Annotated in this window: 46 protein-coding genes and 1 tRNA gene (1 of these 47 running past the window's edge); 19 read left to right on the forward strand and 28 right to left on the reverse strand. The window is 72.6% G+C overall.

The genetic code is table 11. From position 1 onward, the window contains the following. Positions 1 to 308 precede the first annotated feature (308 nt). The gene (locus ACIBW6_RS19865) at positions 309 to 1676 is read right to left on the reverse strand and encodes a sensor histidine kinase (RefSeq protein WP_399061256.1); all 1368 of its coding nucleotides are present in this window, start codon (positions 1674 to 1676) and stop codon (positions 309 to 311) included. A gap of 319 nt (positions 1677 to 1995) precedes the next feature. Between ACIBW6_RS19865 and ACIBW6_RS19870 the strand changes: the two genes are divergently transcribed. The 6 genes from ACIBW6_RS19870 (at position 1996) to ACIBW6_RS19895 (ending at position 6689) form a co-directional block, all read left to right on the forward strand. Beyond that, a tRNA-Gln gene (locus ACIBW6_RS19870) sits at positions 1996 to 2067 on the forward strand. Between the two features lie 118 nt (positions 2068 to 2185). After that, positions 2186 to 3640: a bifunctional UDP-N-acetylglucosamine diphosphorylase/glucosamine-1-phosphate N-acetyltransferase GlmU gene (gene glmU, locus ACIBW6_RS19875; RefSeq protein WP_399061258.1), complete on the forward strand. Its 1455-nt coding sequence runs from the start codon at positions 2186 to 2188 to the stop codon at positions 3638 to 3640. 120 nt (positions 3641 to 3760) lie between these two features. Then, a complete protein-coding gene (locus tag ACIBW6_RS19880; RefSeq protein ID WP_361071905.1) occupies positions 3761 to 4738 on the forward strand; it encodes a ribose-phosphate diphosphokinase in 978 nt (325 codons plus the stop codon). Positions 4739 to 4926: 188 nt separating this feature from the next. Further along, entirely contained in the window at positions 4927 to 5514 is a 588-nt protein-coding gene (locus ACIBW6_RS19885; protein ID WP_399061260.1) for a 50S ribosomal protein L25/general stress protein Ctc, read from the forward strand. A 79-nt stretch (positions 5515 to 5593) separates the two neighbouring features. Further along, positions 5594 to 6187 carry an aminoacyl-tRNA hydrolase gene (gene pth / locus ACIBW6_RS19890; protein ID WP_399061262.1) on the forward strand — a complete coding sequence of 198 codons (594 nt, stop codon included), beginning with the start codon at positions 5594 to 5596 and terminating at the stop codon, positions 6185 to 6187. A 49-nt stretch (positions 6188 to 6236) separates the two neighbouring features. Beyond that, complete coding sequence (locus tag ACIBW6_RS19895) at positions 6237 to 6689, forward strand: hypothetical protein (protein ID WP_399061264.1); 453 nt, start codon at positions 6237 to 6239, stop codon at positions 6687 to 6689. Positions 6690 to 6702: 13 nt separating this feature from the next. Here the strand turns inward: ACIBW6_RS19895 and ppc are convergent, their stop codons facing one another. After that, complete coding sequence (gene ppc / locus ACIBW6_RS19900; RefSeq protein ID WP_399061266.1) at positions 6703 to 9441, reverse strand: phosphoenolpyruvate carboxylase; 2739 nt, start codon at positions 9439 to 9441, stop codon at positions 6703 to 6705. 364 nt (positions 9442 to 9805) lie between these two features. On the opposite strand from ppc, the gene ACIBW6_RS19905 reads away from it, so the two are divergent. Together ACIBW6_RS19905 and ACIBW6_RS19910 are read left to right on the forward strand one after the other, a co-directional pair. Continuing rightward, positions 9806 to 10816: an acyl-CoA desaturase gene (locus ACIBW6_RS19905; protein WP_399061268.1), complete on the forward strand. Its 1011-nt coding sequence runs from the start codon at positions 9806 to 9808 to the stop codon at positions 10814 to 10816. A 95-nt stretch (positions 10817 to 10911) separates the two neighbouring features. Continuing rightward, on the forward strand, positions 10912 to 11604 hold the full coding sequence (locus ACIBW6_RS19910) for a TetR family transcriptional regulator (RefSeq protein WP_399061530.1): 693 nt from the start codon (positions 10912 to 10914) through the stop codon (positions 11602 to 11604). A 39-nt stretch (positions 11605 to 11643) separates the two neighbouring features. On the opposite strand, the gene ACIBW6_RS19915 is transcribed toward ACIBW6_RS19910, so the two are convergent. Beyond that, on the reverse strand, positions 11644 to 12459 hold the full coding sequence (locus tag ACIBW6_RS19915) for a trans-aconitate 2-methyltransferase (protein ID WP_399061270.1): 816 nt from the start codon (positions 12457 to 12459) through the stop codon (positions 11644 to 11646). Between the two features lie 89 nt (positions 12460 to 12548). Here ACIBW6_RS19915 and ACIBW6_RS19920 point away from each other — a divergent pair, with 89 nt between their 5' ends. Continuing rightward, on the forward strand, positions 12549 to 13046 hold the full coding sequence (locus ACIBW6_RS19920; RefSeq protein ID WP_399061272.1) for a MarR family winged helix-turn-helix transcriptional regulator: 498 nt from the start codon (positions 12549 to 12551) through the stop codon (positions 13044 to 13046). 303 nt (positions 13047 to 13349) lie between these two features. Here ACIBW6_RS19920 and ACIBW6_RS19925 read toward each other — a convergent pair whose 3' ends face one another. Further along, positions 13350 to 14099: a LuxR C-terminal-related transcriptional regulator gene (locus ACIBW6_RS19925; protein ID WP_399061274.1), complete on the reverse strand. Its 750-nt coding sequence runs from the start codon at positions 14097 to 14099 to the stop codon at positions 13350 to 13352. Between the two features lie 284 nt (positions 14100 to 14383). On the opposite strand from ACIBW6_RS19925, the gene ACIBW6_RS19930 reads away from it, so the two are divergent. Continuing rightward, complete coding sequence (locus ACIBW6_RS19930) at positions 14384 to 14839, forward strand: GNAT family N-acetyltransferase (protein WP_399061276.1); 456 nt, start codon at positions 14384 to 14386, stop codon at positions 14837 to 14839. Positions 14840 to 14850: 11 nt separating this feature from the next. Here the strand turns inward: ACIBW6_RS19930 and galK are convergent, their stop codons facing one another. From galK to galT, 3 genes are read right to left on the reverse strand one after another with little or no spacing between them, the layout of a single operon-like run. After that, a complete protein-coding gene (galK, locus tag ACIBW6_RS19935) occupies positions 14851 to 16023 on the reverse strand; it encodes a galactokinase (RefSeq protein ID WP_399061278.1) in 1173 nt (390 codons plus the stop codon). A gap of 52 nt (positions 16024 to 16075) precedes the next feature. Continuing rightward, positions 16076 to 17047 (reverse strand): UDP-glucose 4-epimerase GalE, encoded by a 972-nt coding sequence (gene galE, locus ACIBW6_RS19940; protein WP_399061279.1) that lies wholly within the window; start codon positions 17045 to 17047, stop codon positions 16076 to 16078. Next, complete coding sequence (gene galT, locus ACIBW6_RS19945) at positions 17047 to 18111, reverse strand: galactose-1-phosphate uridylyltransferase (RefSeq protein ID WP_399061281.1); 1065 nt, start codon at positions 18109 to 18111, stop codon at positions 17047 to 17049. The genes galE and galT overlap by 1 nt, the downstream gene beginning before the upstream one ends. A gap of 259 nt (positions 18112 to 18370) precedes the next feature. Here galT and ACIBW6_RS19950 point away from each other — a divergent pair, with 259 nt between their 5' ends. Continuing rightward, positions 18371 to 20065 (forward strand): sodium:solute symporter family protein, encoded by a 1695-nt coding sequence (locus tag ACIBW6_RS19950; protein WP_399061283.1) that lies wholly within the window; start codon positions 18371 to 18373, stop codon positions 20063 to 20065. Between the two features lie 15 nt (positions 20066 to 20080). Further along, positions 20081 to 20359, forward strand: coding sequence for a hypothetical protein (locus ACIBW6_RS19955; protein WP_399061285.1), 279 nt, complete (start codon positions 20081 to 20083; stop codon positions 20357 to 20359). A gap of 95 nt (positions 20360 to 20454) precedes the next feature. On the opposite strand, the gene ACIBW6_RS19960 is transcribed toward ACIBW6_RS19955, so the two are convergent. Beyond that, positions 20455 to 21333 carry an alpha/beta fold hydrolase gene (locus tag ACIBW6_RS19960; RefSeq protein ID WP_399061286.1) on the reverse strand — a complete coding sequence of 293 codons (879 nt, stop codon included), beginning with the start codon at positions 21331 to 21333 and terminating at the stop codon, positions 20455 to 20457. 321 nt (positions 21334 to 21654) lie between these two features. On the opposite strand from ACIBW6_RS19960, the gene ACIBW6_RS19965 reads away from it, so the two are divergent. Then, positions 21655 to 23607, forward strand: a complete 1953-nt coding sequence (locus ACIBW6_RS19965; RefSeq protein ID WP_399061288.1) for a BTAD domain-containing putative transcriptional regulator — start codon at positions 21655 to 21657, stop codon at positions 23605 to 23607. A gap of 192 nt (positions 23608 to 23799) precedes the next feature. Here ACIBW6_RS19965 and ACIBW6_RS19970 read toward each other — a convergent pair whose 3' ends face one another. From ACIBW6_RS19970 to rsmI, 10 genes are all read right to left on the reverse strand, one after another. Beyond that, positions 23800 to 24528 (reverse strand): LuxR C-terminal-related transcriptional regulator, encoded by a 729-nt coding sequence (locus ACIBW6_RS19970; RefSeq protein ID WP_399061291.1) that lies wholly within the window; start codon positions 24526 to 24528, stop codon positions 23800 to 23802. A gap of 286 nt (positions 24529 to 24814) precedes the next feature. Next, complete coding sequence (locus ACIBW6_RS19975) at positions 24815 to 26662, reverse strand: PQQ-binding-like beta-propeller repeat protein (protein ID WP_399061293.1); 1848 nt, start codon at positions 26660 to 26662, stop codon at positions 24815 to 24817. An 88-nt stretch (positions 26663 to 26750) separates the two neighbouring features. Next, complete coding sequence (locus ACIBW6_RS19980) at positions 26751 to 28583, reverse strand: PQQ-binding-like beta-propeller repeat protein (protein WP_399061295.1); 1833 nt, start codon at positions 28581 to 28583, stop codon at positions 26751 to 26753. A gap of 203 nt (positions 28584 to 28786) precedes the next feature. Then, positions 28787 to 30592, reverse strand: coding sequence for an ABC-F family ATP-binding cassette domain-containing protein (locus ACIBW6_RS19985; protein ID WP_399061297.1), 1806 nt, complete (start codon positions 30590 to 30592; stop codon positions 28787 to 28789). A 421-nt stretch (positions 30593 to 31013) separates the two neighbouring features. Then, positions 31014 to 31910, reverse strand: coding sequence for a 4-(cytidine 5'-diphospho)-2-C-methyl-D-erythritol kinase (locus ACIBW6_RS19990; protein ID WP_399061300.1), 897 nt, complete (start codon positions 31908 to 31910; stop codon positions 31014 to 31016). Next, on the reverse strand, positions 31907 to 32779 hold the full coding sequence (rsmA, locus tag ACIBW6_RS19995) for a 16S rRNA (adenine(1518)-N(6)/adenine(1519)-N(6))-dimethyltransferase RsmA (RefSeq protein ID WP_399061302.1): 873 nt from the start codon (positions 32777 to 32779) through the stop codon (positions 31907 to 31909). Before rsmA ends, ACIBW6_RS19990 begins: the two co-directional genes overlap by 4 nt. 33 nt (positions 32780 to 32812) lie before the next feature. After that, a complete protein-coding gene (locus ACIBW6_RS20000; protein WP_399061532.1) occupies positions 32813 to 34165 on the reverse strand; it encodes a ubiquitin-like domain-containing protein in 1353 nt (450 codons plus the stop codon). A 102-nt stretch (positions 34166 to 34267) separates the two neighbouring features. Next, a complete protein-coding gene (locus ACIBW6_RS20005) occupies positions 34268 to 35149 on the reverse strand; it encodes a TatD family hydrolase (protein ID WP_399061304.1) in 882 nt (293 codons plus the stop codon). Positions 35150 to 35181: 32 nt separating this feature from the next. After that, entirely contained in the window at positions 35182 to 35637 is a 456-nt protein-coding gene (locus ACIBW6_RS20010) for a hypothetical protein (protein WP_399061306.1), read from the reverse strand. Positions 35638 to 35834: 197 nt separating this feature from the next. After that, entirely contained in the window at positions 35835 to 36722 is an 888-nt protein-coding gene (rsmI, locus tag ACIBW6_RS20015; RefSeq protein WP_399061308.1) for a 16S rRNA (cytidine(1402)-2'-O)-methyltransferase, read from the reverse strand. 105 nt (positions 36723 to 36827) lie between these two features. Here rsmI and ACIBW6_RS20020 point away from each other — a divergent pair, with 105 nt between their 5' ends. The 4 genes from ACIBW6_RS20020 (at position 36828) to ACIBW6_RS20035 (ending at position 42787) form a co-directional block, all read left to right on the forward strand. Further along, positions 36828 to 38591: a dolichyl-phosphate-mannose--protein mannosyltransferase gene (locus tag ACIBW6_RS20020; RefSeq protein WP_399061310.1), complete on the forward strand. Its 1764-nt coding sequence runs from the start codon at positions 36828 to 36830 to the stop codon at positions 38589 to 38591. Between the two features lie 200 nt (positions 38592 to 38791). Then, the gene (locus ACIBW6_RS20025) at positions 38792 to 39163 is read left to right on the forward strand and encodes a hypothetical protein (RefSeq protein ID WP_399061311.1); all 372 of its coding nucleotides are present in this window, start codon (positions 38792 to 38794) and stop codon (positions 39161 to 39163) included. A gap of 188 nt (positions 39164 to 39351) precedes the next feature. Further along, the gene (locus ACIBW6_RS20030; protein WP_399061313.1) at positions 39352 to 40992 is read left to right on the forward strand and encodes a penicillin-binding transpeptidase domain-containing protein; all 1641 of its coding nucleotides are present in this window, start codon (positions 39352 to 39354) and stop codon (positions 40990 to 40992) included. A 100-nt stretch (positions 40993 to 41092) separates the two neighbouring features. Then, positions 41093 to 42787 carry a penicillin-binding transpeptidase domain-containing protein gene (locus ACIBW6_RS20035; RefSeq protein WP_399061315.1) on the forward strand — a complete coding sequence of 565 codons (1695 nt, stop codon included), beginning with the start codon at positions 41093 to 41095 and terminating at the stop codon, positions 42785 to 42787. 421 nt (positions 42788 to 43208) lie between these two features. On the opposite strand, the gene ACIBW6_RS20040 is transcribed toward ACIBW6_RS20035, so the two are convergent. The 5 genes from ACIBW6_RS20040 to ACIBW6_RS20060 are packed head-to-tail and all read right to left on the reverse strand — an operon-like array spanning position 43209 to position 47903. Beyond that, entirely contained in the window at positions 43209 to 43982 is a 774-nt protein-coding gene (locus tag ACIBW6_RS20040; RefSeq protein WP_399061317.1) for an SDR family NAD(P)-dependent oxidoreductase, read from the reverse strand. 56 nt (positions 43983 to 44038) lie between these two features. Continuing rightward, on the reverse strand, positions 44039 to 45292 hold the full coding sequence (locus ACIBW6_RS20045; protein WP_399061319.1) for a serine hydrolase domain-containing protein: 1254 nt from the start codon (positions 45290 to 45292) through the stop codon (positions 44039 to 44041). Positions 45293 to 45329: 37 nt separating this feature from the next. Beyond that, positions 45330 to 46097, reverse strand: coding sequence for an energy-coupling factor ABC transporter ATP-binding protein (locus ACIBW6_RS20050; RefSeq protein WP_399061321.1), 768 nt, complete (start codon positions 46095 to 46097; stop codon positions 45330 to 45332). After that, positions 46085 to 46846, reverse strand: coding sequence for a cobalt ECF transporter T component CbiQ (gene cbiQ, locus ACIBW6_RS20055; RefSeq protein WP_399061323.1), 762 nt, complete (start codon positions 46844 to 46846; stop codon positions 46085 to 46087). Before cbiQ ends, ACIBW6_RS20050 begins: the two co-directional genes overlap by 13 nt. A 1-nt stretch (position 46847) precedes the next feature. Further along, entirely contained in the window at positions 46848 to 47903 is a 1056-nt protein-coding gene (locus ACIBW6_RS20060; RefSeq protein ID WP_399061325.1) for an energy-coupling factor ABC transporter permease, read from the reverse strand. A 158-nt stretch (positions 47904 to 48061) separates the two neighbouring features. On the opposite strand from ACIBW6_RS20060, the gene ACIBW6_RS20065 reads away from it, so the two are divergent. After that, on the forward strand, positions 48062 to 48424 hold the full coding sequence (locus tag ACIBW6_RS20065) for an SsgA family sporulation/cell division regulator (RefSeq protein WP_399061327.1): 363 nt from the start codon (positions 48062 to 48064) through the stop codon (positions 48422 to 48424). An 86-nt stretch (positions 48425 to 48510) separates the two neighbouring features. Here the strand turns inward: ACIBW6_RS20065 and ACIBW6_RS20070 are convergent, their stop codons facing one another. Next, a complete protein-coding gene (locus ACIBW6_RS20070; protein WP_399061330.1) occupies positions 48511 to 50727 on the reverse strand; it encodes an MMPL family transporter in 2217 nt (738 codons plus the stop codon). A 95-nt stretch (positions 50728 to 50822) separates the two neighbouring features. Further along, positions 50823 to 51410 (reverse strand): TetR/AcrR family transcriptional regulator, encoded by a 588-nt coding sequence (locus ACIBW6_RS20075; RefSeq protein WP_399061332.1) that lies wholly within the window; start codon positions 51408 to 51410, stop codon positions 50823 to 50825. Positions 51411 to 51569: 159 nt separating this feature from the next. On the opposite strand from ACIBW6_RS20075, the gene ACIBW6_RS20080 reads away from it, so the two are divergent. Further along, positions 51570 to 54890, forward strand: a complete 3321-nt coding sequence (locus tag ACIBW6_RS20080) for a S41 family peptidase (protein ID WP_399061334.1) — start codon at positions 51570 to 51572, stop codon at positions 54888 to 54890. Between the two features lie 116 nt (positions 54891 to 55006). On the opposite strand, the gene ACIBW6_RS20085 is transcribed toward ACIBW6_RS20080, so the two are convergent. From ACIBW6_RS20085 to ACIBW6_RS20095, 3 genes are all read right to left on the reverse strand, one after another. Further along, entirely contained in the window at positions 55007 to 55213 is a 207-nt protein-coding gene (locus ACIBW6_RS20085; protein ID WP_399061336.1) for a hypothetical protein, read from the reverse strand. 115 nt (positions 55214 to 55328) lie between these two features. Beyond that, positions 55329 to 56204 carry an SDR family oxidoreductase gene (locus ACIBW6_RS20090; RefSeq protein ID WP_399061338.1) on the reverse strand — a complete coding sequence of 292 codons (876 nt, stop codon included), beginning with the start codon at positions 56202 to 56204 and terminating at the stop codon, positions 55329 to 55331. After that, on the reverse strand, positions 56201 to 56995 hold the 3' portion of the coding sequence (locus ACIBW6_RS20095; RefSeq protein ID WP_399061340.1) for an alpha/beta fold hydrolase. It continues 153 nt past the right edge of the window; the window shows 795 of its 948 coding nt (coding positions 154-948); the start codon falls outside the window, past its right edge; its stop codon occupies positions 56201 to 56203. The genes ACIBW6_RS20090 and ACIBW6_RS20095 overlap by 4 nt, the downstream gene beginning before the upstream one ends.

The raw sequence follows: 56995 nt of genomic DNA on the forward strand, positions 1-56995 counted from the left end.
AGGGGCGCGGGGAACTGCGCGACCAGCCCCCACGGCGGGACAGCCACGCGACAACCCTCCAGACCCGACCGAACCACCCCGCCCAGTCCCAACCCCCCAGGGGCGCGGGGAACTGCGCGACCAGCCCCCACGGCGGGACAGCCACGCGACAACCCTCCAGACCCGACCGAACCACCCCGCCCAGTCCCAACCCCTAGGGGCGCGGGGAACTGCGCGACCAGCCCCCGCGGCGGGGCAGCCGAAGGCCGGGCGCGCGGGCGGCAACCCGACGCCCCCTGGGGGACCCGGGGTCCAGAGACCCCGGCCCCCTAGACCGCCGGCAGCACCGCCGACACCCGAAAACCCCCCGCATCCGTGACCCCGGAAACAAACACCCCACCCAACCCCGCAACCCGCTCCCGCATCCCCACAAGCCCGTTCCCCCCGGACGGCAACCCCGCAGACGCGGCCGCGGGCACCGGCGGCGGCTCGTTCTCCACCTGCATCGCCACCTCCGCCTCCCGGTGCGCGAGCCGCACATACGTCTTCGCCCCGGCCGCGTGCTTGTGCACGTTCGTCAGCGCCTCCTGCACGACCCGGTACGCGGTCTGCTCCACCGCGGCGGCGTACTCCCGGGCCTCCCCCTCCACGGACATCTCCACCACCATCCCCGCCTCCCGCGACTGCCCGACCAGCGCGTCGAGCTCGGCCAGCGAAGGACCCCCGTCCACCACCCCGGCCTCCGCCTCCGCCCGGGACGCCGCCGCCGCGGCCGCCGCCCCCACCGCCGCCAGCGGCAGCGCCTCGGCCCGCGGCTCACGCCCCGCCCCCGCTCCCGGCCCCGGCCCCACCACCGGCCCCGCTCCGGACCCCGGCTCCCCCGCCCGCAGCACCCCCAGCATCTCCCGCAGCTCCGTCAGCGCCTGCCGCCCCATGTCCCCGACCAGCGCCGCGTTGCGGACCGCCTTCTCCGGATCCTTGCGGGCCACCGCCTGCAAGGCCGCCGCGTGCACCACCATCAACGACACCCGGTGCGCCACCACGTCGTGCATCTCGCGCGCGATCCGCGTCCGCTCCTCGCCCCGGGCCCACTCGGCCCGCTCCTCGGCCCGCTCGGCGAGCAGCGACAGCTCCCGCTCCAGCGATTCGTTGCGCTCGCGCAGACTCTCCATCAGGCGACGCCGCGCACCCACGTACAGACCGAGGAGCAACGGCGGCGCCGTCACCCCCAGCGACGTGGTGATGGCGACGAACGGCACGAACCAGCCGCCCACCTGGAACCGGTCGCTGTGCACCATGTCCTGCTGCGCCCGCACCACCGACACGATCAGCGTCCCGACGAACGACATGCCGGCCAGCGCCCCGATGATCCGCCGCGGCATCTCCGAGGCGGCCAGCGAGTACAGGCCGACGACCGTCAGCATGATGCCCATCTGCGCCGGGGTCACCGCCACCGAGACCAGCACCACCGCGATCGGCCAGCGCCGCCGCAGCAGCAGCGTCGACCCGGTCAGCACCCCGAAGACGATCCCCGTCCAGACCGGCAGCCCGGCCTTGTGCGCGAACGGCACTCCTTCGAACGCGCACTCCACCGCGGACGCCGCGGCGAGCCCCGCGTCCAGCCCGGCACCGCGCCACCGCTCCCACCACCACGGCCCCCCGGCCGCGGCTCGGTGAACTTCCCCCGTCGTGGTCATCCCCCCAGCCTACGGGCGGTCGCCGCCCGATTTCCGGTGAGTTTTACTAACTGGCCTACACCACCTCCCGGATTCGAACGCGCCCGAAACCAGCCGGAATCCCTCGAACTGCTGACCAGGCCCCCCGCCGACCCGCCCCGGCCGCTCTCCTCACCGGCCCGTGCCCATGACACAGACCACAGACACATACCGGGAGCCGGCCGGCCGTCCGCGTGCCCGGCGGCGGCAAGTTGTACCGTCGCGTCGAAGGCGCCTGGTACGGCATAGTGTTGGGTGCCCGGTCGGCAGACTGACGTGATGTCCGTTTAGTCGGCCATATTCCCCCGTGGTGTAATTGGCAGCACTGTGGCTTTTGGTGCCATCTGTCCGGGTTCGAGTCCTGGCGGGGGAGCGGCAGACGCGGGGCCCGGTCCGACGACCGGGCCCGCTCTCATTTCACGGGCCGAACCCCCCGGTATCCTGCGGATGTCCATCCCCCCATGAAGCATCCGAAGCCGAAGGACACACCCGTGAGCGCCAACCGCCCGGCCGCCGTCGTCGTTCTCGCAGCGGGCGAGGGCACCCGTATGAAGTCGGCCACCCCCAAAGTCCTGCACGAACTCTGCGGCCGCTCGCTGGTCGGCCATGTGCTGGCCGCCTCCCGGGAGTTGGAGCCCGAGCAGCTGGTCGTGGTCGTCGGGCACGAGCGCGAGAAGGTCACCGCGCACCTGAGCGAGGCCGACGCCGGGGCCCGTACCGCCGTGCAGGCCGAGCAGAACGGCACGGGGCACGCGGTCCGCATCGGCCTGGAGGCCCTCGCCCCGGACGGCGCCCTGGACGGGACCGTCGTGGTGGTCTGCGGCGACACGCCGCTGCTGACCGGCCGGACGCTGACCGCGTTGGCGGCCACGCACACCGCCGACGGGAACGCGGTGACGGTGCTGACCGCCGACGTCCCCGACGCCACCGGCTACGGCCGCATCGTCCGCGACGGCGACTCCGGCGCGGTGACGGCGATCGTCGAGCACAAGGACGCCACCGAGGCGCAGCGCGCGCTCACCGAGATCAACTCGGGCGTCTTCGCGTTCGACGGACGGCTGCTGGCCGAGGCGCTGAAGCAGGTGCGTACGGACAACAGCCAGGGCGAGGAGTACCTGACGGACGTGCTCGGCATCCTGCGGGCCGCCGGGCACCGGGTCGGCGCCAGCGTCGCGGACGACCACCGCGAGATCGCCGGGATCAACAACCGCGTCCAGCTGGCGCAGGCCCGCCGCATCCTGAACGACCGGCTCCTGGAGCGCGCGATGCTCGACGGCGTCACGGTCGTCGACCCGGCCGGCACCTTCCTCGACGTCACCGTCACCTTCGACCGGGACGCGACGATCCTGCCGGGCACGCAGCTGCACGGCGCGACGCATCTCGGCGAGGGCTGCGTCGTGGGCCCCAACACCCGCCTGACCGACACGGTGGTGGGGGCGGGGGCCCGGGTCGACAACACGGTCGCCTACGAGGCCGAGATCGGCGCGCAGGCCTCCGTCGGGCCCTTCGCCTACCTTCGGCCGGGCACGCGCCTGGGCCTGAAGTCCAAGATCGGCACGTACGTCGAGACGAAGAACGCGTCGATCGGCGAGGGCACGAAGGTGCCGCACCTGACCTACGTGGGCGACGCGACCATCGGTGACTTCAGCAACATCGGTGCCGCGAGCGTCTTCGTGAACTACGACGGCGAGACGAAGCACCACACGACCGTCGGCTCACACTGCAAGACGGGTTCGGACAACATGTTTGTGGCGCCTGTCACTGTCGGGGACGGCGCCTACACCGCCGCCGGGTCGGTGATCACGAAGGACGTGCCGGCCGGTTCGCTGGCCGTGGCCCGGGGCCAGCAACGGAATATCGAGGGTTGGGTGGCGCGCAAGCGGCCCGGCAGCGCCGCCGCGAAGGCGGCGGAGGCGGCGGCCCGGGAGCCCGGCAGCGAGGGCTGACCGGAAACAGGTGCGTCCGACACGGCGTACCGTGATAGATGCTCACGATTCGCCTGGCTCGCTGCTATAGGGACGCGCGGGCAGCTGCGGCGGACGAACTCGTCTGAGGAGACTAGTGCTGTGACCGGGATCAAGACGCAGGGCGAGAAGAAAATGATGTTCTTCTCTGGCCGCGCCCACCCCGAGCTTGCCGAGGAGATCGCGCACCAGCTCGGTGTCGGGATCGTCCCGACCAAGGCTTTCGATTTCGCCAACGGCGAGATCTACGTCCGCTACCAGGAGTCCGCTCGCGGTGCCGACTGCTTCCTGATCCAGAGCCACACGGCTCCGATCAACAAGTGGATCATGGAGCAGCTCATCATGATCGACGCGCTGAAGCGCGCGTCGGCCCGCTCCATCACCGTCATCGTGCCGTTCTACGGTTACGCGCGGCAGGACAAGAAGCACCGTGGACGTGAACCGATCTCGGCGCGTCTGATCGCGGACCTGATGAAGACCGCGGGTGCCGACCGCATCCTTACGGTCGACCTGCACACCGACCAGATCCAGGGCTTCTTCGACGGCCCGGTGGACCACCTGTTCGCGCTGCCGATCCTGGCGGACTACGTGGGCGCCAAGGTGGACCGCTCCAAGCTGACCGTCGTCTCCCCCGACGCCGGCCGCGTGCGCGTCGCCGACCGCTGGTGCGACCGGCTCGGCGCGCCGCTGGCGATCGTGCACAAGCGTCGCGACAAGGACGTCGCCAACCAGGTGACCGTCCACGAGGTCGTCGGTGACGTGGAGGGCCGGGTCTGCGTCCTGGTCGACGACATGATCGACACCGGTGGCACGATCTGCGCCGCCGCCGACGCCCTGTTCGCGCACGGCGCCGAGGACGTCATCGTGACGGCGACGCACGGCGTGCTGTCCGGCCCGGCCGCGGACCGGCTGAAGAACTCGAAGGTGAGCGAGTTCGTCTTCACGAACACGCTGCCGACGCCGAACGAGCTGGAGCTCGACAAGATCACGGTCCTGTCGATCGCCCCGACCATCGCCTCCGCGGTGCGCGAGGTCTTCGAGGACGGCTCGGTCACCAGCCTCTTCGAGGGCGAGGCGTGACGGTCGCCTGAAGATCGATTTTGGTACGGCCTTCCTCGCCGAGTAAGCTGCTGAAGTTGCTCGGCGAGGGAGGCCGTACTTTTCTGTACGGCGGTCCGTTATCGACGCGCTCTTCGTAGCAGGCCGTTCGTGGCCGGGTGACCCCCTTTTCACGAGGTCCCCCTGAGTTCTACGAGGAGTTGAAGAGCATGTCCGAGGTCAAGCTCGCCGCTGAGACCCGCACCGAGTTCGGCAAGGGCGCCGCCCGCCGCATCCGCCGCGAGAACAAGGTTCCCGGCGTCGTCTACGGCCACGGTGGCGACACCGTCCACATCGCGCTTCCGGGCCACGAGCTGCTGCTCGCCCTGCGTACGCCGAACGTCCTGCTCTCCCTGGACATCGACGGCAAGAACGAGCTGGCCATCCCGAAGGCCGTGCAGCGCGACCCGCTGAAGGGCTTCCTCGAGCACGTCGACCTGCTCCTGGTCAAGCGCGGCGAGAAGGTCACCGTCGAGCTCCCGATCGTCGTCGAGGGCGAGCTGGCCCCGGGCGCGAACATCCTGGAGCACGTCCTCAACACGCTCTCCGTCGAGACCGAGGCCACGCACATCCCGGAGTCGGTCACCGTCTCCGTCGCGGGCCTGGACGCCGGTGACTCCGTCGCCGCCAAGGACATCACCCTGCCGTCCGGCACCACCCTCGCCGTCGACGAGGACGCCGTCGTCCTCCAGGTCCTGGCCGCGCAGGCCGAGGAGGCCCCGGCGGACGAGGCCGACGAGGCCGCCGCGGAGGCCTGAGCCTTCTTCGTCTGACCCGGTACGGGGTGGTGGGCTCGGCCCGCCACCCCGTACCGCTCTCTCCAGCGGAGGAAAGTGCATGACCGACGAGAACGCCCCGTGGCTGATCGCCGGGCTCGGCAACCCCGGGCCCGAGTACGCGATGAACCGGCACAACGTCGGTTTCATGGTGGCCGACCTGCTGGCGCGGCGGATGGGCGCCAAGTTCAAGCGTGCGACGAAGGGGCAGGCCCAGGTCGTGGAGGGGCGGATCGGCCCGCCCGGCCCGGCCAACCGCCGGGTGATCCTGGCGAAGCCGATGTCGTACATGAACGTCTCCGGTGGCCCGGTGACGGCGCTGCGCGACTTCTACAAGGTGCCCACCGAGCGCATCGTCGCCGTCCACGACGAGCTGGACATCGACTACGGGGTGCTGCGCCTGAAGCTGGGCGGCGGTGACAACGGCCACAACGGCCTGAAGTCGATGACCAAGGCGATGGGCCCCGACTACCACCGGGTGCGGTTCGGCATCGGCCGCCCGCCGGGGCGGATGCAGGTCGCGGACTTCGTTTTGAAGGACTTCTCCTCGACGGAGCGCAAGGAGCTCGACTACTTCGTGGACCGCGCCGCCGACGCGGTGGAGGCGCTCGTCACGGAGGGCCTGGAGCGCGCGCAGTCCTCGTACAACTCCTGAACCGCCCTGGGAGTTGACCGTACGCGTACCATGGCCAAAGATCACGGCCATGGCTTCAGCGGTGTCGGTGACCCGGCGGATCGCGGCGGTGGCGGTCGCCCTGCTCCTGGTGGTGGCGGGGTTCTGGGCGTCCTGGGGCGCCGCGCAGCACGTGGTGTTCCCCAAGGGGCGCCACCACGGTGAGCTGCTGATCGAGCGGTGCGAGGGCAGCACATGCAGCGGGCCGCTGGCCTCGGCGCCGGACGGCGCGGACGTGTGGATGCGGCGCTCCGTCGGCGTGAAGAAGGGCGCCCGCATCGCGGTCGTGCTCAAGCCGAGCAGCCGGCAGGCCGTGCGCTCGGGGACGGCCGGGTTCTTCACCGCGTTCATGCCGCTGGGCGGCGCGCTGCTGCTCGCGTCGGTGGTGCTCGCGGGCGGACTGCTGAACCGGCGCCTGGCGTGGATCACGGCAGGCGCCGGTGTCGCCCTGCTGACGGCGGCGTTCGCCGCCGTCAGCGCCTAGCTGTCCGGCCGGGTCAGCCGGTGTTGCGCAGGCCCGCCGCCACGCCGTTCACCGTGAGCAGCAGGGCGCGCGCGAGGGTCGGGTCCGGCTCCTCGCCCGCGGCGGCCGCGTCGCGCTGCCGCTTGAGCAGGGCGACCTGGAGGTAGGAGATCGGGTCCAGGTAGGCGTCGCGGATGTCGAAGGTCTGCTTCAGCACCGGGTGGGCGTCGAGCAGTTCGCTCTCGCCGGTGACCCGCAGGACCTCGCGGACGGTCAGCTCGTGCTCGGCCTCGATCGCGGTGAAGACGTGCTTGAGGTTCTCCGGGACGAGGGTGTCGACGTAGTGCCGGGCGATGCGCAGGTCCGTCTTGGCGAGCGTCATCTCCACGTTCGAGATGAAGTTCTGGAAGAAGTGCCAGCGCTCGTGCATCTCGTCGAGCATCGAGTCCAGGCCGGCCTCGCGCAGCGCCTTGAGGCCGGAGCCCACACCGAACCAGCCGGGCACGATCTGCCGGGACTGGGTCCAGCCGAAGACCCACGGGATGGCGCGCAGGCCGTCCAGGGAGACGCCGGAGCCGGGGCGGCGCGAGGGCCGCGAACCCAGGTGCAGGTCGGCGAGCTGGTCCACGGGGGTCGACGCGACGAAGTACGTCGGCAGGTCCGGGTCCTCGACGAGCTTGCGGTACGCGGCGTGCGCGGCGTCGGAGACGACGTCCATCGCGGCGTCCCAGCGGGCCAGTGCCTCGTCGGACTGGCGCGGCGCCGTGTGCAGGGCGGAGGCCTGGAGGGTGGCCGCGACGGTCAGCTCCAGGTTCTCCCGGGCCAGCGACGGCACCAGGTACTTGTCGCTGATCACCTCGCCCTGCTCGGTCACCTTGATCTCGCCCTCCAGGGTTCCCCAGGGCTGGGCGAGGATCGCGTCGTGCGAGGGGCCGCCGCCGCGGCCGACCGTCCCGCCGCGGCCGTGGAACAGCCTCAGCCGAACCCCGTAACGGTGCGCGACATCTCGCAACCTCCGCTGGGCGCGGTGGATCTCCCACTGCGAGGTGGTGATGCCGCCGAACTTCGAGGAGTCGGAGTAGCCGAGCATGACCTCCTGGACGTCCCCGTTGAGCGCGACCAGGCGCCGGTACGAGGGGTCGGAGAGCATGTCCTCCAGGATCGTGTCGGCGGCCTTGAGCTCGTCCGTCGTCTCCAGGAGCGGCACGATGCCGATCTTCGCCCAGCCGGCGTGCAGGTCGATGAGGCCGGCCTCGCGGGCGAGGACGGTCGCGGCGAACACGTCGTCGGCGCCCTGGCACATCGAGATGATGTACGACTCGATGACCTCGGGCCCGAACACGTCGAGGGCCTTGGCCATGGTGTGGAAGACGCCGAGGGTCTTCTCGCCGGCCGCGTCCAGCGGCGCGGGCGTCGGGGCGAGCGGGCGCCGCGACCTGAGCTCCTTGGCGAGCAGCTTGCCGCGGTAGTCGCGGGGCATGTCGGCGTAGCGCCAGGACTCCTCGCCGAGCCGGTCGAAGAGCTGGCCGAGCGCGTGGTGGTGGGCGTCCGCGTGCTCGCGTACGTCCATCGTGGCGAGCTGGAGGCCGAACGCGGCGAGGGTGCGGATCGTCCGGTTCATCCGGCCGTCGGCGAAGAGGCCGCCGCGGTGCTCGCGCAGCGAGGTCTGGATGAGGGTGAGGTCGCGCAGCAGCTCGGCGGTGCCGAGGTAGTCGCGGCCCTCGACGTGCGGGGTGTTCCGGGCGAGGCGCTCCTTGGTGTTCTCCAGCTTCTGCCGGATCGCGGTGGCCTTGAGCCGGTAGGGCTCCTCGGCGTTGAGCCGCTTGTAGCGGGGGCTGATCTCGGGCAGCCGCTCCAGGTCGCACTGGAGCGAGGTGAGCAGCTCCTCGGTGGCGCCGGTGTAGCGGATCGAGTTCGACAGGAAGCCGCGAAGCTCGTCGATGAGGTCGAGGGCGTCGTTGATCCCGTGCTCGTGCTGGAGGATCAGGACGTCCCAGGTCACCTCGGGGGTGACGTTCGGGTTGCCGTCGCGGTCGCCGCCGATCCAGGTGCCGAAGGTCAGCGGACGGGTGTCGTCCGGGAGGGTGACGCCGACGCGCTCAAGCTCGGCGGTGAGGTCCTCCAGGACGTCGCCGACGGCGCCCGCGTGCAGCTCGTCGAGGTAGTAGATCGCGTTGCGCGACTCGTCGGTGACCTCGGGGCGCACGACGCGCAGCTCGTCGGTCTGCCACACCAGGTCGATGTTCTCGGCGAGCCGGGTGTCGTAGCGGCGGCGGTCCGTCTCCAGGACCGGCGTCTCCAGCAGCGTGGCGATGCGGCGCAGCTTGTTCAGGACGGAGCGGCGGGCGGCCTCGGTGGGGTGGGCCGTGAAGACCGGGCGCACGTTCAGGTGCTGCACGGTCTCGCGCAGGTGGTCCGGGTCGGCGTCCTTGAGGCGGTCCGCGGTGCGGGCCAGCAGGCCGCCCTCGGCCTCGCGCTTGGCACGCAGCTCCCGGCCGCGGTGGACCTGCTCGGTCACGTTGGCCAGGTGGAAGTAGGTGGAGAAGGCGCGGACCAGCTTGGCGGCGGTCTCCAGCTCGGTGCCGCGCAGCAGCTCGGCGGCGGCCTCGCCGTCCTCGCGGGTCAGTCGGCGGACCTTCTCGACGAGTTCGAGGAGCTCGGGCCCCTCCTGCCGGACGAGGGTCTCGCCCAGCAGATCGCCGAGGCGGCGGATGTCGGCGCGCAGCTCGGCACTGGTTCTCGTCGCAACGGTCTGATCGTCGGCACTGCTCACAGGTGCGGCTCCTTGCAGTGGTGAAGCTCGTCTGGAGGGAGGAGTCCCCGGAACCGGGTACATGTCCCGGGTGGAGATTCAGAGCGGACCGCGCTGTCCGACCGTTTCCAAGGATATGTGCCTGCGTCGTCGGCACCGCCCGGGGCCTTCTCGGGTCCGGTTACGCGCTGCCATGCGTACGACCCCGTAAGTTACGGAACCGTAGGAAGAACGGAGGCACTCTGTCCGTGGATCTCAGGGGGTCTCCTCACCCGTCGCGACCTCCCTCAACCCTCACGACCGCCCGGACCTTTCCGACCTTCCGGACGTTCTCCGTGTCTTCGTGTTCTTCGATCCCCCGGCCCTCGACGTACAAGGGACTGCCATGACCACACCCTCCGATGTGATCGCAGACGCTCCGCAGGGGGCGCCCGGATCCTCCCCCGCCTCCACGCCGCCGGCCACGCTCGGCGGCGAGCGCAAGGGCTCCGTCGAACAGTTCGCGCTGCTGCTGTTCATCGCCGTGCCGTTCCTCGCCCTGATCGCGGCGGTGCCGCTGGCCTGGGGTTGGGGGGTCAGCTGGCTCGACATCGGGCTGCTCGTCTTCTTCTACTACCTCGGCTGCCACGGCATCACCATCGGCTTCCACCGGTACTTCACGCACGGCTCGTTCAAGGCCAGGCGCCCGCTGCGGATCGCGCTGGCGGTCGCCGGTTCGATGGCCGTCGAGGGGCCCCTCGTCCGCTGGGTCGCCGACCACCGCAAGCACCACAAGTTCTCCGACGCCGAGGGCGACCCGCACTCGCCGTGGCGGTACGGGGAGACGCTGCCGGCCCTGATGAAGGGGCTGTGGTGGGCGCACATGGGGTGGATGTTCGACGAGGAGCAGACCTCGCAGGAGAAGTACGCGCCCGACCTGATCAAGGACCCGGCGCTGCGCGCGGTCTCGCGCCAGTTCGTCCTGTGGACGACGGTGTCGCTGGGGCTGCCCGCGCTGATCGGCGGCCTGGCGACCATGTCGTGGTGGGGGGCGTTCACCGGCTTCTTCTGGGGTTCGCTCGTCCGGGTGGCGCTGCTGCACCACGTGACGTGGTCGATCAACTCGATCTGCCACGCCGTCGGCAAGCGCCCCTTCAAGTCCCGCGACCGCTCGGGCAACGTGTGGTGGCTGGCCGTCCTGTCCTGCGGCGAGTCCTGGCACAACCTGCACCACTCCGATCCGACGTCGGCGCGGCACGGGGTGCTGCGCGGCCAGCTCGACTCCTCGGCCCGCATCATCCGCTGGTTCGAACAGCTCGGCTGGGCGCACGACGTGCGCTGGCCGTCGAAGGAGCGGGTCGCCGCGCGGCGCCGGGGCGAGACGCCGGCGGCCGCGGGCGCCGTCGACGAGGGGTGAGCCGGACCGGGCCGGGCCGGGTGGTGCCGGCACGGTCCGGGTCCACCGCGGGGGCGGCGGGTGAGGCCGCCGACGCCGTCCGGTCCCGGCACGGCATGATGGGGAGCGTGGCGACCGACTCAAGCACCCCGAGCAACGCGGGCAGTGACAGGCCCGACAAGACGCGACGTACACGCCGTACGCGGATGACGGGGGCCGAGCGACGCCAGCAGCTGCTGGAGATCGGTCGTACCGTCTTCGCCGCCAAGGGTTTCGAGGGCACGTCGGTGGAGGAGATCGCGGCGAAGGCCGGGGTCTCCAAGCCGGTGGTGTACGAGCACTTCGGCGGCAAGGAAGGGCTGTACGCGGTCGTCGTGGACCGGGAGATGCGCCAGCTCCTGGACATGGTGACCGGCTCCCTGACGGCGGGGCACCCGCGTGAGCTGTGCGAACAGGCGGCGTTCGCGCTCCTGGACTACATCGAGGAGTACACGGACGGCTTCCGCATCCTCGTGCGGGACTCCCCCATCCCGCAGTCCACGGGTTCCTTCGCGTCGCTGATCTCCGACATCGCGACGCAGGTCGAGGACATCCTGGGCCGCGAGTTCAAGGCCCGCGGCTTCGACTCCAAGCTGGCCCCGCTGTACGCGCAGGCGCTGGTCGGGATGGTCGCGCTGACCGGGCAGTGGTGGCTGGACGCGCGCAAGCCGAAGAAGGCGGAGGTCGCCGCGCACCTGGTGAACCTGGCCTGGCACGGCCTGGACGGCCTGGAGCCGAGGCCCCGCCTGATAGGCCACCGCAAGGCCTAGTCCGCGGGGGCCCGGCTGTGCGCCGCCGGGGCTCGCGGATCACGCGGGCTTCCCCGCCACCACGAAGATCCGGCGGAACGGCAGGACCGTGCCGTGCGGGGTCGCCGGGTACGCCTCGCGCAGGAGGTCGCGGTAGGTGGTGGTGAAGGCGTCGCGGGCCCGCGGGTCGTCCGCGAGGGCGGTGAGGACGGGGCGCAGGCCGGTGCCCTTGACCCAGTCGAGGACGGGGTCGTCGCCGGTCAGCAGGTGGGCGTAGGTCGTCTCCCAGGCGTCCACGGTGCAGCCGAGGGCGGTGAGCCGTTCCAGGTAGGCGGTGGGGGTCAGGACGGCGTCGGCGTGCCGCAGCACTCCGGCGAGCCGGTCGCGCCAGGGTGCGGAGTCCGCGAGTTCGCGCATCAGGACGTGGCTGGGCGCCTCGAAGTTGCCCGGGACCTGGAAGGCGAAGGTGCCGCCGGGCACGAGCGCGTCGACCAGGCCGGGGAAGGCGTCAGCGTGGCCCGGGACCCACTGGAGGGTGGCGTTCGAGGCGATCAGGTCGTACGTCTCCGGGGGCGTCCAGCGCGTGAGGTCGGCGCGGGCGAAGTCGAGCCGGCCGCCGCCCGCCGTGGGGCCCGCGTGGGCCGCGGCGCGCTCCAGCATCTCGGGCGAGTTGTCGTAGCCCGTGATGTGCGCGGCGGGCCAGCGCTCGGCGAGCACGGCGGTGAGGTTCCCGGGGCCGCAGCCCAGGTCGGCGACGCGGGCCGGGTCGCGGGGCGGGTCGGAGACGCGGGCGAGCAGGTCCGCGAAGGGGCGGGCGCGGTGACCGGCGTGGCGCAGGTACTGCTGGGGGTCCCAGGTGGGCGAGCTGTTTGTCATGGATCCCACGCTCCACGACCAGCTATCTCGATGTCAAGAATATTGACATCAAGAGACTTCACATCGACACACCCTCTACACTGATCGTCATGGAGGACGAGGTCGACCGATTGGTCGCAGCGTGGCGCCGGGAGCGCCCCGACCTCGACGTGGAGCCCCTCGAGGTGCTCAGTCGGGTCAGCAGACTCGCGCGCCATCTCGACCGCGCCCGCCGCCTCGCGTTCGCCGAGCACCAGCTGGAGCCGTGGGAGTTCGACGTCCTCACGTCGCTGCGCCGGGCCGGTGAGCCCTACCAGCTCTCCCCCGGGCAGCTCCTGACGCAGACCCTGGTGACGTCCGGCACGATGACCAACCGCATCGACCGCCTCGCCAAGAAGGGGCTCGTCGAGCGCCTGCCGGACCCCAGCGACCGCCGGGGCGTCCTCGTGCGCCTCACCGCGGAGGGCCGGGACCGGGCGGACCAGGCACTGGCGGGGCTGCTTGCGCAGGAGCGGGCGATCCTGGCGGAACTCTCCCGCACGGAACGAGGCGAACTGGCGTCCCTGCTCCGCCAGCTGACGGCCCCGTTCGACAACATCCCGGGGTAGCGGGTCGGCCCACGCGCCGCGAGTCTTCAGCAGCGTGCGCGACCGCGGCCCGGTGGGGCTTCTCGCGCAGTTCCCCGCGCCCCTGAGATGCGCACTGCGTGCGCCATCTCATAGGGCTGCGGCGAAGCGCACGCTCCAGGGGCGCGGGGAACTGCGCGAGCAACCACGACGAGCGCGCACCCGCAGACGGACTGTTACCCCTACGGCGCGAGGATTCCAGGAGCACGGGGAACTGCGCGAGAAGCCCCCCAGCGGGCCGCACCCGCAATCCGAACCGCGCCCGGAAAGGGCAGGGGCAAGGGCCTAACTCGCCGCCTCCAGATCCACCGGCCCCACCCCGGCCCGCCGTGCCAGGGCCACCGCGGCCAGGGTCGAGTGGACGCCCAGTTTTCCGAGGACGTTCTGCATGTGGGTGCGGACCGTGTGCGGGGAGAGGAAGAGGCGCTCGGCGACCGCCTTGCGGCCCAGGCCCGCGACCATGCACCGCAGTACTTCCCGCTCGCGCGGGGTCAGCGACTCGACGAGGCGCTCCGACTCGGTGCGGTGCTTGCGGGCCGCGGTCAGCTCCCGCAGGACGCCCGTGAGCAGCGCGGGCGGCAGATGCGTCTCGTCGCGCAGCACGCCGCGTATGACGTTCAGCAGGCGGGACAGGGAGCAGTCCTTGGCGACCCAGCCGGAGGCGCCGGCCTGGAGCGCGAGAGCGGCGCGGCGCGGATCGTCCCGCTCGGCGAGTACGACCGTACGGACGGCCGGCTGGCCCGACCGCACGCCCGCGACCAGCGAGATCCCGTCGACCAGGCCCTCCTGGGCGGGGCCTTCGGGGACGACGGCCGGGGGCCGCATGCCCTGCATGGACGCCGCGCCCAGGTCGGCGTCGACGAGCAGCACATCGAATCTGCGCCCCTCGGCGGCCCCCCGGTCCAGGCAGCGCAGGGCGGCCGGGCCGCTGCCCGCGGCCGCCACCTCGACGTCCGGCTCCGCGGCGAGCGCCGCGGCCAGGGACTCGGCGAAGATGCGATGGTCGTCGACGACCAGAACCCGGATACGAACCACGCGATAACCCCCTTCCCCGCACTCGCGCCGAGTACGGGGTACCCCATCGTCGGGAGTGGGACCAACGCGGGTACGGCGCCCGGCGTGCGGGTCACCGCGGTCGCCCGGCCGCCGCCGGGCAGCTCCGCCACCCCCACCCCGGGCGTCGTACCCGGCTGTCTCGCCCCCTGATCAACACCGGCCCCCACCGGTGTTGTCCTCAGAGTAGGGCTGCGGGCCTGGAGGGGAAGGCAATTCACAGAACTGGTTACCCGATGGCCGGTCGGCGACCGTCCGGCGCGTTTATGGTGAGACACATGTTTCGCATCGAGACAGAAGTCGACAAAGAGCGCCGCCTTCTGCTCCGGTCGCTGCTCCAGGACGCCAACCGGGCGGCCTCCCCCGCCCTGCGTGAGCTGCACGGCACCGCGGCCGAGCGCGAAACCCCGCTGCAGGTCTGGGCGTTGACGCCGGAGGGCACGCTGGCCGGCGGCCTCGACGCCCATACGTGGGCGGGCTGGCTGCACGTGAACCTGCTCTGGGTCGCCGACCAGCACCGCGGCGCGGGCCTCGGCTCCCGCCTGCTCACCGAGGCGGAGCTGCGTGCGCGCGAGGAGCACGGCTGCGTCAGCGCGCGGGTGGAGACGTGGGACTTCCAGGCCCCCGGTTTCTACCGGCAGCACGGCTACGACGTGGTCGCCGTCGTGCCGGACTACCCGCCGGGGGCAAAGGAGTTCACCCTGACGAAGCGGCTGGGCTGAACCCGGCGGGTTCAGGCCACCCGGTGCGCGCCGGGCGAGGGCACCGCGGGGAAGACGCGCGGGGCCGTGTGCCCCGCCTCCTCGAAGGCGGTGCGGACGGCCTTGGTGACGGCGTCCGCGTCGGCGCTCTCCACCAGGACGACGGCCGAGCCGCCGAAGCCGCCGCCCGTCATCCGGGCGCCGAGGGCGCCCGCCGCGGTGGCCGTCGCGACGACGAGATCGAGCTCCGGGCAGGAGATGCGCAGGTCGTCGCGGAGCGAGCGGTGCCCGTCGGTGAGGACGGGGCCGATGGCGCGGACGTCGGCGGCGCGGCCGGTGGCGAGGAGCCCGATGACCTGCTCGACGCGGTGGTCGTCGGAGACGACGTGCCGGACGTAGCGGACCACCTTCTCGTCCACGCCCGCCCGCTCCAACGCGGCGAGCGAGCCGGCCAGTTCGTCGTGGCCGACGTCGCGCAGGTGGGAGACGCCGAGGACGCGGGCGCCCTCCTCGCAGCCCGCGCGGCGCTCCGCGTACGCGCCGTCGCCCAGCTCGTGCTTGACGCGGGTGTCGACGACGAGCAGTTGCAGGCCCTGCGCCGCCAGGTCGAAGGGGACCTGACGGGTCGACAGGTCGCGGCAGTCCAGGTGGAGCGCGTGGCCCTCGCTCGCGCAGGCGGAGGCCATCTGGTCCATGACACCGCAGGGCACGCCCACGAAGACGTTCTCGGCGCGCTGCGCGAGGACCGCCAACTCAGGTCCGCTGAGCCCCAGTTCGAAGAGTTCGTTCAGCGCGTACGCCGTGACGACCTCCAGGGCCGCCGAGGAGGACAGGCCCGCCCCGGTCGGCACCGTCGACGCGAGGTGCAGGTCGGCGCCGGTGACCGGATGCCCCGCGTCGCGCAGCGCCCAGACGACGCCCGCCGGGTAGGCGGCCCAGCCGCCCTGCCCGTACTTCGACAGGGGCGTCAGGTCGTCGACGCGCAGTTCGGTGACGGGGGCGTCGATGTCGGCGGAGTGCAGGCGCAGCACGCCGTCCGTGCGCCGGGCCACCGCGGCGACCGCGGTGTGCGGCAGCGCGAGGGGCAGCACGAAGCCCTCGTTGAAGTCGGTGTACTCGCCGATGAGGTTGACGCGGCCGGGGGCCGCCCACACACCGGCGGGTTCGTACCCGTACAGATCACTGAACTGCTCGGCGACAGACATGACGTGGCTACCTATCCCTGCTGCGGATGACGACGGCCCCACGGGTGGGGGACTACGGGCGCGCCTGGGCGAACCGCCAGGCGTCGGCGACGATTCCCGCGAGGTCGGCGCGGGAGGGCTGCCAGCCGAGGCGCTCGCGCGCGGTGGCGGCGGAGGCGACGAGGACCGCCGGGTCGCCGCCCCGGCGCGGGGCCGTGACCTCGGGGATCGGGTGTCCGGTGACCTGGCGGACGGTCTCGATGACCTCGCGGACGGAGAAGCCGTTGCCGTTGCCGAGGTTGCAGATGAGGTGCTCGGCGGGGCGGGCGGCGGCGACCGCGAGGAGGTGGGCCTCGGCGAGGTCCGCGACGTGGATGTAGTCGCGCACGCAGGTCCCGTCGGGGGTCGGGTAGTCGTCGCCGTAGACGGAGATGGCGTCGCGGCGGCCCTGGGCGACCTGGAGGACGAGCGGGATGAGGTGCGACTCGGGGTCGTGCCGCTCGCCGCAACTGCCGTAGGCGCCCGCGACGTTGAAGTAGCGCAGCGAGACGGCGGCGAGCCCGTGCGCGGCGGCCTCCCCGCTGATCATGTGGTCGACGGCGAGCTTCGAGGCACCGTAGGGGGAGGTGGGCGCGGTGGGGTCGGTCTCGGTGATCGGGGTGCTGACCGGCTCGCCGTACGTGGCCGCGGTGGAGGAGAAGACGAGCTTGCGCACGCCGGCCTCGCGCATGGCGGCGAGCAGCGCCATGGTGCCGCCGACGTTGTTGTCCCAGTACTTCTCGGGCCGCACGACGGACTCGCCGACCTGGGAGAACGCGGCGAAATGCAGCACCGCGTCGTAGGAGGGGTCCAGCCATTTGGCGGCGTCGCGGATGTCGCCCTCGACGAAGACCGCGCCGGAAGGCACGCCCTCGCGGAAGCCGGTGGAGAGGTTGTCGAGGACCGTGACGTCGTGGCCCGCCTCGACCAGATGCTGGGCGACGACACTGCCGACATATCCGGCACCGCCGGTGACCATGTACTTCTGAGGAACGGTGTTGCCCATTACTTGCTCGCTACCTCTCGCAGTCGCTCGGCCGCGGTCTCCGGCGGCACGTCGTTGATGAACACGCTCATGCCGGATTCGGAACCCGCGAGGAACTTCAGCTTGCCGGAAGTGCGGCGGATGGTGAAAAGCTCGAGGTGCAGCGCGAAGTCGTCGCGGTGGACGCCGTCGAACTCACCCAGCGTGCCGAACGGGGCCTGGTGCCAGGCCGCGATGTACGGCGTCGGCGGCTCATCCTCACCGAAGATCCGGTCGAAGCGCTTCAAGAGTTCCAGATAGACCTGGGGGAACTCTGTGCGAGCGGCGTCGTCGAGCCCGAGCAGGTCGGGGACCTGGCGCTTGGGGTACAGGTGCACCTCGTAGGGCCAGTGCGCCGCGTACGGCACGAAGGCCACCCAGTGCTCGCCCTCCAGGACGATCCGCTCGCCGTCCGCGAGTTCCCTGGCGACCGTGTCGGCGAAGAGGTTGCGGCCGCCGGTCTGCTCCTTGTACTGCGCCAGCGAGCGGAGCATGAGGGCGGTGCGCGGGGTGGTGAAGGGGTAGCCGTAGATCTGGCCGTGGGGGTGGCCGAGGGTCACGCCGATCTCGGCGCCCCGGTTCTCGAAGCAGAAGACCTGCTCGACGGAGTCGAGGTGGGAGAGCTCGGCGGTCCGGTCGGTCCACGCCTCCAGGACCAGGCCCGCCTGGTCCTCGCTGAGGTCGGCGAAGGACTTGTCGTGGTCGGAGGTGAAGCAGACGACCTCGCAGCGGCCCGAGTCCCCGGCGAGCGAGGGGAAGCGGTTCTCGAAGACGGCGACGTCGTACGAGGAGTCCGGGACCTCGCTGAGCCGGTCGCCCTCGGTCGGGCAGAGCGGGCACTGGTCGGCCGGCGGGTGGTAGGTGCGGCCCTGGCGGTGCGAGGCGATCGCGACCGCGTCGCCGAGCAGCGGGTCGCGGCGGATCTCGGAGGTGGTGACGGTGGGGTCGAGGGGGCGGCGGTCGACCGCGTCCCGCACCACGTCGTCGCGCGAGTCGTAGTAGATGAGCTCGCGCCCATCAGCCAGCCGGGTCGACGTCTTCTTCACGTCCGACGCTCCTCATCGCGACCAAACAAACAGAACCGAACACAACAAAGCATAAGCCAACAGGCGCGTCAAGGGAACTCGCGCGATCGGGCGGGACACGGCGAGCCGCGGCGGGATCGGCCGAGACCGGCCAGGATCCCGGCGGTTTCACGAGTTCTCGATCACAATCAAACAAAGAACGCCATGGGAACTGTTCACTTATTGAAGGCTGAGGCGTAGGTTCCGGTCTGATTCAGTTCGCGCAACGAAGCGAGTTCCCATGCAGTCCCCCACACTGTCTGCCTCCACCACGCTGGCCGAAGGGCTACGGCTGCCCACCAACGGCCTCGACTACGCGATCCTCGCGATCTACTTCGTGGTCGTCCTCGGCATCGGCTTCATGGCCCGCCGGTCGGTGAGGACGAGCCTCGACTTCTTCCTCTCCGGGCGCTCCCTGCCCGCCTGGGTGACGGGGCTCGCGTTCGTCGCCGCCAACCTGGGCGCCACCGAGATCCTCGGCATGGCCGCGACCGGCGCGCAGTACGGCGTCGCCGTCGTCCACTGGTACTGGATCGGCGCGATCCCGGCCATGGTCTTCCTCGGCCTGGTCATGATGCCGTTCTACTACCGCTCGAAGGTGCGCTCGGTCCCGGAGTTCCTGCTCCAGCGATTCGACAAGTCCGCACATCTGCTCAGCTCGGTCCTGTTCGCCTTCGCGGCGATATTGATCGCGGGCGTCAACCTCTACGCGCTGTCGATCGTCGTCGAGGCGCTGCTCGGCTGGCCGCAGTGGGTGGCCATCGTGGTCGCGGGCGCGTTCGTCCTCGCGTACATCACCATCGGCGGTCTCTCCTCGGCGATCTACAACGAGGTCCTCCAGTTCTTCGTGATCCTGGCGGCCCTCATCCCCATCTGCATCATCGGCCTCAAGCGGGTCGGCGGCTGGGGCGGCATGAGCGACTCGCTGAAGGCGCAGCACGGCGACAACTTCATGTCGGCCTGGGGCGGCACCGGCATCGGCGACGCCAACCCGCTCGGCGCGAACTGGCTCACCATCGTCCTCGGCCTCGGCTTCGTCCTCTCCTTCGGCTACTGGACGACGAACTTCGCCGAGGTGCAGCGCGCCCTGTCCGCCAAGAACCTCTCGGCGGCCCAGCGCACCCCGCTGATCGCCGCGTTCCCCAAGATCTTCATCGTCTTCCTGGTGATGATCCCGGGCATGGTGGCCGCGGTCCTCGTCCCGAAGATCGGCGGCGCGGGCTCGGACCTCACCTACAACGACGCGATCCCGTACCTCATGCAGGAACTGCTGCCCAACGGTGTCCTCGGCATCGCGGTGACCGGTCTGCTGGCCGCCTTCATGGCGGGCATGGCGGCGAACGTGTCGTCCTTCAACACCGTGTTCACGTACGACATCTGGGCCAAGTACGTGAAGACCGACAAGCCGGACGGGTACTACCTGAAGTTCGGCCGCGCCATCACGGCGATCGGTGTGGTGCTCTCGATCGGCACGGCGTTCATCGCGTCGTCGTTCTCGAACATCATGGGCTACCTCCAGACCCTCTTCTCCTTCTTCAACGTCCCGATGTTCGTCGTCTTCATCATCGGCATGTTCTGGAAGCGCGCGTCCATGAAGTCCGGCGTCTGGGGCCTGCTCGCGGGCACCTCGGCCGCGATGATCAACTACTTCTACATCTACAAGCAGGGCGTCATCGACATCCCGACCGACCAGGGCGCCAACTTCGTCTCGGCGATCGTCGGTTTCGTCGCGGGCGCGGTCGTCATGGTCGTGGTCACGCTCTTCACCGCCCCCAAGCCGGAGGCGGAGCTGGCAGGCTTGGTGTACGGCACGACGGCGCCGGGCCTGGAGGAGCCGCCCGCCCAGGGCGACGACGCCTGGTACCGCAGGCCGGCGCTGCTCGGCTGGGGCGCCGTCGTCGTGGCCGCGCTCTGCTACCTCCCCTACTCCCTCTGATCGGAGGCACGACCCATGTCCGAACTGCAGAACGAAGTCTCCGAGCTGGAGAGCAAGTCGGCGACGGCGGCCCGTCTCTTCGACATCCGGCGCATCATCGGTGGCCTGTTCGTCGTCTACGGCGTCATCGTCACCATCGCCGGGATCACCGCCTCCGACGCCGACCTCAAGAAGGCCGAGGACATCAACATCAACCTGTGGACGGGCCTCGGCATGCTCGCCCTCGGCCTCTTCTTCCTCATCTGGCTGAAGCTGCGCCCGATCGCGCCGCCGACGCCGGACGAGTCCGTGTAGCGGTCGTACGACACGCCGGAGGGGCCGGAGCCTCCCTGCCTACGGGCGAGGAGGCTCCGGCCCCTCCGGCGTGTGCGGCCCGCCTCCCGCCCGGCTCAGCGGGCCAGCAGTGAGCGGAGCGCGGCGGCGATCTCGTCCGGCGCCTCCTCGGCCATGAAGTGGCCCGCCCGGGTCAGCCGGTGGTCCAGGTCCGGGGCCCAGGCCCGCCACACCCCCGCCGCGTCGTAGCCCAGGCGGGAGCCCCAGTCCTGCTGGACGACGGTGACGGGCATGGCCAGGTGCGAACCGGCGTCCAGGTCCGCCCGGTCGTGCGTGACGTCGATGCCCGCCGAGGCCCGGTAGTCCGCGACGATCGACGGCACGGCCGCGGCGCTCGCCCGCAGGTACGCGGCCCGTACCCGCTCCGGCAGGGCGGCCGGGTCGGCGGCCCACGCGTCGAGGAACGAGCCGAAGAACGCGTCGGCGCTGTTGGCGATCATGGTCTCCGGCAGGCCGGGCGGCTGCGCCATCAGGAACAGGTGGTAGCCGACCGCGGCCGGTACGCCCTGGAGGACCTGCCACATGTCGAGCGTCGGCACGACGTCCAGGATGCCCAGGTGGGTGACGGTCTCCGGGTGGTCGAGACCCGCCCGGAAGGCGACGAGGGCGCCGCGGTCGTGGCCGGCCAGCGCGAACCGCTCATGGCCCAGCGCCGCCGCCAGGGCCACCACGTCGGCGGCCATGGCGCGCTTGGCATAGACCTCCGGGCCGGTCGCGGCGGGCTTGTCCGAGGCGCCGTAGCCCCGCAGGTCGGGACAGATGACCGTGTGCCCGTCCGCGAGCCGCTCGGCGACGTGCCGCCACATCAGGTGGGTCTGCGGGAACCCGTGCAGCAACACGAGAGGGCTGCCGCTGCCGCCGACGGCGGCGAAGAGCTCCACGCCGTCCGCACCGGGCAGGCGAACCGGGGTGAAGCCGGGGATCGAGAGGGGCATGAGGGACCGTCCTTTGTGCGAAGAGTTACGGGGACGCCGGCCCGGCCAGCGTGAACGAGGACGATCAGCAACCGATCAGTACGACGCGCTGCACCGGTGACCGGGAGGACACGAGGGGCCACCCCTCAACAGGAGAGCTGCGGGGACACCAGCCCGGCCGGCCCGCGACCCAGGCGATCAGCAAGGACCAGGAGGGCATGAGGGGACGCCCCTCAACAGGACAGCTACGGGGACACCAGCCCGGCCGGCCCGCGACGCAGGCGATCAGCAACCGATCAGCGCGACGGAGCGGAGCGCCGCCGCACCGCCGAGGATGGGGGCATGCGAATCGACGTGCTCGGTGCCGTGCGGGCCCTCCGTGACGACGGCACCGCGGTGGAGCTGGGCGGGCCCCGCCACCGCGAGGTCCTGGCCCGGCTGGTCGCCGCCGAGGGGCGCCTGGTCACCACCGACACCCTCGTCGACGACCTGTGGACCGACCCCCCGGCCCGCGCGGTGGGCGCCCTGCGCACGTTCGTCGCCGCACTGCGCCGCGCCCTCGAACCCGCCCGGCCGCCCCGCGACCCGCCGCGCCTGATCGTCACCGAGGGCCCCGGCTACGTCCTGCGCCTGGCCCGCGAGGACGTGGACGTCCACCGGTTCCAGGACGCCCTGGCCCGCGCCCGGCACACCCCGGGCGCGGTCACCGCCCTCGGCGCGGCGCTCGCCGCGTGGCGCGGGCCCGCCTACGCCGACGTGCCCGACTCCGCGTGGGCGCGGCGCGAGCGGACCCGCCTGGAGGAGCTGCGGCTCGACGGGGTGGAGCTGCGCGCCCGCCTCCTCCTCGACGCCGGGCAGGGGGCGGCGCTCGTCGCCGAGCTGGGCGCCCACGTCGCCGAACACCCCTGGCGCGAACCGGCCTGGGGCCTGCTCGCCCGGGCCCTGTACGCCGCGGGCCGCCAGGCCGACGCGCTCGCCACGCTGCGCCGGGCCCGCACGATGCTCGCCGGGCAGCTCGGGCTCGACCCCGGCGCCGAGCTGCGGCGCCTGGAGACCGACATCCTCACCGGCGCCCCACCGCAGCCCGGCGCACCGGCCCCCTGGAGCGGCCCCGGCGTCCGGCTCGGCCCGCGCACCACCGTGGAACTGGCCCGCACGCTCGCCCTGGCGGGCGGCGACGCGCTCGTCCACGCGCGACGCGACCGGCTCACCGCGATCCAGGCGGCGGAGCGCACCGGGGACCGCTTCCTGACCGCCCGCATCATCGGCGCCTACGACGTGCCCGCACTGTGGAGCCGCGCCGACGACCCCGGGCAGTCCCGCGCCGTCGTCGAGGCCGCCGAGCGCACGCTCGCCGCGCTCGGCCCCGGCGCCCCCGCCGACCTGGCCGCCCGGCTGCTGGCCACGGTCGCCGTGGAGAGCCGCAGCGCCGGTCTGTCCGCGGCCGGGCGACGGCGCGCACGGCAGGCCGCGCTGCGGGCCGAGGAGCTGGCCCGGGGCCTGGCCGACCCCGCGCTGCTGGCCTTCGCCCTGAACGGGGTCTTCCTGCACTCCTTCACCGGCTGCGGGCGCGCACCGGCACGGGACGTGATCGGCGCCGAGATCCTGGAGCTTACGACGCGGCACGGGCCGGCCCACTTCGCCGTCCTGGGCCACCTCGTGCGGTTGCAGAGCGCCTCGGCACTCGGCGACCTGCCCGCCGCGGCCGCGCACGCCGAGGCCGCCGAACGGCTCGCCGCCACCACCGAGGCGCCGCTGGTGCCCGTCCTCACCACGTGGTTCCGGGCCCGGGTCACGGCGGCGCGCAGCACCGAGCCCGGCGGCCCGTCCGCCGCGGCGGCCGCGGCCGGGTACCGCGCCGCCGAGGACGCCCTGCGCGACGCCGGTATGCCGGGGCTGCACCGGGGGCTGTTCCCGCTCGCGCTGCTCGGGCTGCGGCTGCTGCACGACCGGCCCGCGCCCACCGACCCGCACCTCGACTGGGGCCCGTACCTGCCCTGGGCCCGGCCGCTCGTCCTGCTCGCCCAGGACCGGACCGGGGAGGCCCGCACGGCGCTGGCCGCGGTGCCCGAGCCCCCGGCCGACCACATGCAGGAGGCGCTGTGGTGCCTGACCGCCCGCGCCGCCGTGTCCCTGGACGCGCGCCCGGTCGCCGCGCGCGCCGCCGCCGCCCTGCGGGAGGCCGCGGCGGAGGAGGCGGGGGCGGGCTGCGGGATGCTGACGCTGGGGCCGGTGGCCCGGTATCTGGAGCAGGCGCGGGTCTGTGCCGGGCAGGAGGCGGGAGCCGGGGAGTGAGGGGGCCCGGGAGCGGCACGGGCACCACGCAATACGTCCCGCCCCGCTCGGGAGCGGGACGGGACGTATTCGATGGAGCGCCGGGCAGGCCTTGCACCTGCATCTCCCCGCAGGAAGCGGGACGTCTTTCCTTGGACCACCAACGCACTGTCCGTCAGCCGCAGTTGCGGTGACGACAAGATCGACTGTAGCTCAGGATTCCGGATCTGGCGAATCGGGGGACGCCGGGGTCGCGGCGGCGGCCGACGCCGTGGCGATCGGGCCCGCACGGTCGAGGAGTCCGGTCCGTGCGGCCAGGGCGGCGGCCTCCAGGCGGGAGCCGACGCCCAGCTTCATCAGCACCCGCTGGACGTGCGTGCGCGCCGTCGACGGGGCGATGCCCATGCCCGCCGCGATCAGCCGCGTGTCCTCGCCGTCCGCGACCCGCACCAGGACCTCGACCTCACGCGGCGTCAGCAGCTGCAGCAGCCGCTGCCCCTCGTCGTCGGGCTGGGCCGCGGGGTTGAGCAGTTCGGCGAACGCGCCCTGGAGCAGGGCCGGGGCCACCGCCGCCTCACCGGCCCTTGCCTTCATCAGGGCCCGCTCGACGCCCTCTATGCGCTCGTCGTGGCGGACGTACCCGGAGGCGCCGGCCGCGAACGCCGCCGCGATGCCGCGCGGCGACGGCACCGGGCCGAGCACCACGACCGCCACCTGGGGGCGCTCCCGCTTGATGCGGACGACCGGGTCGAACGTGCCCGGTTCGGCCGGGGTCGCCGTGCCGATGAGGCAGACCTCGGGCGCCCGGGAGATGACCAGGTCGGCCGCGCCCGCGGCGGGCGCCGCGGCGGCGAGCACCCGGTGCCCGCGCAGCTTCAGGGCCGAGGCGAGCGCCTCGGCGAGCAGGCGGTGGTCGTCGACCACCATGAGCCGCACACCCATTGAGCCAACCCCCCAGTTCGCCCCAGAAGCAGCCTTGGACTCCCGGGCCCCCCATGGGCGGGCGGAGCCCCCCGACTCCCCCGCCCTCTTTCATCCCCCGGAAGCTACACGCTTGTTCGACGTTGCGCGCCCCCTACCGGAGAGAAGCGGCCCGCAATGCTGAAAACCCGGTCAGGCAGGGGTGATTGCCGGTAGTGGGGCCCAGGGCCGGGCGTCTTCCGGCGCCGACGCGGCGGCCCCGCGCCCGGGTTCGGGTGCGGGGCCGCCGACGGGCCTTCGGGCCGGGCTACTTGGCGGTGAACCCGAGAGCGGCGTACTGCTTGTCGTCCGCCGAGTAGGGCTCGCTGATCAGGTCCTTGCCGAGGAACAGCCGGCCGTTGGAGTACAGCATCTCGGAGGACTTCGGCACCATGCGGCTCAGGGCGTCCCGCACGGTCCGCGTCGCGGGCGTCTCCAGCAGCTTGGTCTCCTTGCCGCCCTTGGGAGCGATGGTGACGACCTGGGCGCCCTTGTCGTAGGGGCCATCCTTGTACGCCAGCACGTTGCTGCCGTCCATGCGCAGCGGGAAGATCTCGTAGCCCGGGCCGCTGTCGAAGCGGTCGCCGGTGATCTTCCCGTCGGCGAGCGAGAACGACACGATCTCGTTGACCCGGTCGGTGCCGCTGCCGTCGTGCTGCTGCGAGGGCAGGTACAGCCGGTCGTTGCCGACCACTACGCCCTTGCAGCCGTGCACCTCGCCGACCTCGCAGTCGATGTCGTACTTCTCCGGATCGACGGTGATCTTGGCGCGCAGCTTGTTGCCGGTGTCGTCGAGGGAGAAGGCGTCGGTGTACTTGACCTCGTCGCCGAGGGCGACGCCGAAGGTGACCGGCTTGGTGGAGAAGACCGAGAGCAGGTTGACGCTGCCGGGCGTGCCGGGGACCTTGTACGTCGACTTCGGCTTGCCCGAGGCCGGGTCGAGGACCTGGACCTCGTAGGTCTCGGCGTCGAAGTCACCGCACTTGCGGACGGCGACGAGCTGCTCGCCGCCGCGGTAGCCGACGTCCTCGCAGCTGCCCTGCTGCGGCTTCCACAGCGACTTGCCGGACGTGATGTCGAAGGCCGCGCCGCCGTCGAAGCCGCCGCCGACCGCCAGGGTGGTGCCGCTGATGGACAGTTCCTTGAACGCGATCTTCTGGCCGCCGGCCTCGACGCTGTCCGACCACACCTTCTTCCCGGTGTTCACGTCGAACACCGTGATCTCGGTGCACTTGAAGTAGTCCTTGTCCTTCTTGCGCTTGCCGTCCTCGGAGAGCACGGCGGCCAGTCCCTCGCCGGTCACCTCGGGAGAGGCGCCGCAGGTCTGCCCGGACAGCGGCAGGGTCCACTTCTTGGTGCCCGAGTCCGGCTCGTAGCCGACGAGCTGGTCGAGGTCCGCCTTGGCGTAGGTGGAGTCGGTCAGCCAGGAGCCCGCCACGCTCCACACGGCGTCCTTGGCGACCTTGGGCGCGGGCAGCTGGAAGGCGATGCTCGCCGAGGTGGTGCCGGGGACCTTCTCCACGCCGCCCGCGGGGCCGCCCTTGCCCTTGCCGCCGTCCTTGCCGTCGGCGGAGTTCTTCGTGTCGTCCTTGCCGTCGTCGGAGGAGTTCGCGTAGAAGATGCCGCCGCCGACGATCAGGGCGATCACCACGACGGCCGCCGTGATGATCCACACGACCGGCGAGGGCTTCTTGCCGCCGCCACCGCCGGGCGCCGCCATCGGCGTCGTGGGCGGCTGCGGATAGCCGTACTGCTGCTGACCGTAGCCGGGCTGCTGGCCGTAGGGCGGCGGCTGCTGCCCGTACTGCGGCTGGCCGTAGGGCTGCTGGCCGTACGCGGGCGGGGGCGGCTGCTGCGGCTGCTGGCCCGGGTAGCCGTACCCCGGCGCGCCCTGCGGCGGCGGGGGCGGGGTCTGCGGGTAGCCGTAGCCGGGGCCGTCCTGCGGCGGAGTCGGGGCGCCGAAGCCGCCGGGCGGGGGCGGGGTGGGCGCGCCGAACCCGCCGGCGGGCGGGGCGGCGGGCGGCTGCGGGGCCGCGGGGGTCTCGGGCTGCTTGCGCAGCGGGTCCTGCGGCGGCTCGTTCGGCGGCTGCTGCGGGGGCGGGGGCGGCTGCGTCATGACGTGGGTACCTCGGGATGCCTGGGGAGGGGGACGGAAGGAGAGCGGGGGCCTGGGGCGCTGAGCGGTGGCACGGGTGCGGGCGCGCTCACTCGCCGTACGCCAGCATCAGCTTCTGCTGACCCTTGGCGCTGCCGGAGAGGTTGGTGGCGGAGAGGTAGAAGCGCCCGTCGGCCCAGGCGACGTCCTTCGAGTAGAAGCCGCTCTCGATCCCGGCCGTGCCCGCCGGGTTCTGCAGCAGGGTCTTCGGCGTGTGCGCGCCGGAGACCGGGACGGAGACGACCCGCCCAGCGGTGCCGCCGTAGGACGCCTCCATGTAGGCGACGACGGAACCGTTCTCGGTCTTCATCGGCAGCAGCGACTGGTCCTCGGGCGAGGAGACCCGCCAGCGCTCCTTGCCACTGGTGAGGCTGATCGCCACGATCGCGTTCGCGCCGCCCGTCTTGCCCTTGGTCGGCATGTACAGGGTGGAGCCGTCCACCGTCACGCCCTGGCAGCCGTTCAGGTCCCGGGTCAGGAACGAGAAGCCGGCGCCGCACCCGGTGTCGAGGCCGTCCACGCCGACCTCGGCCCGCACCGAGGCACTGCCTTCCTTGAAGGAGGCGATGTTGTACTTCTTGTCGTCCTGGTTCGTGCTGTACACCACCAGCGGGCTGACGGAGTACACGTTCCCGACGGTCCAGTCCTTGGGGAACTTCTTGGTCCACCGGACCTTGCCGGTCTCCGGGTCCAGCTGGCGCAGCTCCTCGTGCGCGTTGTCCCCGCCGGCGCCGCAGGACGCCACCGACAGCAGCTTGTCCTTATTGCCGGTGAAGGCCTTGGGGAAGCAGTCGCTGCCGTACTGCTCGACGACGAACTTCTTCTTCTTGCCGGTCTTCGCGTCCAGCGCGAGCCCGGACATCGAGCGGCCGACCATCAGGGTGTCGCCGCCGACGTAGGTCAGCGAGATGCTGGAGCCGGTCCCGTCGAAGAAGTCGTCCTTGTCCTCGCGCTCGGGGATCTTCGCCGACCAGCCCTTGGCGCCGGTGGCCAGGTCGATCTCCTGGACCTGGTTGCAGTTGGCGCGCGAACTGGTGCCGCTCATGTACGCGACGACGATCTTGCCCGCGCCGGACGGGTTCTTGGTGACGGAGCAGATCTTCTGCGGCAGCGTGATCGCGGGCCAGCTGACCTTGCCGTCCTGGACGCCGTACCCGAGGACTTCCTTGTACGCCGCCTTGACCGCGACCTTGTCGGTGATCCACATGCCGGGGGCGCCGGCGCCGTCGCTGCCGACCTTGGGGGCCGTCTTGTACCAGAGGACCTTCGCCTCGCCGTCCTGCCGGCCCGCGTTCAGGTCCTCCTCGCCGCCGCGGCCGTCGCCCTGGCCGTCACCGGGGTTGACCGGCGCGGAGGCGGAGGCGGAGGCCTCGGGGGCCTTGTCCTTGCCCGCGGTGTCCTTCTTGTCCTTCGCGTCGTCGCCACCGGTCACGGCGAGGACGACACCGCCCGCGACGAGGACCAGCGCGACGGCGCCCGCCGCGATCGCCCACACCTTGCCCTTGCCGCCCTTGCCGCCGGGCGGGGGCGGCGGCTGCTGGGGCGGGTAGCCGTACTGCGGCTGCTGCCCGTAGGGGCCGGGCTGCTGGGCGTACGGGCCCTGCTGCTGCGGGTAGCCGTACGGTCCCGGCTGCTGCGGCGGCTGGCCGTACGGGCCCGGCTGCTGCTGGTACGGGCCGGGCTGCTGCGGCGCCTGGCCGTAGGGGCCCGGCTGCTGCTGGTACGGGCCGGGCTGCTGCTCCTGGGGGTATCCGTAACCGGGCTGCGGCGTCTGCGGCGGAGCGGCCGGTGGCGGCGGCGTCGGCCCCTGGCCGGGCGCCGCCTGCGGATCCTGTGGTGCTCCGAAGCCGCCGGACGGCGGCTGGCTGGGCGGCTGAGTCATCAGCGCTCCCCCCTCTTCCCTGCTGATGTACCGGCACGCCTGGGTGTTTTCCGGACGTTCTCAGGTCGGTCACGGGGTGCGCTCAGGCCGCCCCCAGCGGCCCTTTCTATCACCTGGGACACCCGTGCGAAGGGCCGGTCGAGCCCCTGTTCCCAAGGGTGGACCGGCCCGTGATGCGTCCGTTACGCGCCTACACGAGGCCTTCACGCATCGTCGGCCAGTTCCAGCCAGCGCAGCTCCAAGTCCTCGCGCTCGGCGACGAGTTCCCGCAGCTGTGCGTCGAGTTCGGCCACCTTCGCGAAGTCCGTGGCGTTCTCGGCGATCTGTGCGTGCAGCTTTGTCTCCTTCGCGGAGACCTTGTCCATCTGCCGCTCGATCTTCTGGAGCTCCTTCTTGGCGGCGCGGGCGTCGGCGGCGGACGGGCCGGACTTCGCGGCGGACTGAGCCGCCACCGGCGCGGGCGACGCGGCCTCGATCATGCGCTGGCGGCGCTCCAGGTACTCCTCGATGCCGCGCGGCAGCATCCGCAGAGTGGCGTCGCCGAGCAGCGCGTAGGTGTTGTCGGTGGTGCGCTCGATGAAGAACCGGTCGTGGGAGATGACGACCATGGAGCCGGGCCAGCCGTCGAGGAGGTCCTCCAGCTGCGTCAGGGTCTCGATGTCGAGGTCGTTGGTCGGCTCGTCGAGGAAGAGCACGTTCGGCTCGTCCATGAGCAGCCGCAGCAGCTGGAGGCGGCGCCGCTCACCGCCGGAGAGGTCCCCGACGGGCGTCCACTGCTTCTCCTTGGAGAACCCGAACTGCTCGCAGAGCTGGCCCGCGGTCATCTCGCGGCCCTTGCCCAGGTCCACGCGGTCGCGGATCTGCTGGACGGCCTCCAGGACCCGCAGCGAGGCGGGCAGTTCGGTCACGTCCTGCGAGAGGTAGGCGAGCCGCACGGTCTTGCCGACGACGATCCGCCCGGCGGCGGGCTGCTCCTCGCCCTGGGTGCGGGCCGCGTCGGCGAGAGCGCGCAGCAGGGAGGTCTTGCCCGCGCCGTTCACGCCGACCAGGCCGACGCGGTCGCCGGGGCCGAGGTGCCAGGTGAGGTGCTTGAGCAGCACCTTGGGGCCGGCCTGGACGGTCACGTCCTCCAGGTCGAAGACGGTCTTGCCGAGCCGGGCGTTGGCGAACCGCATCAGCTCGCTGGTGTCGCGCGGCGGCGGCACGTCGGCGATCAGTTCGTTGGCGGCCTCGATGCGGTAGCGGGGCTTGGAGGTGCGGGCCGGGGCGCCGCGGCGCAGCCAGGCCAGCTCCTTGCGCATCAGGTTCTGCCGCTTGGTCTCCTCGGTCGCGGCGATCCGCTCGCGCTCGGCGCGGGCGAACACGTAGTCCGAGTAGCCGCCCTCGTACTCGTAGACGGCGCCCTTCTGCACGTCCCACATGCGGGTGCAGACCTGGTCGAGGAACCAGCGGTCGTGCGTGACGCAGACCAGCGCGGAGCGGCGGGCCTGGAGGTGGCGGGCGAGCCAGGCGATGCCCTCGACGTCGAGGTGGTTGGTGGGCTCGTCGAGGATGAGCAGGTCGGGGTCGTCGATGAGCAGCTTGGCCAGCGCGATGCGGCGCCGCTCGCCGCCGGAGAGCGGGCCGATGACGGTGTCCAGGCCCTGCGGGAAGCCCGGCATGTCCAGGCCGCCGAAGAGGCCGGTCAGCACGTCCCTGATCTTGGCGTTGCCCGCCCACTGGTGGTCGGCGAGGTCCCCGATCACCTCGTGCCGCACGGTCGCCGCCGGGTCGAGGGAGTCGTGCTGCGTCAGCATGCCGAGCCGCAGCCCGCCGCTGTGCGTGACCCGGCCGGTGTCGGCCTCCTCCAGCTTGCCGAGCATCCGGATCAGGGTCGTCTTCCCGTCCCCGTTCCGGCCGACCACACCGATCCGGTCACCTTCGGACACGCCGAGCGAGACGCCGTCGAGCAGGGCCCGCGTGCCATAGACCTTGGTGACGTTCTCGACGTTGACCAGATTGACTGCCATTTCGCTCCTGCCGCGGGGGTACCTGGCTTCCAGCGTAGTCGGGGTACTGGGGTGGGCTTCGCGCCGCGGGGGCCGGGGGTACGTCGCCGGGTGCGGGCCCGGTGGGGGCTGGTCGCGCAGTTCCCCGCGCCCCTGGAGCATGCGGCTCCGCCGCAGCCCCATGGGCGCCCGATGAGAGGCCGCACGAAGTGCGCCTCTCAGGGGCGCGGGGAACGGCGCGAGAAGCCCCACCGACCGGCAGGCGACGACGGGGGCGCACGGAGTGCGCCTTTCAGGGGCGCGGGGAACTGCGCGACCAGCCCCCACCGGCCCGCAGCCGAAAAACAGGGGCGTACGCAGTGGGCCCTTCAGGGGCGCGGGGAACTGCGCGAGAAGCCCCGCCGGGCCGCCGGCGAAGACGCGTCCCGCCCCCGGCGCACCCTCAACCCGTGACGAGTGAGGCCCCCGGCGCCGGGGACACCGCCACGCGCGCCGCCCGGCAGGTGCCGGACGCGGTGAGCGCGGCGGCGACCCGGTCCGCGGCCGCCTCGTCCGCCGCGAGGAACGCCGTCGTCGGCCCCGAGCCGGAGACCAGCGCCGCCAGGGCGCCGGCCGCGGTACCCGCGTCGAGGGTCGCCTTGAGGGACGGGAAGAGGGAGAGCGCGGCGGGCTGGAGATCGTTGGCGACCGTCGCGGCCAGGGCCGGTACGGAGCCGGTGCGCACCGCGTCCAGCAGCGCGGGCGCCGCCACGGGCGCGGGCGCGTCCGGGCTGAGCCGGTCGAACTCCCGGTACACGGCGGGCGTGGACAGCCCCCCGTCCGCGACGGCGAACACCCACCAGAACCGCCCGCCGACGTCGAGGGGTTCGAGCCGCTCGCCGCGTCCGGTGCCGAGCGCCGCCCCGCCGACCAGGCTGAACGGCACGTCGCTGCCCAACTCGGCGCAGATGTCGAGGAGTTCCTCGCGCGAGGCCCCGGTCCCCCACAGCGCGTCGCAGGCCACGAGCGCGCCCGCCGCGTCCGCGGAACCGCCCGCCATGCCGCCGGCCACGGGGATGTCCTTGGCGATGTGGATCCGGACCTTCGGCTCGCCGAGTCCGTGCCGCTCGGCGAGGGCGATGGCCGCGCGCGCCGCCAGGTTCGTCCGGTCCAGGGGGACCTGGTCGGACCCGGGGCCCGTACAGGTGAGGGTCAGGGAGTCGGCGGGCTCCACCGTCACCTCGTCGTAGAGGCCGACGGCGAGGAAGACGTTGGCCAGGTCGTGGAAGCCGTCGGGGCGGGCGCCGCCCACCGCGAGCTGGACGTTGACCTTGGCGGGGACGCGGACCGTCACGCTCACGCGGCCGCCTCCTTGTGCTCGGCGATCCGGGCGAACTCCTCCACCGTCAGGGACTCGCCGCGCGCCTGCGGCGACACCCCGGCCGCGACGAGCGCGGCCTCGGCCGCGGCGGCGGACCCGGCCCAGCCGGCGAGCGCGGCGCGCAGCGTCTTGCGGCGCTGGGCGAACGCGGCGTCGACGACGGCGAAGACCTCGTCCTTGGACGCGGTGGTGGCGACCGGCTCCGCGCGGCGGACCAGGGCGACGAGCCCGCTGTCGACGTTGGGCGCGGGCCAGAACACGTTCCGCCCGATGCTGCCCGCGCGCTTGACCTCGGCGTACCAGTTGGCCTTGACGGACGGCACGCCGTAGACGCGCGAGCCGGGACCCGCGGCGAGCCGGTCGGCGACCTCGGCCTGGACCATGACGAGGGTGCGCTCGACGGTCGGGAAGGTGTCGAGCATGTGGAGGAGGACGGGGACCGCGACGTTGTAGGGCAGGTTCGCGACCAGGGCGGTGGGGGCCGGACCCGGCAGCGCGGTCACCTGCATGGCGTCCATGTTGACCAGGTCGAAGGCGTCCTTCTTCGCCGGGAGGCGGGCCGCGATCGTGGCGGGCAGCGCGGCGGCGAGCGTGTCGTCGATCTCGACGGCCGTCACGTGCCGGGCCACGTAGAGCAGCGCGAGGGTGAGCGAGCCGAGGCCCGGGCCGACCTCGACGACCACGTCGTCCGCGGTGACCTCGGCGGTGCGCACGATCCGGCGGACCGTGTTGGCGTCGATGACGAAGTTCTGGCCGCGCTGCTTGGTGGGGCGGACGCCGAGCGCGGCGGCCAGCTCGCGGATGTCGGCCGCGCCGAACAGGGGGCCTTGGGGGTCAGGGGTGCTCACCGTTCAAGGGTACGGGGCGCGCCGGACGCCGGGTCACCCGTGCAGCCGGGGACCGCAGTGCGGCCAGGGGCTCGCGCCGCGCCGCACGTACAGCTTCTTCGCCCGGTACGTCTGCTCGGCGGCGGGGGCGTCCTGGGGCCGGCCGGAGCCGCCGAGGCTCTGCCAGGTCTGCGTGTCGAACTGGTAGAGGCCGCCGTAGGTGCCGGTCGCGTCGGTGGCGGCGGGGCGGCCGCCGGACTCGCAGGAGGCCAGCGAGGACCAGTTCAGGCCGTCGGCGCCGGTGACGGAGGCGGGCATCGGCCGGGTGCCGACGCGGATGCGCTGGGTGCGCGGCTCGCGCACCGTCTCGGTCCGCAGGCGCCGCGGTCTCTGCCGGACCCCGTTGACGGTGCGCAGCGCGTACGTGACCCGCCGCATGCCCGGCACCCCGGCCTGGGTGACGACCTCCGTGCCCCGGAACGCGGCGGGGTCCTCGATCCGCTCGGTGGCGTACGCGATGGGCTCCTCGCGCACCTCCTTCGAGCCGGTCACCCGCATCACGGTGATCGTCTGCCCGTCGCGCGGGAAGCTCCCGGCGGGCGCGGAGGTGGTGTCCTGGCCGTGCAGGAAGATCCCGGCCTGCTCGACGGCCTCGCGGACGGTCGCCGCGTTCGTGCGCAGGGTGCGGCGCCGCCCGTCGGCCATGACGGTGACGCTGCGCTCGGTGCGGACGTCGAGGTCGAGGCCGTGCCGGTCGATGCGGTGGGAGCGGGAGGCGGAGACGTAGGCGCCCTCGGCCCGGACACCGAGCTGGTGCAGCGCCCCGGCGACGGTGCGGGCGGTCGTCCACACCTGGCGGCGGTGGCCGTCGAGGGTGAGCCGCACGGGGCGGCCGTAGCGGACGGCGACCTCGTCGCCGCTGGCGAGCGCGGCGGCCCGGCCGGGCGCCACGACGTCGTGGTCGCCGACGTCGACGCCCTCCTCGGTGAGGAGTTCGGTGACGTCGTCGGCGAAGGTGTGCAGGGTGCGTTCGCGGCCGTCGACGCTGAGGTGGATCGCCTTGTCGTCGGCGACGAACGCGGAGGTGCCGCCCGCGAGGAACGCGACGACCAGGGCCTGCGGGAGCAGCCGGCGCAGCGTCTCGGGGCGCTGGTCGGCCTTCTTGCGGCGGGCGGCGCGCCGGGCGGCGGCCCGCCCGGGCACCGGGGCGGTCCCGGACCCGGCCGTCCCGGCCGGGGGCAGGGGCGTCTGGCGCGGCAGCCGGGGCTCGGTCGGGGCGGTGGCCCGCTCGTACTCGTAGGCGGGGCGGTACGTGTCCGCATACGGGTCCGCGTACGTCTCGTACGGCGTATTGCTCACGACGACGCTCCAGGCGCTCCAGGGGTCCGCCCCCGGCCGGGGGCGGATCGGGCGAGCAGAACCTAGCGGAGCGCCGGTCACTCTCCAAAGCAGCACGACTACGCAGTGTCGTGTCTCTGCCCGGAGGTGAGCGGGTCCGATCGTTATCGGTCAGTAACCGAAGGCACGGGCCGTATTGGCGGAGACCGCGGTGGCGAGGGTGTCCTCGTCGACGCCCCTGACGGCCGCCATCGCGCGCAGCGTGACCGGAATGAGATACGGGGCATTAGGCCGACCGCGGTACGGGGCCGGGGTCAGGAAGGGCGCGTCGGTCTCCACCAGGACCAGTTCGAGGGGGGCCACGGCCAGGGCGTCGCGCAGCGGCTGCGCGTTCTTGAAGGTCATGTTCCCGGCGAAGGACATGAAGTAGCCGTGCTCCGCGCAGACTTGGGCCATGGCCGCGTCGCCGGAGTAGCAGTGGAAGACGGTGCGCTCGGGAGCGCCCTCCTCCTTCAGGACGCTTAGCACATCCTCGTGGGCGTCGCGGTCGTGGATGACCAGCGTCTTGCCGTGCCGCTTGGCGATCTCGATGTGGGCGCGGAAGGAGCGCTCCTGGGCGGCCTTGCCCTCGGGTCCCGTGCGGAAGTAGTCGAGGCCCGTCTCGCCGACGCCCTTGACCTGCGGGAGCGCGGCGAGCCGGTCGATCTCGGCGAGCGCCTCGTCGAGCCCGGCGTCCCCGAGCGGCTGCCGGACGCCCTGCCGTGACCAGTTGTCGGGGTCGCCGTGGACGATGCGCGGCGCTTCGTTCGGGTGCAGGGCGACGGTGGCGTGCACGCTCGGGTGGGCGGCCGCGGTCTCGGCGGCCCAGCGCGAGCCGGCCAGGTCGCAGCCGACCTGCACGACGGTCGTCACCCCCACCGACGCCGCCTTGGCGAGGCCCTCCTCCACGGTGCCCGCCTGCATGTCCAGGTGGGTGTGCGAGTCGGCGACCTCCACCGCGAGGGGTGCGGGCAGCGGCGGCGGGGTGACGTCCTTGGAACGCTCGGGGCTCATGCCCCGATCCTATGAAGGACCCGCGGCCGTGCTCACGCCCCCTTCTTGTGGTGCGCGAACGGGTGCAGCAGGTCGGACAGGTGCCAATGGTGGCGCTCCCCGTCTTCCCCGTCGGGAACCGCGGCCAGCGGGGCGGCGGCGCCCACCGGCCCGGCGGCGGGCGGCGGCACCTGCTGCGGGCGCAGCACGTCGAGCACCGAGGAGACCCGCCCGGCCCGCATGATGCGCACGACGTGGCCGCCGCAGTTCACGCAGGTGGGCCGGGTCAGCGGCGACGGCACGCAGGCGCCGTCGGCCAGGTAGGTCACGAACTCCGCACCGTCACCGTCGACGTGGTGCTCTATCTCGTACGACTGCTCCCAGCCGTGTCCGCACCGCATGCAGGCGAACGAATACGACTCGTGAACGACGGATATCGCCGTGCCGCGATCCGGAACAGGGGGCGTCTGCGCACCGGTGGACGTCGTGGGGACTGCGAACTCGCTCATGTCCGGCTCTCCTTGTCCGCTGGACAAGCGCTGCCCGCGGGCAGCGTGGGGACGGATGCGTCCCTTCGACCAGTGGACGCCTCCGCCGGGCCGAGCGCAAAAGACCTGTCGACTGTTGGAGCCGATTTGGCGTTTCCCTGTCGAAACGGCCCGGCACCCGGTCTTCGCTTTGCCTTTCAGGCTAGTCCTTTACACGCCTATGGGGTGGTTCGCTCCGCATTCTTTGCCGCGACCACGGCATCGAAGACCTCCCGCTTGGGCAGCCCCGCGTCGGCGGCCACGGCGGCGATCGCCTCCTTGCGCCGCTCCCCCGCCTCCTCCCGCACCCGCACCCTGCGCACCAGCTCATCGGGGGTGAGCTCGGCCCCCGACTTCTCCGGCGCGCCCTCCACGACGACGGTGATCTCGCCGCGGACGCCCTCGGCGGCCCAGGCGGCCAGCTCCTTCAGCGGGCCCCGCTTCACCTCTTCGTAGGTCTTGGTCAGCTCCCGGCACACGGCGGCCCTGCGCTCCGCGCCGAACGCCTCGGCCATCGCCGCGAGCGTGTCGTCGAGCCGGTGCGGGGCCTCGAAGTAGACGAGGGTGCGGCGCTCGTCCGCGACGTCCTTGAGGCGGCTGAGCCGCTCGCCCGCCTTGCGCGGCAGGAACCCCTCGAAGCAGAACCGGTCGACGGGCAGCCCGGACAGCGCGAGGGCGGTCAGCACGGCGGACGGGCCCGGCACGGCCGTGACCCGCACCGACCGCTCGACGGCGGCGGCCACCAGCCGGTAGCCGGGGTCGGAGACGGACGGCATGCCCGCGTCGGTCACGAGCAGCACGCGCGCGCCGCCCGCGAGGGCCTCGACCAGCTCCGGCGTGCGCGCCGCCTCGTTGCCCTCGAAGTAGGACACGACGCGCCCGCCGACCCGCACGTCGAGCGCCTGCGCGAGCCGTTTCATGCGCCGGGTGTCCTCGGCGGCGACGATGTCGGCACCGGCCAGCTCCTGGGCGAGCCGCGGCGGGGCGTCGGCGACGTCACCGATGGGCGTGCCGGCGAGCACGAGCGTTCCGGCGGCGGACTGGGATGAATCGGGGCTACCTGTCACGTGTCCATCCTCGCAGGGCCGAGCGGGGGCCGAGCCGGGGCCGAGTCGGGGCCGAGTCGGGGCCGCACACGGGACGCGCACAGCCCGGTTCCCTACGATGGCGCGGTGACCAGTACCGCGTCGTCGTCCCACCCGGCCCCGACCAGCGCTCCGCCCGAGCAGGACCCCGCCGGGGAGCGGCAGCCCCCGGCGTGGCTGCGCGGCCTGCGCCGGTTCGGGTACCGGGCGCAGGAGAGCAGCGGTGATGTCCGCACGCGCCTCGTGCCGCCCTGGCCCGCGCCGTCCTCCCGGCTGTGGGCGGCGTTCGGCCTGAGCCGGTTCACGGCCGCCCGCGCCGAGCGGCTCCTCGGCTGGGCCGGGCCGCTGCTCGTCACCCTCGTCGCCGGTGTGCTGCGGTTCTGGAACCTCGGCAGCCCCAAGGCGGTGATATTCGACGAGACGTACTACGCCAAGGACGCGTGGGCGCTGATCCACCGCGGCTACGAGGTGAACTGGGCCAAGAACGCCAACGACCTCGTCCTCCAGCGCGACGGCCACGTCGGGATCCCGACGGACGCCTCGTACGTCGTGCATCCGCCGGTCGGCAAGTACGTCATTGGGCTCGGCGAGTGGATGTTCGGTTTCGACCCGTTCGGCTGGCGGTTCATGACCGCGGTCCTCGGGACGCTGTGCGTGCTGATGGTGTGCCGGATCGGGCGGCGGCTGTTCCGCTCGACGTTCCTGGGGTGTCTGGCCGGGGCGCTGCTCACGGTCGACGGCCTGGCGTTCGTGATGAGCCGCACCGCGCTGCTCGACTCGGTCCTGGTCTTCTTCGTGGTGGCGGCGTTCGGCTGTCTGCTCGTGGACCGGGACCGCGGCCGCGCGCGGCTTGCGGCGGCGCTCCCGGTCGACGGGCACGGCCTGGTCCGCCCGGACGCGCACACCGCCGAGACTCTGCGCCTGGGCCTGCGCCCCTGGCGGCTGCTTGCCGGCCTCTGCCTGGGCCTGGCCGCGGGCACGAAGTGGAACGGCTTCATCTACCTGGCCGCCTTCGCGCTGCTGTCGGTCCTGTGGGACGTCGGCTCGCGCCGGGTCGCCGGGGCGCGCCGCCCCTACCTGGCGGTGCTCAAGCGGGACGTCGTGCCCGCGTTCGTCTCGACGGTGCCGGTCGCGGTCGTCACGTACGTCCTGTCCTGGCTGGGCTGGATCCTCTCCCCCGCCGACGGCAGCGGCGGCTACTTCCGCGACTGGGCGGCGACCGCGGGCAAGGGCGGCCACTTCACCTGGCTGCCGGACTGGGTGCGCAGCCTGTGGCACTACGAGCACGAGGTCTGGGAGTTCAACACCCACCTCAGCTCGCCGCACACCTACCAGTCCAACCCGTGGAGCTGGATGGTCGACGGCCGCCCGGTCTCGTACTTCTACGAGTCCCCGGCGGCGGGCCGCCAGGGCTGCCCGGCGGACGCGGCGGACAAGTGCGCCCGCGAGGTGCTCGCGCTCGGCACCCCGCTGCTGTGGTGGGCGGCCTGCTTCGCGCTGCTGTTCGTCCTGTGGCGCTGGTTCTTCCGCCGCGACTGGCGGGCGGGCGCGATCGTCTGCGGCGTCGTGGCGGGCTACGCGCCCTGGTTCCAGTACCAGGAGCGGACGATCTTCTACTTCTACGCGGTGGTCTTCGCGCCGTTCCTCTGCCTGGCCCTGGCGATGACGCTCGGCGCGATCATCGGCAGACCCGGCGCGAGCGAACGCCGCCGGGTGGCCGGCGCGGCGGCGGCCGGGGTCCTGGTCCTGCTGATCGCCTGGAACTTCATCTACTTCTGGCCCATCTACACGGGCACGGCGATCCCGATGGACTCGTGGCGGTCGCGGATGTGGCTGGATACCTGGGTCTAGCCGGCCGGCCACGTCCCCGTGGTTCAATGCCCCGCATGGCGGCGAACGGTACGCACCTGGGACCGTTGGAACAGGTCGGAGCGGCGTGGGGGATCGGGGACGCCACCCGCCCTGACACCCACTGGGTGGAGCTCCGCCCCGGCGGGCTCCATCGGCATGCGCCGGACTGCGAAGGCCGGTTGATCCCGTGGGCGAGGATCATGACCGGTGTCCGGCTGACGTGGGGCAAGCACTCCTGGAACACGAACGCCCGGGGCATGTACACACTCCGGGGAACGGTCGCCGGGCGCGACGGCGGCTGGCTGCACCTGACTCTCCGGCACCCGCACGAGGACCACCAGCTGCGCTTCGACCAGCACACGCGCCCCTACCGGGCGGTGGATGCCCTCCGGCTGGAGAGTCTGCTGCGCGAGCTGGTCGATGAGGGGAAGCCCCACCTCCTCGGCGACCCCGGGTGGGTGGGACGTGCCGTGTCCTGTCTGACCGGCGGGCGGAACAGCCGGCTCACGCAGCGCGCGCTGCGGCAGGCGGCGGCCGAGGCCGTGGCGACGGCCGGTCCCGAGGGACGCTGACGGCGCCCCCAGCGGATCGGCACGGCCCTTCCCGCCCTCCCGGGTGGCTGGATACCTGGGTCTGAGCCGGTTTCGGGGTAAATGGTGATCACTCTTCGGACACCTTCGGACACCATCTGGAAAACACCCTGCCCACGGGCCGCAGGACATGCCTACAGTCCCTTCCGACAACCTGGGGAGGGGCGCGCATGCGCAAGGGGGCCAAGGTCGCCATCGTCGGCGGGGTGTTCACCGTGATGGTGGGCGGCGCCGGGTACGGGGCGTACAACATCGTGACGGCGGTGGCGGGGGACGGCGGTTCGTCGGCGGCGGGTGCGCCGGCCGCGCCCCGCAGCGGGCCGCCGAGCGGCGAGGAGATCAAGGAGACGTCGGCGAAGTTCCTGGCGGCGTGGGCGCGGGGCGACGCGGAGGGCGCGGCGGCCTACACGAACTACGCGCAGAGCGCGGGGCCCGCCCTGCGCGGCTGGCAGGACGACGCGCACGTCACGCACACCGTCCTGACGGCGGGCGCGCCGGCCGGGGCGAAGGTCCCCTTCACGGTGAAGGCGACGGTCGCGTTCGACGGCAAGAAGCGGACGATGACGTACGGCTCGTCACTGACGGTCGTGCGCGGGGAGACCACCGGCAAGGCGCTGGTGCGCTGGCGGCCGTCCGTGCTCCACCCGGACCTGCGCGAGGGCGACACGCTCGTCACCGGTGAGGCGGCGGCGCCGCCCATCGAGGCCGTCGACCGCGGCGGCGCTGTGCTGACCGCGCAGAAGTATCCCTCGCTCGGGCCCGTCCTGGACACGCTGCGCGCCAAGTACGGCAAGGACGCGGGCGGTTCGCCGGGCGTCGAGACGTACGTCCGTCACGAGGACGCCGACGGCACGAGCACGGCGAAGACGCTGCTGACCCTCGCCAAGGGCCGGCCGGGCACCCTGCACACGACGATCAGCGCGAGCGCGCAGGCCGCGGCCGAGCAGGCGGTGACGAAGTTCTCCAAGTCGGCGGTGGTGGCGGTCAAGCCGTCCACCGGCGAGGTCCTCGCGGTCGCCAACCACGGGTACGGCGAGTTCAACGCCGCCTTCGAGGGCAAGCTCGCGCCGGGTTCCACGATGAAGGTCATCACGGCGGCGGCCCTCATCGACAACGGTGTCACCTCGATGAACGGCCCCGCGCCCTGCCCGGACGCGGCGCCCGCGCTGAGCCAGACCTTCCACAACCTCACGGGCATGGTCCCCGACGAGGGCGCGACGCTCTCCAGCAGCTTCCAGCGCTCCTGCAACACCGCCTTCATCAAGCTCTCCGACGACCTGGGCGCGCAGAAGTTCGCCGCCGAGGCCCAGGACCGGTTCGGGCTCGGCAAGGACTGGCAGACCGGGATCGTCTCCTACGACGGCTCCGTGCCCGTCAACGGGAACTCGGACGACCCGGCCGGGATGATCGGCCAGGGCAAGGTGCTGATGAACCCGCTGAACATGGCGTCGGTCACCGCGACCGCGATCACCGGCACCTTCCGCCAGCCCGTCCTGGTCTCCCCGAAGCTCGGCGACCGCCGGCTGGCCACCGCGCAGGGGCTGCCGGCCTCGACCGTGGCGCAGCTCAAGCAGATGATGCGGCTGACCGCGACCTCCGCCATCGGCACGGCCACGCAGGCGATGGCCGGGCTCGGCGGTGACATCGGGGCGAAGACCGGTTCGGCGGAGGTCGACGGGCAGTCGGTGGCCAACTCCTGGTTCACCGGCTACCGCGGGGACGTCGCCGCGGCGGCGATGGCGGAGGGCGGCGGCCACGGCGGCGACGCGGCCGGACCCGTCGTGGCGTCCGTGCTGCGCGCGGGATCGTAGGCGAAACCGTCGGGTGGCGTACGGCGTTCTGTCCTACGGGACAGGCGACTTGGGCCCACCCCGTAATCTGGGCCACCCGCAGAACCACCGGAGGACGACGTTGGGCACCAGAGGCAAGCGCAGGGACGCGCCCGCGCGCCGCAACACCAGCACCCTGGTGATCGCAGCGGCGGCCGCCGTCGCCGTGGTCGGGGCGGGCGTCGGCGCGTACGCCCTGATGGACGGCGGCGCGGGGTCCTCCGCGGCGGTCGACGGCAAGCCCGCGGTCCCCTCCGGGCCGCCGAGCGCCGCCGAGATCAAGGCGGTGGCCACCGGCTTCCTCGGCGCCTGGCAGTCCGGTGACGTGGCGAAGGCGGCCGCGTACACGGACGACGCGGGCGCCGCGCGGACCGCGCTGACCGGTCTGGCCAAGGACGCCCGCCTCACCGACGTGAAGCTCGCCCCGGGCGCCCGGAAGGGCGCCACGGTCCCCTTCCACGTCACCGCGATGGTCTCGTACGCGGAGAAGGCGGGCGGGCCCGGCGTCAGCAAGCCCTACGCCTACGACTCCGCGCTGTCGGCCGTGCGCCGCAAGAGCGACGGCAAGGTCCTGGTCGGCTGGGAGCCGTCCGTCGTCCACCCGGAGCTGAAGGACGGCGACCGGCTCGTCACCGGGGAGGCGGGCGACCCGCCGGTCAAGGCGCAGGACCGGGACGGCGGCGAGCTGACCGCCGCGAAGTACCCCTCGCTCGGCACCGTTCTCGACGGGCTGCGCGAGAAGTTCGGCAAGAAGGCGGGCGGCACCGCGGGCGTGGAGCTGCGCGTCGTGCGCAAGGCGCCGGCCAAGGGCGCCGAGAAGAACGCGCTGCCCGACAAGACCCTGGTCACCCTCTCCGAAGGCACCCCGGGCACGGTACGCACCACGATCAGCCCCTCGGTGCAGGCCGCCGCCGAGAAGCAGGTCGCCTCCCGCGAGCGGGCCTCGGTCGTCGTCCTGCGGCCCTCGACCGGCGAGATCCTCGGCGTTGCCAACTCCAGCCCCGGCTTCAACACCGCGTTCCAGGGCTCGCTCGCGCCCGGCTCCACGATGAAGGTCATCACCTCCTCGCTGCTGCTGGAGAAGGGGCTGGCCGGCGTCGACAAGAAGCACCCGTGCCCGAAGTACTTCACGTACGGGCACTGGAAGTTCCAGAACGACGACAAGTTCGAGATCAAGGACGGCACGTTCAAGGCGAGCTTCGCGCGGTCCTGCAACACGGCCTTCATCAGCCAGGCCCCGAAGCTGGAGGACGACTCGCTGACCAAGCAGGCGCAGCAGGTCTTCGGGCTCGGCCTGGACAACTGGGCGATCGGGGTGCCGAGCTTCGACGGCGCGGTGCCGGTGCAGTCGCAGGCGCAGATGGCGGCGTCGCTGATCGGGCAGGGCGGGGTGCGGATGAACCCGCTGAACATGGCGTCGGTCGCCGCGACCGTGAAGTCCGGCACCTTCCACCAGCCCTACCTGGTCTCGCCGGACGTCGACCACCGCACGCTGGCGAAGGCCGCGCGCACCCTGTCCGCGGGGACCCTGGCGGATCTGCGGGAGCTGATGCACTACACGGCGGTCGCGGGTACGGCCGTCGAGCCGATGTCCGGGCTCGGGGCGGACATGGGGGCGAAGACGGGGTCGGCGGAGGTCGACGGGCAGAAGGAGCCCAACGGGTGGTTCACGGCGTGGCGGGGGGATCTCGCGGCGGCGGCGGTGGTGCAGCAGGGTGGGCATGGGGGGGATTCGGCGGGGCCGGTGGTGCGGGCGATGCTCCTGAACGGGGGGTGACCCCGGCCCGCCCCCGGCCCGGGGCCACCCCGGCACGCCTTCGACCACCCCGCCGCCGTGGCTGGTCGCGCAGTTCCCCGCGCCCCTAAAAGACTTCGCCTGCACCGCCGCCGTGGCTGAGCGCGCAGTTCCCCGCGCCCCTAAAAGACTTCGTCCGCACCGCCGTCGTGGCTGAGCGCGCAGTTCCCCGCGCCCCTGGAGCATGCGGCTCCGCCGCAGCCCCATGGGCGCCCGATGAGAGGTCGCACGAAGTGCGCCTCTCAGGGGCGCGGGGAACGGCGCGAGAAGCCCCACCGGGCCGCAGACGGAAGGCAGGGGCGCACGAAGTGCGCCTTTCAGGGGCGCGGGGAACTGCGCGACCAGCCCCCACCAACCCGCACAGGTGTGTGACGGCACAGGGATCCCGCCGGCCGAGCGGAGCTCAGGGCGCTGAGTTCTTGAAGCCGGAGGCCACCGCCGTGATCCCCCCGTCGACGGGAAGGACCACCCCCGTCACCCACCCCGCATCCGCGGACGCGAGAAACGCCACCGCCGCCGCGATGTCCTCGGGCTCCCCGACCCGCCCCAGCGGGTACAGCGGTGCCAGGACATCGGGGTCGCGCCCCTGCCCCGTCCAGGCAGGCGTACGCACGGTGCCGGGCGCGACGAGGTTGACCCGCACACCGCGCGGACCCGCGTGCCCGGCGAGGGTACGGGTGAGGGAGATGAGGCCGGCCTTGGCCGCGCTGTAGGCGTGACAGCCGAAGTCCTGGAGGCCGTTGACCGAGCCGATGCTGACGATCGCGCCGCGGCCGGACGCGGCGAGGTGCGGCAGGGCCGCCTTGCAGCAACGGTAGGCACCGGTGAGGGACAGGTCGAGATCGCGGGCCCACGCCTCGTCGTCCTCGTCCTCGAAGAGCGAGGCGTCGGAGTGGCACGCGTAGGCGTTGTTGACCAGGACGTCGAGGCGGCCGAACACGTCCACCGCGGCCGCGACGGCGGCCCGCACCGAGCCCGGGTCGCCCACGTCGCAGAGGTGCGCGACGGCGTCACCGCCCCGCTCGCGGATCCGCGCCGCCGTCTTCTCCGCGCCCACCAGGTCGATGTCGGTGACCAGCACCCGGCCGCCCTCGGCGGCGAGCCGGTCCGCGACGGCGGCGCCGATGCCGCGCCCCGCGCCGGTGACCAGTGCCGCATGCCCCTCGAAACGTGTCATGGCCCGGACGCTACTCGCCGGGTGCCGCCCGGGTCAGCCCCCGCGGGCCCCCGGGTTCACCGGCCCGACACCACCTCGCGCACGGCCCGGACCAGCGCCTGGGCGCGCGGGTCCGCGGTGACGCCCTTGCCCAGCCCGTTGGTGACGTAGCCGAACGCGATGCCCGTCTCCGGGTCGGCGAAGCCGAGGGCGCCGCCGCGGCCGGGGTGGCCGAAGGAGTGCGGGGTGAGCAGCGGCGAGGCGACGCCGTGCAGCATGTAGCCGAGGCCGAAGCGGGAGGGGACGGCCAGGACGCGGTCGGGTCCTGCCGAGGCCTCCGTGCGGGCGAGGCGGACCGTGTCCGGGGTGAACAGCCGGGTGCCGCCGTCCACCTCGCCGATCAGGGCGGCGTAGAAGCGGGCCAGGCCGTCCGCGGTGGCGATGCCGTTGGAGCCGGGGAGTTCGGCGGCGCGGTAGCCGGGGTCGTTCTCGTCCGGCGCCGGGCTCACCGTGTCGAAGGCCCGCCGGGTCAGGGAGCGCGGGTCCGTGTACGCCTCGCGCAGGGCCGCCTTGGGGCGCGAGCGCGGGGCGCCGGGCACGGCCGGGGGTGCGACGGGTCCGACGCGGCCGGCCCGGTGGGCCCGGGCGGCGGGCAGCCCGATCCACAGGTCGGCGCGGGCAGGACCGGCGATCTCCTGGGCGACGAAGGTGCCGAGGGAGCCTCCGGTGACCCGGCGCACGAGTTCGCCGGTGAGCCAGCCGTAGGTCTGGGCGTGGTAGCCGTGGTCCGTGCCGGGCTCCCAGAACGGGGCCTGCGCGGCGACGGCGGCGGCCGCGCGGTCGTGGTCGGCGGCCTCCGCGGGGGTCAGCGGCCGGTCGAGGGCCGGGACGCCGGCGCGGTGCGCGAGGACGTGCCGGACGAGCGCGTTCTCCTTGCCCCGCGCCTTGAACTCGGGCCAGTAGTGCGCGACGGGCGCGTCCAGGTCGAGGGCGCCGCGCTGGTGGAGCAGGAGCAGCGTGGCGGCGGCCACGCCCTTGGTGGCGGACCGCAGGATCTGCCCGGTCCCGGACGTCCACGGCGCCGGCCCGTCGGGGCCGTCCGTCCCCGCCTGCTCGTCGACATCCCGCGCCTCCGCCCGCCCGTCGGCGTCCCGCGTCCCCGCCCGTCCATCGACGTCCCGCGTCCCCGCGTACACGTCGACGACCTTGTGGCCGTCCCGGTAGACGACGAGGCCCGCGCCGCGTTCGCCGCGCTCCGTGAAGTTCCGGGCGAAGGCCGCGCCGACGCCTTCGAATCCAGGGGCGAGGGTGCCGTTCACTGCTGTGTCCACGGTCCGTGCAACAGCCACCGATGCGGGTTGATTCCGCTCAGGCGGGGCTCGCCCCGCGCGCGGCCGCCACCGGGTCGAAGCCGAACGGCAGCTCCAGGCGGTGGGCCCGCATCAGCTCCTCGTCCTTGAGGAGGTCACCGGTCGGGCCGTCGGCGACGAGGGTGCCCTCGCTGAGGATCACCGCGCGGGGGCACAGCTCCATGGCGTAGGGCAGGTCGTGCGTGACCATCAGGACGGTGACGTCCAGCGCGCGCAGGATGTCGGCGAGTTCGCGGCGCGAGGCGGGGTCGAGGTTGGAGGAGGGCTCGTCCAGGACGAGGATCTCGGGCTCCATCGCGAGGACGGTGGCGACCGCGACGCGGCGGCGCTGGCCGAAGGAGAGGTGGTGCGGCGGCCGGTCGGCGTACTCCGCCATGCCGACGGAGGTGAGCGCCGTGCGCACCCGCGCTTCGAGCGCGGGACCCTTCAGTCCCGCGGCGGCCGGGCCGAACGCGACGTCCTCGCGGACCGTCGGCATGAACAGCTGGTCGTCGGGGTCCTGGAAGACGATGCCGACCTTGCGGCGGATCTCCGCCATGTTCCGCTTGTCGACGGGCAGGCCGGCGACGGTGACGGTGCCCGCGCCGCCGGTCAGGATGCCGTTCAGGTGCAGCACGAGGGTGGTCTTGCCCGCGCCGTTCGGGCCGAGCAGCGCCACTCGCTCGCCCTTGCCGATCGTCAGGTCGACGCCGAAGAGGGCCTGGTGTCCGTCGGGGTAGGCGAAGGCGAGCCCCGCCACGTTCAAAGATGCAGTCACAGCGTCCATCCCAGCAGACAGACCACGAGGGCCGCACCCGGCAGGGTCAGCGCGGACGCCCACTGGGCGCGCACCGCCGTCACCTCGTCGATCACCGGCATGGACCCGGCGTACCCACGGCTGACCATCGCCAGGTGCACGCGCTCGCCGCGCTCGTAGGAGCGGATGAACAGCGCGCCGGCCGATTTGGCGAGGACGCCCCAGTGGCGTACGCCGCTCGCCGCGAAGCCGCGCGACTCCCGGGCGATCTTCATGCGCCGCATCTCGTCGGTGATGACGTCGCCGTAGCGGATCATGAAGGAGGCGATCTGGACCAGCAGCGGCGGCAGCCTCAGCCGCTGGAGGCCGAGCAGCAGTGCGCGCAGCTCCGTGGTGGAGGCGAGGAGCACCGAGGCGGCGACCCCGAGCGTGCCCTTGGCCAGCACGTTCCACGCGCCCCACAGTCCGCTCTCGCTCAGCGACAGGCCGAGCACCTGCACCCGCTCGCCCTCGGCGACGAACGGCATGAGGAGCGCGAAGGCGACGAAGGGCACCTCGATGAGCAGCCGCTTGAGCAGGTACCCCGCCGGCACGCGGGCCGCGGCGGCGACGGCGGCCAGCAGCACCGCGTACAGCGCGAACGCCCACATCGCCTCGCGCGGTGTGGAGACGACGACCACGACGAAGCAGAAGACGGCGGCGAGCTTGGTGTGCGGGGGCAGCGCGTGCACGGGTGAGTGCCCGGCGCGGTAGAGGCGGTGCGCGTGTCCTGCGCCCATGTCAGACGGACTCGCCGACGGTGACCTCGGTGGAGGCGGCGTCACCGGTACGGCGCCTGCGCAGCGCCCAGAAGATCCCGGAGCCGGCGACGACGGTCACGCCGACGCCGATGATCCCGGCGAGGCCGCCGGAGAGGCGGGCGTCGGTGATGTCCTTGACGCCGTAGTCGGCGAGCGGCGAGTCGGCGGAGGCGTGCTCCTCGGTCTTCTTGTCGATGCCCTTGTCGTGGGCGACCTTCTCCAGGCCGTCGGGGCTGGCCGAGGCGTAGAAGGAGACGAACCCGGCGAGCACGAGGGAGGTGACCAGGCCGGTGATCCAGATCTTGCGGTGCGAGCGGGCGGCCACGGGGGCGGGCGCCGCGGCCGGGGCGTCGACCAGCTCGCCGCCGACCTTCAGCTTGAGCGGCCGGGCGAGGCCGCGGGCGCCGTACACGAGGTCCGGCCGGACGGCGACGACGGCGCCGACGGTGAGGGCGGTGATGGCGGCCTCGCCGATGCCGATGAGGACGTGCACGCCGATCATCGCGGTGGCGACCTTGCCGATCGAGACGTCGGTCGTCCCCCCGATGGCGTAGATGAGGGTGAAGACGACGGCGGCGGCCGGCACGGAGAGTACGGCGGCGACGAAGGAGGCGACGGTGATCGAGCGGCGCGAGCGCGGCAGCACCTTCACCAGGCCGCGGAAGACGAGGTAGGCGACGACGGTGGTGGTGATCGCCATGTCCGTGATGTTCACGCCGAGCGCGGTGAGGCCGCCGTCGGCGAAGAGCACGCCCTGCATCAGCAGGACCACGGACACGCACAGGACCCCGGTGTAGGGGCCCACCAGTATCGCGGCCAGCGCACCGCCCAGGAGATGGCCGCTGGTGCCCGCGGCGACGGGGAAGTTGAGCATCTGCACGGCGAAGATGAACGCGGCGACCAGGCCGGCCAGCGGCGCGGTGCGCTCGTCGAGTTCGCGGCGGGCGCCGCGCAGGCTGACGGCGACGGCGCCCGCGGCGACGACACCGGCCGCCGCGGAGACCGGGGCGTTGATGAATCCGTCGGGTACATGCATGGCGGGGCTCTCCGGCGCTGGGCAGCTGGTTAACCGTTCGATGATAGTGCCTTGTTGCGAACGGCTCGCAAGAGCGTCTCGCGCTCAGCTGCGCAGGCGTGCCATCCCGGCCCGGAAACCCTGGCCGCAATACCCGGACATATGGGACATTGGATGGCATGACCGTCGGCGAGCAGTACGTGGAGCAGTACGCCCGGGCGCATGTCGTCACCGACTCCCCGGACGCCACCCGCGCCGTGCCGGTCGTGCTGCGCTACGACGGCCGGGTCCGCGTCACCCTGCCGGACCTCGGCGAGTGGGTCTTCCCGCGCGAGCTGCTGGAGAGCGGTCTGCGCGCGCCGGTCAGCGGCGACTCCATCCGCATCTGGCCGTGCGGGCGGGTGCAGGCGGTCATCGAGTTCCACGCGCACGCCCCCGGACAGCCGAACGGGGTGACGGTCGTGCAGTTCGACGTCAAAGCGCTGATCCGCTTCCTGCGTCGTACGTACACGGCCGTCACCCCGGCGACGGTCACGCACTGATCGACCGGTCGGGCCGTCCGGTCAGCTCGACCGGCCGGCTCGTCCGGGCATTGCGTCCGGTCAGTGCGTCCGGTCAGTGCGTCCGGTCAGGCGGAGACCAGATCCTTGTCGTCCCTGTCCTCCCTCGGACGGCCCGCGGCCTCGGCCGCGTTCAGGCCCTCGCCCTCGACGTCCACGTTCGGCAGCACGCGCTCCAGCCACTTCGGCAGCCACCAGGCCTTCTTGCCGAGCAGCGCGAGCACGGCGGGCACGATCGCCATGCGGACCACGAACGCGTCGAAGAAGACGGCGATCGCCAGGCCGAAGCCGATCATCTTCACCATCTGCTCCGAGGAGCCGATGAAGCCCGAGAACACCGCGATCATGATGACCGCCGCGGCCGTGACCACCCGGGCGCCGTGCTTGAAGCCGGTGACGACGGCCTGCGCGGGCCGCTCCCCGTGGACGTACGCCTCGCGCATCCGGGTCACGAGGAAGACCTCGTAGTCCATCGCGAGACCGAAGACCACGCCCACCATGAAGATCGGCATCATCGACATGACCGGGCCGGTCTGCTCCACCCCGAAGAGCGAGCCGAGCCAGCCCCACTGGAAGACGGCGACGACGGCGCCGAGGGCGGCGAGCACCGAGAGCAGGAAGCCGAGGGCCGCCTTGAGCGGGACGAGGATCGAGCGGAAGACGACCATCAGGAGCAGGAACGCCAGGCCGACGACGAGCCCCAGGTAGGGCACGAGCGCGTCGTTGAGCTTCTGCGAGACGTCGATGTTCATGGCCGTGGAGCCGGTGACCGCGAGGTCGGCGCCGGTGTCGGCCTTGATGTCCCGGCCCGCGTCGCGGATCGCGTGGACGACGTCCTCGGTCTCGACGGAGGACGGCTTGTACTTCGAGACGACGTTCACGATCGCGGTGTCGCCGGCCTTGTTGAAGGTGGCCGGGGTGACGGCCGCGACGCCGTCGGTCTTCTTGATGGTGGAGACGACCCGGTCGACGGCGGCCTTCGGGTCCTGCGCGCCCTTGGCGTCGACGACCGTCATCAGCGGGCCGTTGAAGCCGGGGCCGAAGCCCTCGGAGAGCAGGTCGTAGGCCTTGCGCTGGGTGGTGTCGGTGGGCTGGGCGCCGTCGTCGGGCAGGCCGAGTTCGAGCGAGGCGACCGGGACGGCGACGGCGCCGAGGCCGATGACGCCGGCGACGAGGACCATCACCGGGCGGCGCAGCACGAAGCGGGCCCAGCGGGTGCCCATGTTGGCCCTGGGCTCGGCGGGCCGGTCGGTCGCCTGCGCCTTGCGGGCCTTGCGGCCGTGGACGCGCTTGCCCGCGTAGCCGAGCAGCGCCGGGATGAGGGTGAGCGCGATGAGCACCGCGATGGCGACCGTGCCGGCGGCGGCGACGCCCATCTTCGTCAGCATCGGGATGTTCACGACGGCGAGGCCGACCAGGGCGATGACGACGGTCAGACCGGCGAAGACGACGGCCGAGCCCGCGGTGCCGACGGCCCGTCCCGCCGCCTCCTCGCGCTCGCGGCCCTCGGCCAGTTCGGCGCGGTAGCGGGAGACGATGAACAGGGCGTAGTCGATGCCGACCGCGAGGCCGATCATCATCGCCAGGGTGGAGGTGGTGGTGCCCAGGTCGAGCGCGTTCGCCAGCGCGGTGATCGACGAGACGCCGATGCCGACGCCGATCAGCGCGGTCAGCAGCGGGAGCCCGGCCGCGAGCAGCGAGCCGAAGGTGATGACCAGGACCACGGCGGCGATGGCGATGCCGATCACCTCGGTGGCGCCGGTCTCCGGCATCGCCTGGAGCGCGTCACCGCCGACCTCGACGGTCAGACCGGTCTGCTTCGCCTCGTCGATGACCTTCTGCAGCGCGTCCCGGTCGTCGTCGGTCAGCTCCATCGAGGAGACCTTGTACGTGGCCGAGGTGTAGGCGATCCGGCCGTCCTTGCTGACCGTCTTCGCCTGGTACGGGTCGGCGACGGACGCGACCTGCTTCGAGCTGGACTTCAGGGCGGCGACGGTGTCCTGGACGTCCGCCTTGTTCGCGGCGCCGGTCAGCTTCTCGTGGGCCGGGGCCTTGAAGACCACGCGGGCGGTGGCGCCGTCGGCGGCCGAGCCGGGGAAGCGGGCGTCGAGCAGGTCGAAGGCCTTCTGGGCCTCCGTGCCGGGTATCGAGAAGGAGCTGGAGGCGGCGGTCGGCGCGGTGGCGGCGCCCACGCCGGCGAGCGTGAGCAGCGCCACCCAGATGAGGGCGACGAAGTGCCGCCTGCGGAAGGCGAGCTTGCCGAGTTTGTAGAGGAACGTGGCCACGAGGGCGTACTCCGGTCAGGTCAGGGGGGCAGGGCGGATCAGCCCGACGACGTGAGCGGTCGCGTCAGGTGCGGGGAGATACGGGTCGGTCGGGTTCAGGCGCTGAGGGCGGGGAGGACCACGGCGTCGATGTACGAGGTCAGATAGGCCTGGGTGGGTGGCTTCTCGTCGATGAGCGTGCGGGTGGCGAACGCGCCGATCAGCATCTGGAGCACATAGCCGAGCGCCGGGTTGTCGGCCCGGATCTCGCCGCGCTCCACGGCTCTCTCCAGCAGCCGGTCGAGCCCGGACAGCTCGGGCGCGACGATCCACTCCCGGAAGGCCGCCAGCAGATCGGGGTTGGCGTGCACGGCCACCATCAGGCCGCGCATCAGCGCGCTGTTCTGCTCCATGTGGCAGTCGTCCTCGCGGACGGCCATCGCGTGCAGGTCACCGCGGAGCGAGCCGGTGTCGATCTCGGCGAACCGCGGCTTCTGGTGCCGCAGCGCCTTCACGACCAGCTCGGCCTTGCCGCCCCACTGACGGTAGAGCGTCGCCTTGCTGGCCCGGGTGCGGGCGGCCACGGCGTCCATCGTCAGGGCGTCGTACCCCACCTCGCGGAGCAGATCGAGCACGGCCCCGTACAGCTCGGCCTCGCGCTCGGGGGTGATGCGGCTGCGGCGCGCCGTTGCTTCCGCGACCATGATCGTCACCTCTCCTCCACTCTTGTACGCCCTGACCCTACCCCGCGAGGTAACGAAACGAAACCGTTTCGTACGTGGGGTTGGCCACACCGGGCCCGGACCCGGCCGGACCCCGGTGCCCCGGTTGCCGGAGGCCCGGTCGCGGAAAAGCATGGGGAGGTGACAGAAGATGCAGCCGAGGCGTACCTGAGGTTCCCGCACCTGAGCGGCGGGCGACTGTGCTTCGTCGTCGAGGACGACCTGTGGGTCGCGCCCGTCGACGGCTCGGAGCGGGCCTGGCGGATCACCGTCGACCGCACCAAGGTCAGCCACCCGCGGTTCTCCCCCGACGGCACCCAGATCGCGTACACGACCTGGCGCAGCCTCGATCCGGAGATCCACCTGGCCCCGGTCGACGGCGGCTCCGCGCGCCGGCTCACCTACTGGGGCAGCGTCGACACCCAGGTGCGCGGCTGGAGCCCCGACGGCGACGTCCTCGCGGTCGCCTCGCACGGTGAGCCGTTCTCCTACTTCACCTTCGCCTACAGCGTGCCGACCGACGGCTCCCCCGGCGGCAAGCTGCCCTGGGGCCCGGTCTCCGACATCCAGGTCGCCGACATCGACGGCGAGCGCAGGACCCTGCTGCTGACCGGCACGCCCCCGCACGAGCCGGCCGCCTGGAAGCGCTACCGGGGCGGCGCCCAGGGCCGGCTGTGGGTGCACGGGCGGCGCATCCTCGCCGACCTGGACGGCCATCTCGACGACCCGATGTTCGTGGACGGCCGGATCGCCTTCCTCTCCGACCACGAGGGCATCGGCAACGTCTACTCGTGCCTGCCCGACGGCTCGGACCTGACCCGGCACACCGACCACGCCGAGTTCTACGCCCGGCACGCCTCCTCCGACGGCGAGCGGATCGTCTACCAGTGCGCGGGCGAGCTGTGGCTGCTGGACTCGCTGACCCCGGACTCGCGGCCGCGCCGGCTCCGCGTCCGCCTCGGCGGCCCGCGCGCCGGCCGCCGCCGCTACCAGGTCCCGGCCGCCCACCACATCGACGCCCTCTCCGTCGACGAGACCGGCCGGGCCAGCGCCGTCGTCGTCCGCGGCAGTCTGTACTGGCTGACCCACCGCGACGGCCCGGCCCGCACCGTCACCGACACCCCGGGGGTGCGGGTGCGGCTGCCGGAGATGCTCGGCTCCGGCGGGCAGGTCGCCTACGTCACCGACGCGCGGGGCGAGGACGCCGTCGAGATCGGCTTCCTGCCGCGGGCCGCGGGCGACCGCGCCCCGCTGCGGCTCGACTGCGGCGACCTGGGCCGCGTACAGGAGCTGGTCAGCGATCCGGACGGGCTGCGCCTCGCCGTCGCCTCGAACGACGGGCGGCTGCTGCTCGTCAGGGTGCCCGACACCACCGACACCACGGACGTCACCGAGGGCGCTGACGCCCCAGCCGAGGCGGACGGGGCGGACGGGCCGTCGCAGGAGACGGCCGTCGAGGTCACCGAGTTGATCCGGTCGACGAACGGGCCGGTCCGCGACCTCGCCTTCTCCCCCGACGGGGCCTGGCTGACCTGGTCCCACCCGGGCATCGGCCGGTCGCTGCGGCAGATCAAGATGGCCCGCATCAAGGACCGCACGATCGTCGACGTCACCAACGGCCGCTTCGAGGACGAGAACCCGGTCTTCACCCGGGACGGCCGCTACCTGGCGTTCCTCTCCTGGCGCGGCTTCGACCCGGTCTACGACGTGCACACCGGCGACCTCTCCTTCCCGCTGGGCTGCCGCCCCTACCTCGTACCGCTGTCGTCGGCGACCGCCTCGCCCTTCGCGCTCTCCCCCGACGGACGCACCGCGGCGGGCGGGCTCGACCCCGGCGAGGAGAGCGGCTCGGGGCTGACCCAGGCCGCGCCGACCGTGGAGATCGAGGGCCTTCCCAACCGCGTGGTGCCCTTCCCCGTCTCCGCCTCCAAGTACTCGGGGCTGCACCCCGTCGCGGGCGGCGGGCTGGTCTGGCTGCGCTGGCCGATCTCGGGCGCGCTCGGCGAGACGTTCGCCAACCCCGCCGACACCTCCTCGCAGCCCACGCTCGAACACTTCTCCCTCGCCAAGTGCAAGAAGACCCAGCTCGTCGACCACATGGACTGGTTCGCGGTCAGCGGCGACGGCAGCCGGCTGGTCGTCGGCGACGAGGGCGAGCTGCGCGCCGTGCCCGCCACCGAGGCCGGGGACAACGACTCCACCGTCTGGATCGACCTGCGCCGCATCCTGCACGAGGCCGACCCGGCCGCCGAGTGGCGCGGCGCCTTCGAGGAGGCGGGCCGGATCATCCGCGCGTACTTCTGGGAGCCGGACATGTGCGGCATCGACTGGGGCGCGGTGCTCGACCAGTACCGGCCGCTGGTCGAACGGGTCGCCTCCCCCGACGAGTTCGCGGACCTGCTCCGCGAGGTCCTCGGCGAACTGGGCACCTCCCACGCCTACGTCTCCGCGGCCCGCCGCAACGAGGGCCCGGCCCACTACCAGCGCGCCCAGGGCCTGCTCGGGGCCAACTTCGTCTGCCGGGACGGGCGGTGGACGCTCTGCCGGATCCTGCCCGGCGAGTCCTCCGACTCCAAGGCCCGCTCCCCGCTGGCCGGCACCGGCATCCGCGAGGGCGCGGTCCTCACCCACGTCGACGGGCGTCCGGTCGACCCGGTCCGCGGGCCGTTCCCGCTCCTTGCCGGGGCGGGCGGCACCACCGTCGAGCTGACCTTCGCGCAGACCGGCGGCGGCCGTCCCCGCCGGGTCGCCGTGGTGCCGCTCGTCGACGAGCGGCCGCTGCGCTACCAGGACTGGGTTGCCAAGCGCCGGGCGGTCGTCCGCGAGCTGAGCAACGGCAAGTGCGGCTATCTGCACATCCCCGACATGGGCGGCTCCGGCTGGGCCCAGTTCAACCGGGACCTGCGCATGGAGGTCTCGCGGCCCGCGCTCATCGTCGACGTGCGCGGCAACGCGGGCGGGCACATCAGCGAGCTGGTCGTGGAGAAACTCACCCGGAAGATCATCGGCTGGGACCTGACCCGCAACGCCCAGGCGGTCTCCTACGCCTCGAACGCGCCCCGGGGCCCGGTCGTCGCCCTCGCCGACGAGGCGACCTCATCGGACGGCGACATGATCACCGCGGCGTTCAAACTGCTCGGGCTCGGCCCGGTCGTGGGCCAGCGCACCTGGGGCGGCGTCGTCGGCATGACGGGACGGCACAAGCTCGGCGACGGCACGGTGATCACGGTGCCGATGAACGCGGCCTGGTTCCCCGAGTACGGCTGGTCGATCGAGAACCGCGGCGTCGACCCCGACATCGAGGCGCTGCGCACCCCGCTGGACTGGGCGGAGGGCCGGTACGCGCAACTCGACGACGCGGTGCACCTCGCCCTCGACCTGCTGAAGGAGCAGGGCGCGAAGAACCCGCCGGACCACTCGGACGTACCGGACCGGCGGCGGCCACCGCTGCCGCCGCGGTGACCCGGAGGGCGGCAGCGGGGGCCGTCGATGACCCTGGGGGGCGGCTCGAACTCCCTCCACGTGAGTGGGCCCCACCCGGCGTCCCGGGTGGGGCCCACTTCGCTCAGGACAGAGCGTCAGGCGTCGTAGTCCTGGTCGAACTTGTCCTGCTGCTGCTGAGCGGAGTCCTGGGCCTTGTCACGGCCCTGCTGCCCGCGCTCTCGCAGCTGGTCCTGACCCTGCTGGCCACGCTCGCGCGCCTGGTCCTGGGCGTCGCCCATGGAACCCCGGGCCTTGTCGGCGAGGTCGTTGGCCTTGTCCTGGAACTGGTCCTTGATGCCCATGCTGTGTTCACTCCCGGTGTGGGTTGGGGGGGTGGGGCTCGACCAGAGTGACACGCCCGGACATCCCGCGCATTTCGATCAATAACGGACCGTGCACGGGTAGGGAAACCGCAGGTCAGCGCCCCCGTACGGTCTCGTCGGCAGCGCCGCCCGCCCCCACCAGACCCCGCGACACACTGCCCAGCCGCGGCTCGAAGCGCCGCATCTCGCGCTGCCCCACGGAGCCGATGATCCCGGGCAGGTAGCCGCGGATGCCCTGCATGCCGCGCAGCCACCACTGCGCGTACACGTGCGACGAGCGCCGCTCGATGCCGTCCACCAGCCGGTCGACGGCCGGGCCCAGCGGATACGTCTTGTTCGACGGCCACGGCAGCCGCTGGCGCAGCTCGCGCATCACGTCGTCCTGGTCGGCGCCGCGCACCATGTCGGTGTCGGTCCAGGACAGATAGCCGACCCCGACCCGCACGCCCTTGTAGCCGACCTCGGCCCGCAGGCTGTGCGCGTACGCCTCCACACCGGACTTGGAAGCGCAGTACGCGGACATCATCGGCGCCGGGGTGATCGCGGCGAGCGAGGCGATCTGCAACAGGTAGCCGCGCGACTGCGTCAGCAGCGGCAGGAAGGCGCGGCCCGTCACGGCGGAGCCGATGAGGTTGACCTCGATGACCCGGCGCCAGGCGAGCGGGTCGGAGTCGACGAAGGGGCCGCCCGTGGCCACACCGGCGTTGGCCACCACGACGTCGACCTTGCCGAACCGCTCCTTCACCGCCGCGGCGACCCGCGCCATCGCCTCGTGGTCCGTGACGTCGGCGTGCCACCAGTCGGCGTCGGCGTGCAGCCGGCCAGCGACCTGCTTCAGCTCGTCCGGCTCCAGACCGACCAGCGCGATCTTCGCGCCGCGCGCCGACAGCTTGCGGGCGAGCAGCTCCCCGACGCCGCGCGCCGCCCCCGTGACGACGACGACCTGACCCTCCAGGCTGACCTTGCTCATGCGACATCCGCCCCCTTCTGCGACTGCGACTCTGATTCCAGGTAGGCGAAGGCCAGTTCGCGGATCTTCTCCGTGACGGCCTCGGGCGCCTCGATGGGTGTCATGTGGCCGAGGCCGGGCAGTTCGGTCAGCCCGACGCAGTGCGGCAGCGCGGCGGCGATCCGCCGGGCGTGCACGATCGGCGTCATCCGGTCCACGGTGCCGCCGAGCACGGCCACCGGCAGCGTCAGCGCGTCGAGCGCCCCGTCCATGTCCAGCGTCTCCAGGACGTGCGACCAGCCGTGGCGCACCCCGCGCGGGCAGGCGTGCACGATGTGCGCGCAGGCCTCGACCCGGTCCGGTGCGGCGCCGGGGCCCATGGTCGCGAACTTCAGGATCCGCTTGCCCAGCGGCGTGACCGGCCCGAGCGGCGCCTTCGACCCGAGGACGGAGCGCGTCAGCCGGGTCCGCAGCGCGCCCGCGACGAGCAGCGGCACCACGGTCGCCTCCGCGACCAGCCGCGAACTGCCGGTGCTGCACAGCAGCACGGCGGCCGCGTGCTCGCCGAACTTCTCCCGCCCGGCCGCGGCCATCATCGTCATGCCGCCCATGGAGTGCCCGGCGAGCACCGCCCGCTCCCCCGGCGCCAGCGTCGCGCCGAGCACCGCCTCCAGGTCGTCGGCCAGCATGTCCGCGGTGTACGGCAGTCGCGTGGCGGCGGGGGACCGCCCGTGCCCGCGCTGGTCGTAGACGATCACCCGGTGGTCGCCCGCGAGGGCACGTATCTGCGCCGCCCAGAACGCCGTCGAACA

This window comes from Streptomyces sp. NPDC049813, from assembly GCF_044465085.1.
Lineage (GTDB): Bacteria > Actinomycetota > Actinomycetes > Streptomycetales > Streptomycetaceae > Streptomyces.

Bases quoted from the DNA above. Each gene is read 5' to 3' on its own strand.
- ACIBW6_RS20060 (WP_399061325.1), bottom strand. From the start codon at position 47,903: ATGCATGTACCCGACGGATTCATCAACGCCCCGGTCTCCGCGGCGGCC.
- ACIBW6_RS20065 (WP_399061327.1), top strand. From the start codon at position 48,062: ATGACCGTCGGCGAGCAGTACGTGGAGCAGTACGCCCGGGCGCATGTC.
- pth (WP_399061262.1), top strand. From the start codon at position 5,594: ATGACCGACGAGAACGCCCCGTGGCTGATCGCCGGGCTCGGCAACCCC.
- ACIBW6_RS19965 (WP_399061288.1), top strand. From the start codon at position 21,655: ATGCGAATCGACGTGCTCGGTGCCGTGCGGGCCCTCCGTGACGACGGC.
- galK (WP_399061278.1), bottom strand. From the start codon at position 16,023: ATGTCTGTCGCCGAGCAGTTCAGTGATCTGTACGGGTACGAACCCGCC.
- cbiQ (WP_399061323.1), bottom strand. From the start codon at position 46,846: ATGGGCGCAGGACACGCGCACCGCCTCTACCGCGCCGGGCACTCACCC.
- ACIBW6_RS19960 (WP_399061286.1), bottom strand. From the start codon at position 21,333: ATGCCCCTCTCGATCCCCGGCTTCACCCCGGTTCGCCTGCCCGGTGCG.
- ACIBW6_RS20010 (WP_399061306.1), bottom strand. From the start codon at position 35,637: ATGAGCGAGTTCGCAGTCCCCACGACGTCCACCGGTGCGCAGACGCCC.
- ACIBW6_RS20040 (WP_399061317.1), bottom strand. From the start codon at position 43,982: ATGACACGTTTCGAGGGGCATGCGGCACTGGTCACCGGCGCGGGGCGC.
- ACIBW6_RS19920 (WP_399061272.1), top strand. From the start codon at position 12,549: ATGGAGGACGAGGTCGACCGATTGGTCGCAGCGTGGCGCCGGGAGCGC.
- galE (WP_399061279.1), bottom strand. From the start codon at position 17,047: ATGGGCAACACCGTTCCTCAGAAGTACATGGTCACCGGCGGTGCCGGA.
- ACIBW6_RS19915 (WP_399061270.1), bottom strand. From the start codon at position 12,459: ATGACAAACAGCTCGCCCACCTGGGACCCCCAGCAGTACCTGCGCCAC.
- ACIBW6_RS19970 (WP_399061291.1), bottom strand. From the start codon at position 24,528: ATGGGTGTGCGGCTCATGGTGGTCGACGACCACCGCCTGCTCGCCGAG.
- ACIBW6_RS19930 (WP_399061276.1), top strand. From the start codon at position 14,384: ATGGTGAGACACATGTTTCGCATCGAGACAGAAGTCGACAAAGAGCGC.
- ACIBW6_RS19975 (WP_399061293.1), bottom strand. From the start codon at position 26,662: ATGACGCAGCCGCCCCCGCCCCCGCAGCAGCCGCCGAACGAGCCGCCG.
- ACIBW6_RS19910 (WP_399061530.1), top strand. From the start codon at position 10,912: ATGATGGGGAGCGTGGCGACCGACTCAAGCACCCCGAGCAACGCGGGC.
- ACIBW6_RS20085 (WP_399061336.1), bottom strand. From the start codon at position 55,213: ATGGGCATCAAGGACCAGTTCCAGGACAAGGCCAACGACCTCGCCGAC.
- ACIBW6_RS20030 (WP_399061313.1), top strand. From the start codon at position 39,352: ATGCGCAAGGGGGCCAAGGTCGCCATCGTCGGCGGGGTGTTCACCGTG.
- ACIBW6_RS20075 (WP_399061332.1), bottom strand. From the start codon at position 51,410: ATGGTCGCGGAAGCAACGGCGCGCCGCAGCCGCATCACCCCCGAGCGC.
- ACIBW6_RS19885 (WP_399061260.1), top strand. From the start codon at position 4,927: ATGTCCGAGGTCAAGCTCGCCGCTGAGACCCGCACCGAGTTCGGCAAG.
- ACIBW6_RS19950 (WP_399061283.1), top strand. From the start codon at position 18,371: ATGCAGTCCCCCACACTGTCTGCCTCCACCACGCTGGCCGAAGGGCTA.
- ACIBW6_RS19895 (WP_399061264.1), top strand. From the start codon at position 6,237: ATGGCTTCAGCGGTGTCGGTGACCCGGCGGATCGCGGCGGTGGCGGTC.
- ACIBW6_RS19865 (WP_399061256.1), bottom strand. From the start codon at position 1,676: ATGACCACGACGGGGGAAGTTCACCGAGCCGCGGCCGGGGGGCCGTGG.
- ACIBW6_RS19985 (WP_399061297.1), bottom strand. From the start codon at position 30,592: ATGGCAGTCAATCTGGTCAACGTCGAGAACGTCACCAAGGTCTATGGC.
- ACIBW6_RS20005 (WP_399061304.1), bottom strand. From the start codon at position 35,149: ATGAGCCCCGAGCGTTCCAAGGACGTCACCCCGCCGCCGCTGCCCGCA.
- ACIBW6_RS19955 (WP_399061285.1), top strand. From the start codon at position 20,081: ATGTCCGAACTGCAGAACGAAGTCTCCGAGCTGGAGAGCAAGTCGGCG.
- ACIBW6_RS20025 (WP_399061311.1), top strand. From the start codon at position 38,792: ATGACCGGTGTCCGGCTGACGTGGGGCAAGCACTCCTGGAACACGAAC.
- ACIBW6_RS20050 (WP_399061321.1), bottom strand. From the start codon at position 46,097: ATGGACGCTGTGACTGCATCTTTGAACGTGGCGGGGCTCGCCTTCGCC.
- ACIBW6_RS19905 (WP_399061268.1), top strand. From the start codon at position 9,806: ATGACCACACCCTCCGATGTGATCGCAGACGCTCCGCAGGGGGCGCCC.
- ACIBW6_RS20090 (WP_399061338.1), bottom strand. From the start codon at position 56,204: ATGAGCAAGGTCAGCCTGGAGGGTCAGGTCGTCGTCGTCACGGGGGCG.
- ACIBW6_RS19980 (WP_399061295.1), bottom strand. From the start codon at position 28,583: ATGACTCAGCCGCCCAGCCAGCCGCCGTCCGGCGGCTTCGGAGCACCA.